This window comes from Brevibacillus gelatini, from assembly GCF_003710935.1.
In the GTDB taxonomy this organism is placed as follows: Bacteria; Bacillota; Bacilli; order Brevibacillales; family Brevibacillaceae; genus Brevibacillus; species Brevibacillus gelatini.
This window is the reverse complement of record NZ_RHHS01000036.1, coordinates 1-57,671: the sequence shown is the minus strand read 5'-3', so window position 1 is coordinate 57,671 and position 57,671 is coordinate 1. Positions and strand designations below refer to the sequence as shown.

52 protein-coding genes and 2 pseudogenes (1 of these 54 running past the window's edge) are annotated in these 57,671 nt (G+C 52.4%); 36 read left to right on the top strand and 18 right to left on the bottom strand.

Annotated elements, in window-relative coordinates:
- A pseudogene (locus EDM57_RS15280) lies at positions 1 to 175 on the bottom strand (IS256 family transposase) (its annotated part extends 482 nt beyond the left edge of the window); the annotation flags it as partial.
- 285 nt (positions 176 to 460) lie between these two features.
- Here EDM57_RS15280 and EDM57_RS15275 point away from each other — a divergent pair.
- Both EDM57_RS15275 and recQ read left to right on the top strand, forming a co-directional pair.
- Positions 461 to 754 carry a hypothetical protein gene (locus EDM57_RS15275; protein WP_122905562.1) on the top strand — a complete coding sequence of 98 codons (294 nt, stop codon included), beginning with the start codon at positions 461 to 463 and terminating at the stop codon, positions 752 to 754.
- A gap of 328 nt (positions 755 to 1,082) precedes the next feature.
- A complete protein-coding gene (recQ, locus tag EDM57_RS15270) occupies positions 1,083 to 2,858 on the top strand; it encodes a DNA helicase RecQ (RefSeq protein WP_122905561.1) in 1,776 nt (591 codons plus the stop codon).
- A gap of 110 nt (positions 2,859 to 2,968) precedes the next feature.
- On the opposite strand, the gene lplT is transcribed toward recQ, so the two are convergent.
- From lplT to EDM57_RS15250, 4 genes are all read right to left on the bottom strand, one after another.
- Complete coding sequence (gene lplT / locus EDM57_RS15265; protein WP_246005823.1) at positions 2,969 to 4,153, bottom strand: lysophospholipid transporter LplT; 1,185 nt, start codon at positions 4,151 to 4,153, stop codon at positions 2,969 to 2,971.
- A 7-nt stretch (positions 4,154 to 4,160) separates the two neighbouring features.
- On the bottom strand, positions 4,161 to 6,269 hold the full coding sequence (locus EDM57_RS15260) for an AMP-binding protein (protein WP_122905559.1): 2,109 nt from the start codon (positions 6,267 to 6,269) through the stop codon (positions 4,161 to 4,163).
- A gap of 108 nt (positions 6,270 to 6,377) precedes the next feature.
- Positions 6,378 to 7,016: a response regulator transcription factor gene (locus EDM57_RS15255; protein ID WP_025848057.1), complete on the bottom strand. Its 639-nt coding sequence runs from the start codon at positions 7,014 to 7,016 to the stop codon at positions 6,378 to 6,380.
- Between the two features lies 1 nt (position 7,017).
- The gene (locus tag EDM57_RS15250) at positions 7,018 to 8,406 is read right to left on the bottom strand and encodes a sensor histidine kinase (RefSeq protein ID WP_122905558.1); all 1,389 of its coding nucleotides are present in this window, start codon (positions 8,404 to 8,406) and stop codon (positions 7,018 to 7,020) included.
- Positions 8,407 to 8,666: 260 nt separating this feature from the next.
- Between EDM57_RS15250 and EDM57_RS15245 the strand changes: the two genes are divergently transcribed.
- From EDM57_RS15245 to EDM57_RS15210, 8 genes are all read left to right on the top strand, one after another.
- The gene (locus EDM57_RS15245) at positions 8,667 to 10,424 is read left to right on the top strand and encodes a methyl-accepting chemotaxis protein (RefSeq protein ID WP_122905557.1); all 1,758 of its coding nucleotides are present in this window, start codon (positions 8,667 to 8,669) and stop codon (positions 10,422 to 10,424) included.
- Between the two features lie 171 nt (positions 10,425 to 10,595).
- The gene (locus EDM57_RS15240) at positions 10,596 to 13,277 is read left to right on the top strand and encodes a sigma-54-dependent transcriptional regulator (protein ID WP_122905556.1); all 2,682 of its coding nucleotides are present in this window, start codon (positions 10,596 to 10,598) and stop codon (positions 13,275 to 13,277) included.
- Between the two features lie 205 nt (positions 13,278 to 13,482).
- The gene (locus EDM57_RS15235; protein ID WP_122905555.1) at positions 13,483 to 13,785 is read left to right on the top strand and encodes a PTS sugar transporter subunit IIB; all 303 of its coding nucleotides are present in this window, start codon (positions 13,483 to 13,485) and stop codon (positions 13,783 to 13,785) included.
- A gap of 12 nt (positions 13,786 to 13,797) precedes the next feature.
- A complete protein-coding gene (gene celB, locus EDM57_RS15230; protein ID WP_122905554.1) occupies positions 13,798 to 15,141 on the top strand; it encodes a PTS cellobiose transporter subunit IIC in 1,344 nt (447 codons plus the stop codon).
- A 22-nt stretch (positions 15,142 to 15,163) separates the two neighbouring features.
- A complete protein-coding gene (chbG, locus tag EDM57_RS15225; RefSeq protein WP_122905553.1) occupies positions 15,164 to 15,910 on the top strand; it encodes a chitin disaccharide deacetylase in 747 nt (248 codons plus the stop codon).
- 12 nt (positions 15,911 to 15,922) lie between these two features.
- The gene (locus tag EDM57_RS15220; RefSeq protein WP_122905552.1) at positions 15,923 to 16,249 is read left to right on the top strand and encodes a PTS sugar transporter subunit IIA; all 327 of its coding nucleotides are present in this window, start codon (positions 15,923 to 15,925) and stop codon (positions 16,247 to 16,249) included.
- Positions 16,246 to 17,568, top strand: a complete 1,323-nt coding sequence (locus EDM57_RS15215; protein ID WP_122905551.1) for a 6-phospho-beta-glucosidase — start codon at positions 16,246 to 16,248, stop codon at positions 17,566 to 17,568. The genes EDM57_RS15220 and EDM57_RS15215 overlap by 4 nt, the downstream gene beginning before the upstream one ends.
- Positions 17,569 to 17,655: 87 nt before the next feature.
- Positions 17,656 to 17,922: an HPr family phosphocarrier protein gene (locus tag EDM57_RS15210; RefSeq protein ID WP_122905550.1), complete on the top strand. Its 267-nt coding sequence runs from the start codon at positions 17,656 to 17,658 to the stop codon at positions 17,920 to 17,922.
- A 148-nt stretch (positions 17,923 to 18,070) separates the two neighbouring features.
- On the opposite strand, the gene EDM57_RS15205 is transcribed toward EDM57_RS15210, so the two are convergent.
- From EDM57_RS15205 to adh, 4 genes are all read right to left on the bottom strand, one after another.
- On the bottom strand, positions 18,071 to 20,251 hold the full coding sequence (locus tag EDM57_RS15205; RefSeq protein WP_122905549.1) for a HAMP domain-containing sensor histidine kinase: 2,181 nt from the start codon (positions 20,249 to 20,251) through the stop codon (positions 18,071 to 18,073).
- Positions 20,229 to 20,921: a response regulator transcription factor gene (locus EDM57_RS15200; RefSeq protein WP_122905548.1), complete on the bottom strand. Its 693-nt coding sequence runs from the start codon at positions 20,919 to 20,921 to the stop codon at positions 20,229 to 20,231. Before EDM57_RS15200 ends, EDM57_RS15205 begins: the two co-directional genes overlap by 23 nt.
- Positions 20,922 to 21,078: 157 nt before the next feature.
- On the bottom strand, positions 21,079 to 21,417 hold the full coding sequence (locus tag EDM57_RS15195; protein WP_122905547.1) for a DUF779 domain-containing protein: 339 nt from the start codon (positions 21,415 to 21,417) through the stop codon (positions 21,079 to 21,081).
- Positions 21,418 to 21,420: 3 nt separating this feature from the next.
- The gene (adh, locus tag EDM57_RS15190) at positions 21,421 to 22,941 is read right to left on the bottom strand and encodes an aldehyde dehydrogenase (protein WP_122905546.1); all 1,521 of its coding nucleotides are present in this window, start codon (positions 22,939 to 22,941) and stop codon (positions 21,421 to 21,423) included.
- A gap of 266 nt (positions 22,942 to 23,207) precedes the next feature.
- Between adh and EDM57_RS15185 the strand changes: the two genes are divergently transcribed.
- From EDM57_RS15185 to cshA, 3 genes are all read left to right on the top strand, one after another.
- A complete protein-coding gene (locus tag EDM57_RS15185; RefSeq protein WP_122905545.1) occupies positions 23,208 to 24,983 on the top strand; it encodes a sigma-54-dependent Fis family transcriptional regulator in 1,776 nt (591 codons plus the stop codon).
- Between the two features lie 207 nt (positions 24,984 to 25,190).
- Entirely contained in the window at positions 25,191 to 26,819 is a 1,629-nt protein-coding gene (locus EDM57_RS15175) for a formate--tetrahydrofolate ligase (RefSeq protein WP_122905543.1), read from the top strand.
- A gap of 281 nt (positions 26,820 to 27,100) precedes the next feature.
- Complete coding sequence (cshA, locus tag EDM57_RS15170) at positions 27,101 to 28,612, top strand: degradosome RNA helicase CshA (RefSeq protein WP_122905542.1); 1,512 nt, start codon at positions 27,101 to 27,103, stop codon at positions 28,610 to 28,612.
- Between the two features lie 98 nt (positions 28,613 to 28,710).
- On the opposite strand, the gene EDM57_RS15165 is transcribed toward cshA, so the two are convergent.
- Complete coding sequence (locus EDM57_RS15165) at positions 28,711 to 29,757, bottom strand: GrpB family protein (RefSeq protein ID WP_170163453.1); 1,047 nt, start codon at positions 29,755 to 29,757, stop codon at positions 28,711 to 28,713.
- A gap of 87 nt (positions 29,758 to 29,844) precedes the next feature.
- Entirely contained in the window at positions 29,845 to 30,477 is a 633-nt protein-coding gene (locus EDM57_RS15160) for an EndoU domain-containing protein (RefSeq protein WP_122905540.1), read from the bottom strand.
- 467 nt (positions 30,478 to 30,944) lie between these two features.
- On the opposite strand from EDM57_RS15160, the gene EDM57_RS15155 reads away from it, so the two are divergent.
- From EDM57_RS15155 to EDM57_RS15125, 7 genes are all read left to right on the top strand, one after another.
- A complete protein-coding gene (locus EDM57_RS15155) occupies positions 30,945 to 31,253 on the top strand; it encodes a PepSY domain-containing protein (protein ID WP_122905539.1) in 309 nt (102 codons plus the stop codon).
- A gap of 195 nt (positions 31,254 to 31,448) precedes the next feature.
- Positions 31,449 to 32,882: a PTS mannitol transporter subunit IIBC gene (locus EDM57_RS15150; protein ID WP_122905538.1), complete on the top strand. Its 1,434-nt coding sequence runs from the start codon at positions 31,449 to 31,451 to the stop codon at positions 32,880 to 32,882.
- Positions 32,883 to 32,946: 64 nt separating this feature from the next.
- Complete coding sequence (locus EDM57_RS15145) at positions 32,947 to 35,055, top strand: BglG family transcription antiterminator (RefSeq protein WP_122905537.1); 2,109 nt, start codon at positions 32,947 to 32,949, stop codon at positions 35,053 to 35,055.
- Positions 35,052 to 35,486, top strand: a complete 435-nt coding sequence (locus tag EDM57_RS15140) for a PTS mannitol transporter subunit IIA (protein WP_122905536.1) — start codon at positions 35,052 to 35,054, stop codon at positions 35,484 to 35,486. The genes EDM57_RS15145 and EDM57_RS15140 overlap by 4 nt, the downstream gene beginning before the upstream one ends.
- A gap of 6 nt (positions 35,487 to 35,492) precedes the next feature.
- Positions 35,493 to 36,653, top strand: coding sequence for a mannitol-1-phosphate 5-dehydrogenase (locus EDM57_RS15135; RefSeq protein WP_122905535.1), 1,161 nt, complete (start codon positions 35,493 to 35,495; stop codon positions 36,651 to 36,653).
- A 19-nt stretch (positions 36,654 to 36,672) separates the two neighbouring features.
- Positions 36,673 to 38,400, top strand: a complete 1,728-nt coding sequence (gene ptsP, locus EDM57_RS15130; RefSeq protein ID WP_122905572.1) for a phosphoenolpyruvate--protein phosphotransferase — start codon at positions 36,673 to 36,675, stop codon at positions 38,398 to 38,400.
- 14 nt (positions 38,401 to 38,414) lie between these two features.
- On the top strand, positions 38,415 to 38,675 hold the full coding sequence (locus EDM57_RS15125) for an HPr family phosphocarrier protein (RefSeq protein WP_122905534.1): 261 nt from the start codon (positions 38,415 to 38,417) through the stop codon (positions 38,673 to 38,675).
- A gap of 153 nt (positions 38,676 to 38,828) precedes the next feature.
- Here the strand turns inward: EDM57_RS15125 and EDM57_RS15120 are convergent, their stop codons facing one another.
- The 4 genes from EDM57_RS15120 to EDM57_RS15110 all read right to left on the bottom strand — a co-directional run bounded on the left by EDM57_RS15120 (position 38,829) and on the right by EDM57_RS15110 (position 42,088).
- Positions 38,829 to 39,122 carry an aspartyl-phosphate phosphatase Spo0E family protein gene (locus tag EDM57_RS15120; protein ID WP_246005821.1) on the bottom strand — a complete coding sequence of 98 codons (294 nt, stop codon included), beginning with the start codon at positions 39,120 to 39,122 and terminating at the stop codon, positions 38,829 to 38,831.
- 135 nt (positions 39,123 to 39,257) lie between these two features.
- Positions 39,258 to 39,392, bottom strand: a complete 135-nt coding sequence (locus tag EDM57_RS23925; RefSeq protein ID WP_281274241.1) for a hypothetical protein — start codon at positions 39,390 to 39,392, stop codon at positions 39,258 to 39,260.
- The gene (locus EDM57_RS15115; RefSeq protein WP_122905533.1) at positions 39,389 to 40,747 is read right to left on the bottom strand and encodes a helix-turn-helix domain-containing protein; all 1,359 of its coding nucleotides are present in this window, start codon (positions 40,745 to 40,747) and stop codon (positions 39,389 to 39,391) included. The genes EDM57_RS23925 and EDM57_RS15115 overlap by 4 nt, the downstream gene beginning before the upstream one ends.
- A gap of 270 nt (positions 40,748 to 41,017) precedes the next feature.
- Positions 41,018 to 42,088: a YeiH family protein gene (locus EDM57_RS15110; protein WP_122905532.1), complete on the bottom strand. Its 1,071-nt coding sequence runs from the start codon at positions 42,086 to 42,088 to the stop codon at positions 41,018 to 41,020.
- A 206-nt stretch (positions 42,089 to 42,294) separates the two neighbouring features.
- Between EDM57_RS15110 and EDM57_RS15105 the strand changes: the two are divergent.
- Positions 42,295 to 42,375: pseudogene (locus tag EDM57_RS15105) on the top strand (IS66 family transposase); the annotation flags it as partial.
- 102 nt (positions 42,376 to 42,477) lie between these two features.
- Here the strand turns inward: EDM57_RS15105 and EDM57_RS15100 are convergent.
- From EDM57_RS15100 to EDM57_RS15095, 3 genes are all read right to left on the bottom strand, one after another.
- Positions 42,478 to 42,756, bottom strand: a complete 279-nt coding sequence (locus EDM57_RS15100; RefSeq protein WP_122905531.1) for an aspartyl-phosphate phosphatase Spo0E family protein — start codon at positions 42,754 to 42,756, stop codon at positions 42,478 to 42,480.
- Between the two features lie 379 nt (positions 42,757 to 43,135).
- Complete coding sequence (locus EDM57_RS23370; protein ID WP_170163452.1) at positions 43,136 to 43,273, bottom strand: hypothetical protein; 138 nt, start codon at positions 43,271 to 43,273, stop codon at positions 43,136 to 43,138.
- Positions 43,274 to 43,294: 21 nt separating this feature from the next.
- Complete coding sequence (locus EDM57_RS15095) at positions 43,295 to 44,578, bottom strand: helix-turn-helix domain-containing protein (RefSeq protein WP_170163451.1); 1,284 nt, start codon at positions 44,576 to 44,578, stop codon at positions 43,295 to 43,297.
- Between the two features lie 339 nt (positions 44,579 to 44,917).
- On the opposite strand from EDM57_RS15095, the gene eutL reads away from it, so the two are divergent.
- The 15 genes from eutL to mdh all read left to right on the top strand — a co-directional run bounded on the left by eutL (position 44,918) and on the right by mdh (position 57,634).
- Complete coding sequence (eutL, locus tag EDM57_RS15090) at positions 44,918 to 45,568, top strand: ethanolamine utilization microcompartment protein EutL (protein ID WP_122905529.1); 651 nt, start codon at positions 44,918 to 44,920, stop codon at positions 45,566 to 45,568.
- Positions 45,569 to 45,603: 35 nt separating this feature from the next.
- Positions 45,604 to 46,095 (top strand): BMC domain-containing protein, encoded by a 492-nt coding sequence (locus EDM57_RS23920; protein ID WP_122905528.1) that lies wholly within the window; start codon positions 45,604 to 45,606, stop codon positions 46,093 to 46,095.
- Positions 46,095 to 47,588 (top strand): acetaldehyde dehydrogenase (acetylating), encoded by a 1,494-nt coding sequence (locus tag EDM57_RS15080; protein WP_122905527.1) that lies wholly within the window; start codon positions 46,095 to 46,097, stop codon positions 47,586 to 47,588. Before EDM57_RS23920 ends, EDM57_RS15080 begins: the two co-directional genes overlap by 1 nt.
- A 52-nt stretch (positions 47,589 to 47,640) precedes the next feature.
- Positions 47,641 to 47,928, top strand: a complete 288-nt coding sequence (eutM, locus tag EDM57_RS15075; RefSeq protein ID WP_005827515.1) for an ethanolamine utilization microcompartment protein EutM — start codon at positions 47,641 to 47,643, stop codon at positions 47,926 to 47,928.
- 6 nt (positions 47,929 to 47,934) lie between these two features.
- Positions 47,935 to 48,714: a phosphate propanoyltransferase gene (pduL, locus tag EDM57_RS15070; RefSeq protein ID WP_122905526.1), complete on the top strand. Its 780-nt coding sequence runs from the start codon at positions 47,935 to 47,937 to the stop codon at positions 48,712 to 48,714.
- 16 nt (positions 48,715 to 48,730) lie between these two features.
- On the top strand, positions 48,731 to 49,549 hold the full coding sequence (locus EDM57_RS15065) for a hypothetical protein (protein ID WP_122905525.1): 819 nt from the start codon (positions 48,731 to 48,733) through the stop codon (positions 49,547 to 49,549).
- A 4-nt stretch (positions 49,550 to 49,553) separates the two neighbouring features.
- Entirely contained in the window at positions 49,554 to 49,841 is a 288-nt protein-coding gene (locus tag EDM57_RS15060; RefSeq protein WP_122905524.1) for a EutN/CcmL family microcompartment protein, read from the top strand.
- A gap of 2 nt (positions 49,842 to 49,843) precedes the next feature.
- Positions 49,844 to 50,185 carry an ethanolamine utilization microcompartment protein EutS gene (gene eutS, locus EDM57_RS15055; protein ID WP_122905523.1) on the top strand — a complete coding sequence of 114 codons (342 nt, stop codon included), beginning with the start codon at positions 49,844 to 49,846 and terminating at the stop codon, positions 50,183 to 50,185.
- Positions 50,182 to 50,625 (top strand): EutP/PduV family microcompartment system protein, encoded by a 444-nt coding sequence (locus EDM57_RS15050; RefSeq protein WP_122905522.1) that lies wholly within the window; start codon positions 50,182 to 50,184, stop codon positions 50,623 to 50,625. Before eutS ends, EDM57_RS15050 begins: the two co-directional genes overlap by 4 nt.
- 74 nt (positions 50,626 to 50,699) lie before the next feature.
- Positions 50,700 to 52,160: a sensor histidine kinase gene (locus tag EDM57_RS15045; protein WP_122905521.1), complete on the top strand. Its 1,461-nt coding sequence runs from the start codon at positions 50,700 to 50,702 to the stop codon at positions 52,158 to 52,160.
- Positions 52,126 to 52,737: an ANTAR domain-containing response regulator gene (locus EDM57_RS15040; protein ID WP_425455808.1), complete on the top strand. Its 612-nt coding sequence runs from the start codon at positions 52,126 to 52,128 to the stop codon at positions 52,735 to 52,737. Before EDM57_RS15045 ends, EDM57_RS15040 begins: the two co-directional genes overlap by 35 nt.
- Positions 52,738 to 52,872: 135 nt before the next feature.
- Positions 52,873 to 54,333, top strand: coding sequence for an ethanolamine ammonia-lyase reactivating factor EutA (locus tag EDM57_RS15035; protein WP_122905519.1), 1,461 nt, complete (start codon positions 52,873 to 52,875; stop codon positions 54,331 to 54,333).
- 20 nt (positions 54,334 to 54,353) lie between these two features.
- Positions 54,354 to 55,715 carry an ethanolamine ammonia-lyase subunit EutB gene (locus EDM57_RS15030; protein ID WP_122905518.1) on the top strand — a complete coding sequence of 454 codons (1,362 nt, stop codon included), beginning with the start codon at positions 54,354 to 54,356 and terminating at the stop codon, positions 55,713 to 55,715.
- 20 nt (positions 55,716 to 55,735) lie between these two features.
- The gene (gene eutC, locus EDM57_RS15025) at positions 55,736 to 56,656 is read left to right on the top strand and encodes an ethanolamine ammonia-lyase subunit EutC (RefSeq protein WP_122905517.1); all 921 of its coding nucleotides are present in this window, start codon (positions 55,736 to 55,738) and stop codon (positions 56,654 to 56,656) included.
- A gap of 36 nt (positions 56,657 to 56,692) precedes the next feature.
- Positions 56,693 to 57,634, top strand: a complete 942-nt coding sequence (gene mdh / locus EDM57_RS15020; protein ID WP_122905516.1) for a malate dehydrogenase — start codon at positions 56,693 to 56,695, stop codon at positions 57,632 to 57,634.
- Positions 57,635 to 57,671 lie beyond the last annotated feature (37 nt).

Sequence of the window (57,671 nt, the reverse complement as noted above, 5' to 3'; positions counted from 1 at the left end):
ATGCTGAGATGGCTTCTGTAAAGCCACGAAGGTTATCGACGCTTGTAATAAGAATATCCTGGCCCCCGCGATTTTTCAGTTCGTTGAGTACATGGAGCTAGAATTTTGCCGATTCATTCTCTCCAATCCAGATTCCAAGAACATCTTTATGACCGTCAAGGTCAATTCCAATTACTTTTTTCTTTGTTTTTTTCTGTGACGATGTGTTCAACTCCATCTAGGTCAGTATAGAAAGTTGGTTCATACTCAACTTCCGAGTCCACTTTAACGCCACCATCAGCTATCAATTCCTCTTGCATTTCCTCTGGTAAAGTATCAATTTTTTCAGAAAAAACCATTATCTTAAGTGTTTTTTTTTGTAAAGGGAATCATTTAAAAAACCTCCTAATGTATGGTATATTAGAATAGTAACAATACTTGTATAAAAGTACCGATATGTGTAAATAAAGGGATAATATAAATGGAAAAGAAAAAACTTATTGTTTACTTGGGCATATTGTTTCTTGTAATGATGGGGTTTTCACTAATATGGAGTATTTATTTTAAGGAGAAGACAGCAGCCGTCGTAAAAGTAAAAGAGGTTAGCAATGACTTCATCGTAATTGAGGATCAACTCAACATGAAAAGAACGATTGATGTCCCGAGGGTTATTACGAAATTAATTAAAGCGAACGAAGAGTATTTTGTAGAGTATGAGTCTAGCTTGATAGGATTGCCGAAACTTGTTTCTATAGAACCCCTAAACGAAAGATGAAACATTTTTATTGGGTTATGTTTTGTCTAAGTCGTTGTGGTTCTGATCGTTCTGGGTAAAGCATGGCCGGCTCTGATGGTTCTGGGATATGCAGTTTTTGTGTTCTATCAGTGACCGTTCTGCCAGAGACTCGACGACGTACCCTGATAAAAGCTATGGCGTACAAGGCTGACCAAGCCTGCCAAACGCAATACAGAACAAGGGCACCTGCAATGGTGCTCTTTTTCATCTGCTGTGCTTCCTCTTGTTTTGTCCCACCACCTGTGTTTACACTAAATAGAATCAATAATCAATTGAACCAATTTATTGAAAGAGAAGGTGATTCTCTTTGCTCCATAAAGCACGGGAAGTTTTGCAAAAATATTTCGGCTACGAATCGTTTCGCGAGGGACAAAAGAAGATTATCGAGAGCCTGCTCGCAGGCCATGACACGATCGGCATCATGCCGACCGGCGGGGGAAAATCCATCTGCTATCAGGTGCCGGCCATGCTGTTCGACGGCGTCACCATCGTTATTTCGCCGCTTATCTCGCTGATGAAGGACCAGGTAGATGTGCTGGTCAACATGGGCATTGCGGCAACGCAGATCAACAGCTCGCTCGACTACAGCGAGGTGCGCGAGCGCTTGCGGATGGCGGCGCGCGGGGAGTACAAGCTGCTTTATATCGCGCCTGAGCGGCTGGAGTCGGAAACGTTTCAAACTTTGATCCGCAATGTGCCGATTTCGTTCGTCGCTGTCGATGAGGCGCACTGTGTCTCGCAGTGGGGCCACGACTTCCGCCCCAGCTATTTGGAGATCGCCCGCTTTTTGCGCACGCTGCCAGAGCGTCCCGTCGTCGCAGCCTTGACCGCGACGGCAACACCGGAAGTTACCGCCGACATCAAGCGCCAGCTTACCCTGGAGGACGAGCGCCTCTTTATCACTGGCTTTGGCCGGGGCAACCTCATTCTGTCGGTGCGCAAAGGGGAAAACCGCCGCGAGTTCATCCAGGCGTATTTGAAAGCCAACAGGCAGCAGTCCGGAATCATCTACGCCGCCACGCGAAAAGACGTCGATGCGCTGCACGCCGACCTCGCGAAGCGCGGCTTTTCCGTGACCAAATACCACGCCGGGCTGTCCGAGGAAGAGCGGGCGGCGAATCAGGAAGCGTTCCTGTTCGATGATGTCCGCACGATGGTCGCGACCAACGCATTCGGAATGGGCATCGACAAGTCCAATGTGCGCTACGTCATTCACTACAACATGCCGAAAAACCTGGAAGCGTACTACCAGGAGGCGGGCCGCGCCGGACGCGATGGCGAGCCGAGCGAGTGCATTTTGCTGTACCAGCCGCAGGACATCCAGACCCAGTCTTTTTTTATCGAGCAAAACCAGCTAACCGACGAACGCAAGGAGCACGAGTACAAAAAGCTGTACGCCATGGTCGACTACTGCCGGACGCCGCGCTGCCTGCAGCAGTACATCGTGCAGTATTTCGGCGAGACGGATGCGCCTGAGTGCGGCCGCTGCCACAACTGCACCGACAACACGGAGCTGACCGACATTACCCTTGAAGCACAAAAAATCTTTTCCTGCGTCAAGCGGATGCGGGAACGCTTCGGCGCAACTCTGGTTGCCCAGGTACTCAAAGGCTCGAAAAACAAAAAGGTCACGCAGTTCCAGTTCGACCAGCTTCCTACCTACGGACTGATGAAGGAGTACAAGGAAAAGGAAATCGCCGACCTGATCCAACTGCTCATTGCCGAAGGATACTTGCAGGTGACAGAAAGCCAGTACCCGATTGTGAAGCTGGGAGCGCGGGCGCTGCCAGTGCTCAAGGGCGAGGAGCGCGTCGTGCAAAAAATATCGCTCCGCCCGGCAGCGCTCGCAGAGGACGACGAGCTGTTCGAGCAGTTGCGTGCGCTGCGCAAGGAAATCTCGCAGCGCGAAGGTGTGCCGCCATACGTCATTTTCCACGACAGCACATTGAAGGAAATGAGCAGCCTCTGCCCGACCGACAAGCAGGCGATGCTCAAGATCAAAGGCGTGGGCGAAGCCAAGTTCGAGAAGTACGGCCAACCCTTCCTGGAATGTTTGCAAAACTACGCCGCAGTCAAGCCGTGACGGTCATGGTCACGGCTTTTCGCTGTTGCAGCGGTGTGTCAAAACAAAAGCCGTGACGTTTGACGATCACGCACGGCTTTTGCTCCTTTTTGTCTTCTCTTTTCCCCGCATTAGCCCGCAATTCGCCTGCTGTGCTTCATCAAATACAGCAGGAAAGCCAGCAGCAGCAACCCTTGGGCGACGATGGCGCCGGAGATGGAGGCGCCCAGATAGACGATCAGGTAGTAAATCCCCGACCCGGCAGCCATCAAAAAGTTTTCGACGAAGTTTTGGATCGCAATCGTCTTGCCGGAGCCGACCATCTTTTTCCCTTCGTCCTGCAGGATCGTATTCATCGGAATGATGAACACCCCGCCCATGAACCCGACGAGAAGAAGCAGGCAGATCGCAATGACGGTTACGTGAATCCACGGAAACAGCACGATGATGAGAAACATGCCGAAGCCGTAGCCGACCGAGCGGGTGAACCGGGACAGCGGAATCAACCGTGGCGCAAGAAAAGCGCCGATGATAATCCCGATTGACGTCGTAGCCAGGATCAGCGAGACGGAAAAGCTTTGCGGGTTAATTCCGAGCGCGGCGGGTATCCAGGCCAGCACGGCGACCCGCAGTACAGCCGAGCTCATCCAGAAGGCACCGGTTCCGATCAGGGCAAAGCTCGTTTCCGCCCGGTTCATCAGGTGTTGGAAGTCGATGAAAAAGCGACGTGCTTCCGTCCCGTAACGAATAGCCGAGTTCCCTTTCATGCGCGGGATGAAAAAAGTCATGAAAAGCGACAACAGGTAGAGAGCGAGGCAGATGCTTGAAGAGAACAGCGGCGCTGTCATGGAGGCGATTGCCCCGCCCCCGCCGATTCCGGTCAAGATCGCGACAATGGTGTACGCCTCGATTCGTGCGTTGGCCTGGAACAGCTCCTGTTCATTGTGCGTCAGCTCCGGCAGGATGCCGTATTTGGCAGGCGAGTAGACGACCGCGCCGACTCCCACTGTAAAGTAGCAGAGCATCAGCAGCAAAATGCTGGAGTGATCGATGACAAACAGCAGCACGACACCGAGCGCTTTTATCAGGTTGCCGATCACCAGGACGAACGACTTGGCGTGCTTGTCGGCAAAAGGCCCGACGAGCGGAGCGAGAAAAACGTACGGCAGAAAAAAGGAAATGGAAACGAGTGCGAGCATGGCGGGAGAAAAGCCGTTCTCCCGCAGCAGGTTGGCTATGACAAACAAAATCATGTTGTCGGCAAAGGCCGAGAGAAATTGCGTGAAATACAGGGCTTGCAGCGGTTGCATTCGCATCTTCACATTAGTTTCCTCCACTTTCCGCCAGTTGCTTCAGACTGACATAGTCCGTTTTTCCGCTCCCGAGAAGAGGCAGAGCCTTGATGACCTGCATCGCGCCGGGGATGAGCAGCGGCGAGTATTGCTTTTCCGTCAAATAGGCGCGCAGTTGGCTGAGTTGAACCGTTTCATCTGTAGTGAACAGCAGGATGCGCTCGCCTTTTCGCTGGTCGCTGACCGTGATCGCGGCAAAGCCGGAGTGTCCGAAGCATTGCATCGCCAGTTCTTCCACCAGATTGAGCGACACCATCTCACCGCCGATTTTGGCAAAACGTTTCAGGCGGGACTGAATGCTGAGAAACCCTTCCTTGTCGGCTGTCACCAGATCCCCTGTGCGGTACCATTCTCCCGCGGGCACGAAGCCTTGGCCGTGAATCAGGTAGCCTTTCATGACGTTCGGGCCTTTGACGAGCAGCTCGCCGCCTTCGTCGATGCCTTCGACCGGGTCCAGCCGATAGCGCATGCCCGGCACGATTCGGCCGACTGTTCCCGGCTTGTTGGCGAGCGGTGTGTTGAGCGCGAGGATCGGAGCGGTTTCAGTTGCGCCGTAGCCTTCGAAAATCCGCACGCCGAATTTATCCATCCACAGCTTGCGCACATCGTCTTTCAGCTTTTCCGCTCCTGCAAACACGTACCGCAAGGAGTAGAAGTTGTACGGATGCGCCATCCGCCCGTAGCCAGCCATGAACGTCGAGGTCCCGAACAAAATGGTCGCGTTTTGATCGTACACCAGCTCTGCAATCGCCTTGTAGTGCAGCGGACTCGGATACAGATACACCGGAATGCCTTTGACGACGGGCAAAAGCGTGCCAGCAGTCAGTCCGAAGCTGTGGAACATCGGCAGCGCGTTGAAAAACTTGTCGCGGCTCGTAACGTCGATCATGCTGGTCACTTGCTGGATGTTGGCGTACAGATTGGTGTGCGTCAGCACGACGCCTTTTGGCTTGCTTTCGCTGCCGGATGTGAACAGAATCAGTTCATTGGCACTCGGTACGGCTTTTTTCCTGGTCACATAAGCGGTGAGGGCAGCCAGCTTGTCAAAAGCGGTGGCCGACGCTTTCAAATCTTCCAGGTAAATGATCCGGATGCTCGGCGAAAGGCCCGCGACAATGTGCTCCAGCTTGCCTTTTTCGATGAAGGTGCGCGAGGTCAGGATCGTATCGATATGGGCTGTCTCGCAGCAGTCGAGGAGCGAGCGGATGCCGAGCGAAAAGTTCAGGATGGCAGGTGTTTTCCCGATGCGAAACAGCGCCAGCAACGTCACCAGGTGCCCGACCGAGTTGGGGAGAAAGACGCCGACGACCGTTTTTCCCGCCAAGGGCTGCTGCAGCTTGCTGCCGAGCAGATAGCTGCCGACGAGCAGGGTGCGGTAGTTGATCGCCGAGGTCAAGTCTTTGGCGATCTCCATGTTCGGACCGTTAAGGCGGGCGGCCGCCAGCACTTCGTCGAACAGGTTGACGTTTTGCTTCATCCGGCTTTGGAACAGTTCCTCCTGCAGCGTGCGCAGGACCAGGTCGTTGGCGGCCGACTTTTGTTCACGCATCGAGCGGTTTGCGTCGCGCGGGATGGTGAACGGCGTGCCGACTGTCATGGTGACGGCGGGAAACAGCGAGCGGCGCAGCTTGCCTTTCAAATAAGAGAAGATCGAGCGCTCCAGGCCGTTGATCGCGACCGGGTAGACGGTTGCGCCTGTTCGCATGGCGAGGTAGCCGACGCCGCTGTAAATTTTCATCAGGCCGCCCGTTGTGGTGACGCGGCCTTCCGGGAAAATCACCAGCGTCTCTCCTTTGCGGATGACCCGAAGCATATGGCGGATCGAGTACGGGTTGAGCGGATCAATCGCAATGTGCTTGCGGAAGCGCAGGAAAAAGGCAAACCGCTTGGCAATTCCGGTGTTGACGACAAAGGTAGCACTTTCCGGCAAGCAAAAGGAAAGGAGTACCGCGTCGAGCAAGGAGACGTGGTTCGGAATGATAAGAGACGGTTTTGTCAGGTCGATTCTGTTGACTCCGTGGATGCGGGGCCGAAACCATAGCAGCAAAATCATTTTCAAAAAAGCATGAATGAGGACCATGTAGACCACACCTTTACAACGAAGAATGGTGTTGCTGTATAGCTCTCATTGTAAGGAGTGGGGGGAGTAAAAAAAGTACCAACATTCCTTAGTACCTGGTCATAACACCTAGAACAACTTTTTCTGGCTGGCTTTTGCAGCCGCCTCCTTGCTCGTTTTGACGCCCATTTTTTTCAGGATGCGGTTGATGTGGTTTTTGATGGTCCGCTTGGTGATGTGCAGCGATTGCTCGATTTGCGTCTGCGTCTTTCCCTGGTGGATCAGTTGCAGAATTTCTTTTTCAGCAGGGGAAAGCAGCTTCTGGTTTTCTTCGTTTTTCAGGCGCAAAAATTCGTTGCGGAGAGCAGCCGCTGCTGTCGGGTGAATCGCCGACTGGCTGTTGTGGGCAGCGCGGATGGCGTCGGGAAGTTCCTTGAAGCTGGACTTGCTGATGTAATTGACCGCACCTGCGGAGAAGGACTCGACAATGACATCGTCGGCGGTCAGGGACGTGAGCATGATGATTTTACAGTCTGGCTCAAGCGCAATCAGCTCCATCGCGGTTTCGATTCCGTCGAGATTGTTCTCGGTCAGGTTGATGTCCATCAGGACGACATCGGCTCCTGCTGCCAAAAAGCGCTCGATCGCTTCCGCTTTTGTGCCCGCCTCGCCGACGACGGTGAGGTCTGCTTCTTTGTTCAGGTAGTCGACCAGTCCTTTTCGCCAGACAGGGTCGTCCTCGACGAGAAATACGTTGATCGTCTCCATGTCAGTTCCTCCCTTCTGTTTGGGCAGAGCCTGTGATGACGCGTTTTTTCGGGAAAAACAAAAACACGCTTGTTCCTTTTCCAGGCTCGCTGTATATTTTCAGCATTCCTTGATGCTTTTGCATGACATTATAGCAATAGGAAAGGCCGAGGCCGAAGTTTTGTCCGGTTCGCTTGGTAGAGAAAAAAGGGTCGAGCACATGCGGCAAATTTTCCTTGGAAATGCCTGTACCCGTATCCGCAACGGCAATGACGAGGTGACGGTTGGACAAAAACAGTTGCAGGGTAAGCTTGCCGCCAGACTTCATCGCTTCGATTGCGTTCATGCACAAATTGGTGACGATTTCCCTCAACTGCACGGGATCGCCATACAGGTGAAGGCTCTCATCCAGTTCGCATTCCACCAGCACCTGGTGCTTTTCCAGGTAAGGCTTCAAGTTATGGATGACTTGCTTGATAATTTCACCAGGCGCGCACGGTGACTCGCGCAGCTCGACGTCGCGAAGCTGGTTTTGAATCCGGTTCATCATGTCCAGCATGTGCTGGGAGGATTGCAGGAGGACGAGTGCGTCTTCCCTCAGGTTTGGCTGGTTTGTTTCCTCCGCGTATGATTCGATCCGGTCGGCGTACAGCGAGATTTTGCCCACCTCGTTTTTGATCGTGTGGTTAATGATTTGCGCTCCTGACGTGAGCGCGCGCAGCGTGCTGTCCAGCCGCCTTTTTTCCACGCGGAGCCGGACGCCCAAAAAGCCGTATTTCAAACTGATGGCGACAATCAGAATGAACTGGATCGCGACGACCAGCATATTGTAGCGCCATGCTTCGTAGTCGTTCTGGATGCGCATGATGTAGATGAAGATAAAGACGAAAAACAGCGGAACGATGATTAACAGGTTCGTGAAAAAGCTGTTCTTTTTGACCAGCGGGTCTTTCTCGTTCCGGTACTGTATGATGAGCAGCGTGCAGGCGATCAGAAAAAAGGGAATGACCCACGCCACCATGATCCAGTAATTGAAGGCAAGTACAGGATAAATGGGGGTAATCACGAGCATCAGGGCTGGCAGGCAGAGCGCAGCGAACTGGGTAATCAGCTTTGTCCGGCGGGTGAGAAGCTCCGCCGAATGGACGGCGAACATGAGAAACGAATAAGGCAATCCTGCCTGGCAAATAAAGGAAGATAGGTTGCTTAGAAAAAGCAAAGTCTGCTCGGTCCCGGCATTGATCGTTCCTGCCCAGAGCGGGATGATCGTCTCGTCAATGACCCCAGAGAGGAACCCGCCTCCTCCGACGAATGCAGTGGCGCAGGCCCAACGGATCGACGTGCGTTTCGGGTCCGTGAACAGGACCAATAGACCTAGCGCCCAAATGGTGAATAAGGTGAAAACCATCATGGCAAGCAATCTCCTGTGTCAGTCATGTTACAACCATTATAGCGTACCTGCACAGCAGGAAACGTAAATGAATCCGATGCCAATAAAAAAGATAGGACTTGAGACGGGTAAATAGTAAAAAAATTGTTGCAGATATGGATATTTTGAATGATCCCATCTGTTCCTCTGGCCCAAAATCGCCTATCATGGTATTCATAACCGTTTTATTAAAAACCGTACATATCTTTTATCATCATGAGGCGGGGAGGAGAGGCAAGCGAATGGCATCCTTTATGAAAAAGCATCTGATTGTTCGGATTTTGTGCGTCATCATCTCCGTTTTGATCCTGGTCGCTGTGGGGAATATCGCTACGCAGATCATACAGACGAGGGCTGCGGTTGAAGAAGGAATAAACAACTACAATATGCGGATCGCGGAAAGCTACGCTGCACAGATGAAGCCCGAGCTGTATGCTGATTTTTTACAGCAGCCGACGGAAACAGAGTTGTACTGGGAGCTGCGGCATGAGCTGGATGTGTTCCGCACGCAAATTGGTGCGATTTACGTCTATTTTGTTCGTTTCGATGAGAGTCAGGTACCGAGGATCATGATTGATGGCCGTCCGCCGAATGATCCCATGGCGTCACCGATTGACGAAGTGACAGATATGCCCCCGGATGCGGTGAAGGCCGTCATGGCAGGCAACAAGGCGAGCTCGCCGATCATCGAAAACCCGGAATACGGGACGTACATCTCCGCTTATGTTCCGGTGAAGGACAGCAGTGGAGCCGTGATCGGGGCGCTCGGTATTGATACCGATGTAGCGGTTTACGAACAGTTGGCTGCCAACGTGCTCTGGGAAAGCGTGCCGATCTACGTGCTGATGTTCGCGGTTATGCTCGTTGCTGTCCTGGTGATTGTCTGGTTTGTACAGCGGGCGCTGCGCCCTCTGCATATCGTCAAGGAGAGCGCGGAAAAGATGGCGCAGGGCGATCTGGCTGCGGCAGGCAGCATTTTGCGTTCCTCGCCGATCAAGTCCCAGGATGAAATCGGCACCGTCTACCAGTCGATGCTTGCGATGTCCGAGCATTTGCACAGCCGGGTGCGCGGGCTGGTCATCAATATGGACAAGACTTCTGACCAACTGGTTGTCTCTTCGAAGGAGCTGGCTGACAGCGCCGACGAAATGCTGGAAGTGGGGCAAAGCGTGAATGAGAGTGTCCAAGTCATTTACGACGGGGCACACTCCCAGAAAAAGAGTGCGGACGACAGTGCGCATGCCATCGAAGAAATCGCGCTCGGCATTGCCCGGATCGCCGAGTCCTCGGCAACGGTATCCGATGCTTCCGTCCAGGCACTGGAGATGGCCCAATCCGGCGATACGGCGATGAAGCGCATGAGCCGGCAGATGCAGGAAATCGCGATCTCAGCGGAACAGACGTATGAAATCGCGAAAACATTGAAAGCGTATTCCCGGCAAATCGAACATGTGCTGGGCACGATTCATGGCTTTACCGAGCAGACGAAAATTCTCGCGCTCAATGCCTCCATCGAAGCGGCCAGAGCAGGGGAGCACGGGCTTGGCTTCACGATTGTGGCCCAGGAGGTGGGCAAGCTGGCGAATGCCTCGGCTTCCTCCGTCCAGCAGATTACCGCCCTTTTGGGCAACATCGGCCAGGAATCGGAAAAAATCAGTGCCAAAATGGAAAGCGTCACGGCCGAAATCCAGGCAGGCGTGGAGCTGTCCGCGGAGGCGGAGCAGTCGTTTTTGCACGCGGTCAAGGCGTTCATGCTGGTCAGCGAGCAGGTTCAGGAAGTGTCTGTCACAACAGAGCAGCTCTCTGCGGGGTCTGAGGAAGTGGCAGCTACAGTGAGCAGCATCGCCAACATCGCTTCTGGGGTAAGCGAGCTGACAGAACAGATTCGGAGCATGACGAACAGGCAACTGGAGATGATGAAGCAGGTGTACGACGCTTCGGCCGTCCTGAATGCCAATACGCTGGACATGCGGCAGGCAATCCAGCAAGTAAACGTATAAAAGAGCAGAAACAGCCATCCTTTGTCCGGCGAAGGGTGGCTGTTTCTTTTTCGGGCAAGTTTTCCAAGAACGGGATGACTTATGCGTATCCATAATATTGTGGAATAAGGAGGTTTTTCCATAGGGGCGTGGAAATGAAAACGAATCAGTTGAGTGGCAGGTGAACAGTGGGTGAAACGAGTCGATTTCATTTACCAGAAGCTGCTTGAGTTCGGTCCCGCCAAAAAAGTCAGCGCAGGCGAGCTGGCCGAGCTCCTGGGCCTGAGCCGCGCCAATGTCAGCGGAGATTTAAACCGTCTATGGAAGGAAGGCCGGATTGAAAAAGAAGAGGGTCGTCCTACCTTGTTTTATGTCAAGCAAGCGAATGACTCGCTTTACTTGGCGCAAACGGCATTGGACAGGCTGGCGAAGACGAACAAAAGCCTGATTACCCGCATCGAGCAGGCGAAGGCAGCGGTGCTGTACCCGCCGCGCGGCATGCACTGCCTGATTTTGGGCGAGACGGGAGTGGGCAAGTCGTGGTTTGCAGGGATGATTCACGAGTTTGCCGTCGATATTGGCCGGCTGGAAAAGGGAGCGCCTTTTGTCGTTTTTAACTGTGCCGACTACGCCAACAACCCGCAGCTTTTAATCAGCCAACTGTTCGGCGTCAAAAAGGGGGCGTACACCGGAGCGGAGATGGACCGCAAAGGGCTGGTGGAAAAGGCGGACGGCGGGATTCTTTTTCTCGATGAGGTTCACCGCTTGCCAGCAGAAGGGCAGGAAATCTTTTTTACGTTCATGGACAAGGGGACGTTCCGCCGGGTCGGAGAAACAGAGGTGGAGCGTTCCGCGCAGGTACAGATCGTCATGGCAACGACCGAAAACCCGGAATCCAGCCTGCTCAAGACGTTCATGCGCCGCATCCCGATGGTCATCAAGCTGCCTTCCCTGGTGGAGCGGGGAATGGAGGAGCGCTTTGGGCTTGTCATGGAAATTTTTCGCGAAGAAGCGTTTCGGCTCGGACGGGAAATTCAAATATCGTCAAGCGTGGTGCAAGCGTTTCTCTGCTATCATTGTCCGAACAATATCGGCCAGTTGAAGACGGATATTCAACTGACCTGCGCCAGTGCTTATGCCGAGTTTATTTCCTTGAAAAAAAATGTGCTGCACGTCTCCATTCAGGATGTTCCGCATCATGTCAAGCAAGGGCTGCTTTTGGCAAAAGACTACAGACAGGAGCTTGCGGAGCTGATTGGCACCGAGCACAAATGTTTTGTGGTGCAGCCATCCCAGGAGGAAAGCGTCTGGTTCGACAGAGAGTCGGAGAATGCAGCCAACAGCGTGTACGAAAAGATCGAACAAAAAATATACGAGTTGCAAAATCAGGGCGTCAGCGAGGAAGAGCTGGAATACGATATTGAGCATTACTTCACTACGTTTATCAAAGGTGTCCATCAGCGCATCAACAAAGGCGACATGGCACGCATCATCGATCCGGTCATCATTCACCTCGTCGAGGACATCGTGCGTTACGCCGAGGCGAAGCTGGAGAAGATTTTGAGCCAAAAGGTCATTTTCGGCCTGGCGCTGCATATCCAGACGTCCAAGGAGCGGCTGTCGCAAGGAAAGCAAATCGTCCATCCGCACCTCAACAGCGTGCGGCTGAAATACAAAAAGGAGTTCGCCGTAGCGCTGGAGTGTGTGCGCATGATCGAGGAAGCACTGCTGATGGACCTGCCCATTGGCGAAGCGGGCTACCTGACCATGTTTTTCGTGCTGGACGACGAGAGTATGCAAGAGGAACGGGAAACGGTCGGCGTCCTGGTCATCACACACGGCAGCGGGGGAGCGACGGCGATGGTCGACGTGACCAACCGATTGCTGGTCACCGAGTACGCGCGTGCCATCGACCTGCCGCTGGAGGAAGACTCGCTGGTCGTTCTGGAGCAAGCGATCAAGACAGCGCGGGAAATCGGGAGCGCAGCCGGGCTGCTTTTGCTCGTCGATATGGGCTCGCTGCTCGGATTCGGGGAGATCATCGAAAAGGAGCTGGGCATTCCGGTGAAGGTGGTGCCGATGGTGAGCACGCCGCATGTGATCGAGGCGACGCGCAAAGCGATGCTGGGTCATACGCTGGACGACGTATACCGCGATGTCGTCAGCATCTCGATGGGGGTGCGGGAGGAACTGCCCAGGGAGGCGCCAGACAAGGCGGTGCCTGCCTTGACCATTGTAGCGACCTGCCTGTCCGGCGAGGGCAGCGCCCTGTTTTTGAAAAAGCTGCTTGAATCGAATTTGCGCTATGACGAGAAGCTGCTGGAATTTGTCCCGTTGCAGCTCATGGACAAAGCGCAGGCGAAAAGCAAGCTGAAAAAGCTCAAGCAGGAGCGGACGGTGCTGTGCATCGTGAGCAACTACATGCTGGATCGCGACTTGCGCTGCTACAGCATGGACGATGTGGTGAACGGCGAGGCGCTGTCCGATATTCAACAACTGATCGATCTGGAAGAGGCCTATGTGAAGATGAAAGAGTCGCTCAAGGAGCATCTGAAAATGGTAAAGGGCCAGGACGTTCTCGACGACGTCAGGACGTGTGTGGCGCGCATGGAGGAGCGGCTTGGCGACAAGCTGCTGTTCGATACGCGAATCGGGGCGTATTTGCACATCTGCTGCCTGGTGGATCGGCTGAAAGCTGGGGAGCGTTCCGTAGCCTATACCGACAAGGTGCCGTTTTTGGCGGAAAACCGCAAGCTGTACAGTCTGATTCGCCACGAATTGCAGCCGTTGGCGGACAAATACGACGTGGTCTTTAGTGAGGACGATGTATGTTTCGTCATGAATTTTTTCATACACAACAAAACACTGGCGTAGCTAGTGTTTTACTTTTTGCCAATTTGCCCCTGTTAACAAAACACTGGAGCGCTTACATTCAAACACTGTTGGCCTGCCAGGAATGCGGCTGCCCGGAAAACGCGATAACGATGCGCCTTGTTTTGAAAACGCATACAAAAAGGGTGTTTTGGCACGTGAATTGCTCCAGGAAAAGGGCATAACCAACTGAAGGGAGGAAGCTGGATTGAATATTTTGCTATGCTGCGCAGCAGGGATGTCAACGAGTCTGCTTGTGCAAAAAATGGAGCAGGCGGCGCGGGAAAAAGGGCTGGAAGCGAAGATCTGGGCGGTGTCGGCAGATGAGGTGAAGCAGCATATTGACCAGGCACAGGTGCTGTTGCTTGGCCCGCAAGTCCGCTACAAGCTGGCGGAAATGAAAAAGGTAGGGGAGGCGAGAGGGATTCCGGTCGATGTGATAAGCCCGGTGGACTACGGCTCGCTGAACGGGAAAAAGGTGCTGGAATTTGCGCTTCGTTTAAAACAGTAGAGGGGGATGCGTATGGCAGGGTTTATTTCTTTTCTGGAAAACCGTGTGATGCCTGTCGCGGGCAGGATCGCGGAGCAGAAGCATTTGCAGGCGATCCGCGACGGAATCATTCTCACCATGCCTTTGCTCATTGTCGGCTCTCTTTTCCTCATCATCGGTTTTATCCCCATCCCTGGTTACAGTGAGTTCATGAGCGGAATCTTCGGCGATCAGTGGCTGACCAAGCTGTTGTATCCGGTGAACGCGACATTTGACATCATGGCGCTCATCGTCAGCTTCGGGGTGGCGTACCGATTGGCGGAAAAGTACAAGGTCGATCCGCTGTCGGCAGGTGCGATTTCGGTCGCTTCCTTTTTGCTCGCGACCCCTTACAAGACGATGTTCACTCCGGAAGGTGCGACGGCAGCGCAAGAAGTAGGCGGAGTCATTCCGGTCGCCTTGATGGGCAGCCAGGGGCTGTTCGTAGCGATGCTTTTGGCTGTGCTGTCCACAGAGATTTACCGCAAAATCATTCAAAAGAAAATCGTCATCACGATGCCAGCCGGGGTTCCGCCTGCTGTCTCCCGTTCTTTTGTGGCGCTGATTCCCGCTTCGGCCGTGCTGCTGGTCGTCTGGCTGCTGCGCATTCTGCTTGAAAACACTCCGTTTGAAAGCATCCACAATATCGTGTCTGACTTGCTGGTCGGTCCGTTGAGCTCGCTCGGCAGCAGTCTGATCGGGGCGATTGTCTGTGTGCTGCTCGTACATTTGCTCTGGGCGATTGGGCTGCACGGGGCAGCGATTGTCGGCGGCATCATGAGCCCGATCTGGCTCACCTTGATGGACCAAAACCGGGCGGCGTTTCAGGCGAATCCGAATGCCGATCTGCCCAACGTGATTACCACCCAGTTTTTTGACCTGTGGATTTATGCGGGCGGATCCGGTGCGACGTTGGCGCTCGTCGTCATCATGCTGTTTCGGGCGCGCAGCGAGCAGATGAAAAACATCAGCCGCCTCTCCATCGGACCCGGCCTGTTCAACATCAACGAGCCTGTCACTTTCGGCATGCCGATCGTCATGAACCCGCTTTTGATTATTCCGTTCGTCCTTGCGCCAGTCGTGTTGGTGATTGTCAGCTACTTGGCGATGTCATTGGGCTGGGTGGCAAAGCCGAGCGGTGTCGCCGTACCGTGGACAACGCCTGTCATTATCAGCGGCTATTTGGCAACCGGAGGGAAAATTTCGGGCAGTGTGCTCCAACTGGTGAACTTCGTCATCTCGCTGTTGATCTACTATCCGTTTTTCCGTCTGTGGGATAAGCAAAAGCTGGCCGAGGAACAGTCGCATGCCGCTTCCGACCAGGTCGTGAACATGTAATTTTTCAGGGGAGAGGCATGCTATGAAGCTGATTGTGAATGCAGATGACTTCGGGTATTCCAAAGGGGTGAATCTGGGGATCATCGAGGCGCATCGATCCGGCGTCGTCACCTCTGCGACGGTCATGGTCAACATGAACGGGTTCGAGCATGCGGTTATGCTGGCGAAGGAGACGCCGACTCTTGGGGTGGGTATCCATCTTGTGCTCACCTGCGGCGCTCCAGTCAGTCAAAACGTGCCGTCGCTAACAGATGAGCATGGGCGGTTCCGCCGCGGACGTGATTATTTAAGCTCGGCATCGCCAAAGGAAGTGGAACGGGAGCTGCGCAGCCAACTGGAAAAGTTTTTGGAAACAGGGCTTTCCCCGACGCATATGGACAGCCATCACCACGTTCATGCCCATGCCGCGATCCTGCCGATTGTGTTGCGTTTGGCAAAGGAATACCGGCTTCCGGTTCGCAACCCGTGGACGTTTTCGCCAGGGGTGCGGGCAGCGCATTCGGACGTACTGACAACAGATGGCTTTTCCGAGCGTTTTTACGGAGACGATCTGACCGCGCAGTCGTTCATCGATGCCGTGGAGGAGCTGGCGGGCTGCGCTGTGGCGGAGATGATGACGCATCCGGCGTATGTGGACGAAGAGGTGCTGACAGGCAGCTCGTACACGCTGCAACGCGCGCGGGAGCTGCAAATCTTGACCGCAAAAGAGATCAAGGAGTACGTGCAAAAACGCCATGTACAGCTGGTGACTTATAAAGAACTCGGATAGGTGGAGATTGACTTGGACCACACAGACGTTATTTTTCAGCTGATTTTACACGGAGGAAACGCGAGAAGTCTGGCGATGGAAGCAATCGCCCTGGCGAAAAACAAAGACATGGCAGGCGCACAAGATGCACTGAGGCGAGCTGGCGAAGAGCTGAGCCAGGCCCACCATCATCAAACGGCTTTTATTCAAAAGGAGATCGCCGGAGAAAAGCCTGAGATCAGCATGCTGTTGATCCACGCGCAGGATCATCTGATGAATGCGATGACGATCAAGGATTTGGCCAGCGAATTTGTCGAGCTGTACAGCCATGTCCATGCAGGGAAGGAGGCAGGAGTATGAACGGAATCAAAATCGTGACAATCGGTGGAGGATCGAGCTATACGCCGGAGCTGGTAGAGGGCTTCATCAAACGGTACGACGAACTGCCTGTGCGCGAGCTGTGGCTCGTGGACATTCCGGAGGGCGAGAAGAAGCTGCAAATCGTCGGGGCGCTGGCAAAGCGCATGGTGGCAAAGGCAGGGGTCCCAATCGAGGTGCATTTGACGCTGGATCGGCGCAAGGCGCTGGCAGGAGCGGATTTTGTCACGACCCAAATGCGTGTGGGACTGTTGGACGCACGAATCAAGGATGAGCGCATCCCGCTGAAATACGGGGTCATCGGGCAGGAGACGAACGGTCCTGGCGGGCTGTTCAAAGGGTTGCGCACGATTCCGGTCATCATGGATATTTGCCGCGATATGGAGGAGCTGTGCCCGGATGCGTGGCTGATTAACTTCACCAACCCGGCTGGCATGGTGACAGAAGCGGTTCTCCGCTATGCAAACCGCAGCAAGGTCATTGGACTGTGCAATGTGCCGATCGGGATGAAAATGGGCGTCGCGACTATGCTCGGAGTCGATCAGTCGCGGGTCCACATTGATTTTGCCGGACTGAACCACATGGTATTCGGGCTTGCCGTATACGTGGATGGGGACAATGTCACTTCGCAAGTAATCGACAAGCTGACGGGCGAGCAATCGGGAATCACGATGCAAAACATTCTCGATCTGGGCTGGGAAAAAGATTTTATCAAGGCGCTGGGGATTCTGCCTTGCCCGTACCACCGCTATTACTATCAGACCCGGACCATGCTTGAGCACGAAATGGAAGAAGCGAGCAAGAACGGCACGCGTGCCGAGGTGGTCAAGCGGTTGGAAGCGGAGCTGTTTGCGCTCTACGAAGATCCCGACCTGGACGTCAAGCCGCCGCAGCTGGAGAAGCGCGGGGGAGCGTACTACAGCGAGGCGGCCTGCAGCCTGATTCACTCTATCTACAATGACCGCCGGGATATTCAGCCGGTGAACGTCCGCAACAATGGCGCGATTGCGAGTATTCCTGACGATTCGGCTGTCGAGGTAAACTGTGTGATTACAAAGGATGGGCCGATTCCGTTGACCGTGGGCGATTTGCCTGTACCTGTGCGCGGGCTTGTGCAGCAGATCAAGTCGTTTGAACGGGTAGCGGCCGAAGCGGCTGTCACGGGCGATTACCACAAGGCACTGCTGGCGATGACAATTAACCCGCTGGTGCCGTCCGATGTGGTAGCCAAGCAAATTCTCGATGAAATGCTGGAAGCGCACAAGGAGTTTTTGCCGCAGTTTTTCAAGCGGGTGACGTGAAGGTGGACGGCTGGTGGAATGGCGCAGCAGGCGGTCTTGCCGGTTTTTCACCAACCCGATGCATCAGGTGGAAAAAGGAGGAATGCAATGGTCCGGTTTCAAGTCGAAATTCATGTAAGTGGCGGCCTTCATGCCCGTCCGGCTTCTGTCCTGGTAAACCTGCTTAATCAATACCGTTCGTCGGTCACTATGATCTACAACGACAAGCGGGCGAATGGCAAAAGCATTCTCAGTGTCATGGCGCTGGGCGTGAAGAACGGGGACGAGATGACGTTTGAGGTGGAGGGCGACGACGAGCAGGAGGCGGCAACAGCTTTGCGGTCGTTGATTGAGCGAAATTTCGCCATTTCGTAGCGTGCAGATTGCAGGAGCAAAACAAAAAGCCAGTGCCCGAACAAAATGGGCATTGGCTTTTCGGCATTGAGGGCATGTTCCTGCATGCGGTTTGCCAGTGCAACGTCGGGGGCGGCAGAGGCCCCGTCACCATGCAGACAGGCAGGCACTAGGCGTTTTTGCGAAACACGACTATCACCTTGAAGTAATCACCGTCAATCTCGATGGAGAGGCGGCCGCCCTGCAGCTCGACGATGCTTTTGGCAATCGCGAGTCCAAGCCCGGAGCCTTCGGTATTGCGCGATTGGTCGGCGCGCTTGAACCGCTCGAACAGCTCTTCGGCATCGAAGTCGATTTCGTAGGCAGAGACGTTTTTGATCGTCATGATGACTTCTCCCGGCTTTTCGTACAGATCGATCAGGACGCGCGTATTGGGCAAGGAGTATTTCAAGGCATTGCCAATCAAATTCTCAAACACGCGCCACGTCTTTTTGCCGTCAAGCGGTGCCACGATTTTCGGCTGCTCGACGTTGACGCGGAAGGTGAGAGAGGACTGTTCAATTTTCTCGCTGAACTCTGCGATTGCCTGATTGAGCAGGGAGGCCACGTTCACCTGCTCGATGTGCAGTTCAACAGCTCCGCTGGACATTTTCGCCGCTTCAAACAGGTCATCGATCAGCACCCGCAAGCGGGCCGTTTTGCGGTCCAGTACGTCGATGTAGCTTTTGATCTCGTCTGCGGTCAGGTTTTCCCGTTTGAGCAGATCGACATAGTTGATGATCGAGGTGAGCGGCGTTTTCAAATCGTGTGAAACATTGGTAATCAGCTCGGATTTCAGGCGCTCGCTCTTCATTTGTTCCTCCAACGCACTCTTGATTCCCAGCTTGATGTTGTTAAGGGAGTGCGCGAGATTGGAGAGGTTTCCTTTGCGAATCTTCTCAATCGTTGCATCCAGGTTTCCGGCAGACATCTCGGAGGCTCCCGACATGATGCGGTTCATGAGTCTCAGACGGCGCAGGACGTAAGGGACGACGGCAGCCAGATAGAACAGGTCGTATACCAAACTGAGGAAGAAGAATTCCTCCGATTTTTTGGCGATGGCGAGCAGACCAAGCGCTACGCTCATGCCAAGGCCAACGGTCAGAATGAACAGCAGGAAGACCTTGAAAAACAGGCTTCGATTGGCGTAGCTTTCCCGCAAGAGTTCCTTTTGCCGGACGAACAGGCTTTTTTGCCATTGCTCGTGAAACGATTCCGGGTGCAGGTACATGTGCCATGCTTCCAGAGCCTGCAGCAGCAGATAGGCAGTGAACAGGGAGACAATTCCCAGTGTAAAGAAATGATCGACTCCGATCGGCAAAAAGAAGAAGCGCATATCGAGAATCATCAGGTACGTAATCCCAATCGGGAAAAGCGCGATAATCCGGAGATCGAGCGGGATGCGCCGCAAAAGCGCCAGACTTTTGACGACAAGCGGATGGCTGGCGGCGCGGTTCAGCTTCAAATACCACAACAACAGCGCAGTCACGAGCAGTGTCACCGTGAGCAGGGCGCATTCTCCGAGCAGCCGACCCCGTTTGGAGTCATAGTAGACGGCATCGGCATGAATCTGGCTGTAGCCTTCCGGTTTTTTCGGAACGTAAAAGACGCCGCTCCATTGACGCAACTGATAAGTACGGTTAATATCGGCAAATTCGCTATGCTTTTGATAGGAGTTTTCCGGGAAGCGGATCACATAGAGGGTATTTTTGCTCAATTCTGCTTCAGAAGGCTCGTGAGTCATATTCGTGTACACTTTGCCAGTCTTGTTGTCGCGGACATAGTATTTGAATGAGCCGGTTCGCAGCGCAAGGCTGTTTTTTCGCTCTTCGTACTCGGCGTCCTTTTCTGCGACCATCTGTAGGAACTGCTCCTCCCAGTTGGCCGTTTCTTTCTCCAGCGCATTATTCAGTTTGGCTGTCTTTTCTTTCTCGAGCCTGTCAAGCTCCTTTGTATCAGAAGCCCTTCTGGCGTTCTCGATGTCGGGGGCGTATTCACTCTCAATCGCTTCCCTGACGTTGCGCAAGGCATCCTCGCGCTCGCGGTAGAATTGCTCCACAGTCGCTTTGCCCAGCTTTTCCTCCGGTATTTTGCGCTCGTAGCCGGCGAAATCTACATGAACATCTTTTACCAGTTCTACGAATAGCCTGACCTCGTTGGTGAAGTTGCTGCTTTCGAAGTAGCTGTCTTTATTCATATACTGGCGGTTATGGTAAACGTCAACCGCCGTAAGGAGCAGAAGTGATAGACTGACTACCAGAGCGAACAGGGCAGACAGTGTAAAGCGGCTATTTTTCGATTTTGTATCCAATTCCCCATACCACCTTCAAATATTGCGGGTCCTTCGGGTTGATTTCGATTTTTTCCCGAATGCGCCGGACGTGGACGGCCACCGTATTTTCCGCGTTCAAATACGGTTCCCGCCAGACGCGCTCGTAAATTTCCTCGATGGAAAAGACCCGGCCTTTGTTTTCCATCAACAGTTCCAAAATTTTGTACTCTGTGGCCGTCAGCCGCACTTCGTTGCCGTCGACGGTGACGGTTTTCGTGCTTTTGTTAAGCGTCAAGCCGCGGACCTGAATCTCATCTTCGGCCGCTTTGTAGTTGCCCAGGTTGGTGTAGCGCCGCAGCTGGGATTTGACCCGGGCCACCAGTTCCAGCGGATGAAAAGGCTTGGTTACATAGTCGTCGGCTCCGATGTTCAAGCCCAAAATTTTGTCCGTATCCTCGGACTTGGCAGACAGCATGATGATCGGGATGTTTTTGTCCTGGCGAATTTTGAAGGTAGCCGTAATCCCGTCCATCTGCGGCATCATGATGTCCAAAATGATGAGGTGAATCTCTTCCCGTTCCAAAACGTCCAGTGCTTCCACACCATTGCTCGCTTTATGCACGATCAACGATTCATTTTTGAGGTAAATTTCAATTGCGTCGCGAATCTCTGCCTCGTCGTCGACTACGAGGACGTGATAAGTCGTCATTGTTTTCCCACCTTGTGAATGCATTCATGCTTATATCTTAACGCCAAGCTTTGACAAAACAGCATAGAAAACTCTTACAAATTTCTTAATATCGCCCGAAAAAAAGAAAGACCGTTTCTGCCGCGGGAAAGGCAGGAACGGTCTGTTTCGTCTGTATTCAACTGTCAGGGAAGACGCGCGAGCGCGTAAGGAAGCGCACTCCCTCCGGCCCTTCGAGCGAGAACATGCCGCCGCGGCCCTCGACTACATCAATAATGAGCTGGGTATGCTTCCAATACTCGTACTGCGCTTTGCCCATGTAAAACGGGCAGCCGCCGATCTCACCCAAAAGCACATCCTGATCGCCGACGAGAAACTCGCCGAGCGGGTAGCACATGGGAGAGCTGCCGTCGCAGCAGCCCCCTGACTGGTGAAACATCAAGTCGCCATGCTTTTCGCGCAGCCGTTCGATCAGCCGCAGGGCAGCATCGGTCGCGATTACTTTTGGCTGGCTCATCGATCAGAAGAAGCCCAGAGCCTGGTCGCTGTAGCTGACCAGCAGGTTTTTGGTTTGCTGGTAGTGAGAAAGCATCATTTTGTGTGTTTCGCGACCGATGCCGGACATTTTGTAACCGCCGAATGCAGCATGCGCAGGGTAAGCGTGGTAGCAGTTGGTCCATACACGGCCCGCCTGGATTTCACGGCCTACACGGTATGCGGTGTTCATGTCGCGGGTCCATACGCCGGAGCCGAGTCCGTACAAGGTATCGTTGGCGATGGCAAGCGCTTCTTCTGTGTCTTTGAAAGTCGTCACGGACACGACTGGACCGAAAATTTCTTCCTGGAAGATGCGCATTTTGTTGTGGCCCTTGAACACGGTCGGCTGGATGTAATAGCCGCCTGCGAGCTCTCCTTCAAGCTGTGCGCGCGCGCCGCCAATCAGGCATTCTGCGCCTTCCTGCTTGCCGATGTCGAGGTAGGAAAGAATTTTTTCGACTTGCTCCAGGGAAGCCTGGGCGCCGATCATTGTTTCTGTATCGAGCGGGTTGCCCTGCTTGATGCTGGCAACGCGCTTCAGGGCGCGCTCCATGAATTGATCGTAAATGCTTTCGTGAATGAGCGCGCGGGACGGGCACGTGCAAACCTCGCCCTGGTTGAGTGCAAACAGCACGAAGCCCTCGATGGCTTTGTTGAAGAACGCGTCGTCTTTTGCACATACGTCCGGGAAGAAGATGTTCGGAGATTTTCCGCCCAGCTCGAGCGTCACCGGAATGATGTTTTGAGAAGCGTATTGCATGATGAGACGGCCGGTTGTCGTCTCACCGGTAAAGGCGATTTTGGCGATGCGGTTGCTGGATGCCAGCGGCTTGCCCGCTTCCAGACCGAAGCCGTTTACGACGTTGACGACGCCTGGAGGCAGCAAATCGCCAATCAGCTCCATCAGTACCATGATCGAAGCAGGGGTTTGCTCGGCAGGCTTGAGCACGACGCAGTTTCCGGCGGCCAGAGCGGGAGCGAGCTTCCATGTCGCCATCAGGAGCGGGAAGTTCCACGGAATGATCTGTCCGACGACTCCGAGCGGCTCGTGGAAATGGTAAGCGACTGTGTCGTTGTCGATCTCGGCCAGCGAGCCTTCCTGCGCGCGAATCGCTCCGGCGAAGTAGCGGAAATGGTCGATCGCGAGCGGAATGTCAGCAGCCAGTGTCTCGCGGATCGGCTTGCCGTTTTCCCATGTCTCGGCAGTCGCCAAAAGCTCCAGGTTCGCTTCCATGCGGTCTGCGATTTGCAGGAGGATGTTGGAGCGTTGTGTCACCGAGGTGCGTCCCCAAGCGGCTTTTGCCTCGTGGGCGGCATCCAGTGCCAGCTCGATGTCTTCTGCCGTCGAACGGGCAACTTCGCAAAAGACCTTGCCGTTTACAGGAGAGATATTTTCAAAATATTCGCCCTTCACCGGCGGTACCCAATTGCCCCCGATGTAGTTGTCGTAGCGAGTCTTGAAAGTCACCTTTGATCCGGCTTGGCCGGGTTGAGCATAGATCATGCGAGCGCCTCCTCTTAAATCATCTTTTTCTTTACAGCCTTTTTCTAAAAGCAAATCCTGTACCAATGGACGGAGGGCTTGAAATGACAGCGTTTTCGCCAACGAAATGCGTCAAAACTGTTCCAAAATGGGGCAAGTGCTGTTCCGTTTTGGAACAGTTTTGAAATTTTTGGGAGCGTCTGACAAATATCTGCTTTTTGCGCGAGGCTTCGCGTTCTTAGTCATGCTATACTGATAGGGAATGATTTTTGAGGGAGGGAAGAGTGTTGTCAACGATTGTCCAGCAATCTTGGAAGCGCTGTCAGGAATCGAACCTCAAAGCTTGGGAGAAAGCCAATGACCAGATCATTTCCAGCAAACGAATCAAAGAAATCATTCAGGAAAATCACCCTCTGATTCAAGAAAGCCTCCCGCTCTTCAACAAGCTTGCTCCATTTTTGCTGTCGACAGAGCACATCGCTTTGCTGGCGGATCGGGATGGCAATATCATTCACACCGTCGGGGACCCTGTGTTTGCCACGCAGGCGCAAAAGGTGCAGCTGCAAATCGGGGCGAACTGGACGGAGGATTACAAAGGAACGAATGCGATAGGAACGGCGCTGATCGCGCAGCAGCCGATTTCCGTGCAGGGGGACCAGCATTACTTTTTGGAGAACCGCTTCCTTTCCTGCTCGGCGGCGCCGATTTTTTCACCGACGGGCGAGCTTCTGGGCGTCGTGGACATCAGTACGCGCAAGGAATACACGCACCCGTTTGCGCTGACGATTGCTTGCATGATTGCGGAAGCCTTGCAAAATCGCTTTCTGTATGCCAGCGCGGAGCGAGTGATTGCCCTGCCCGGCAGTACGGACGCGACAAGCAGTTCGGGAAAAGTGCCGCTCGTAGGTCTCGACAGGGACGAGCGCATCGTGGGCTTGAACGACTTGGCCAAGCAGCGGCTGGGCAAAGCCGCTTTGGGCACGCGGCTGTCCCCCGAGCAGGCGCGCGCCGGACGAGATGTGCAGGATAACCGCCAGCGCTTCTGGGGTACGCAGGCCGCAACAGAGGCTGCTTCCAGAAATTGTGCGGCTGCCCCGAGTCAAAAGCCGCAGCCTGTACTCAAGCCGTTTCCCCGTCTCGCCGGGTCGTGCCCGCTCTTTTTGCAGGCGAAAATGCTCGGGCAAAAGGCGGCGCAGGTCGATTTTCCCGTGCTGATTCTCGGCGAGAGCGGCACAGGAAAAGAGCTGTTCGCGCAGATGATTCACGAGACGGGACCGCGAGCGCAGGAGCCTTTTATCGCGGTGAATTGCAGTGCGATTTCAGAAAATTTAATCGAAAGTGAATTGTTTGGATACGAAAGCGGCGCGTTTACCGGCGCCAATCGCGAAGGGCGAATCGGCAAGTTTGAAGCGGCGAAGAAAGGCACGATCTTTCTGGATGAGATCGGGGACATGTCTTTGCGCGGACAGGCGGCTCTGCTTCGCGTGCTGCAGGAAAAGGTCGTCACGCCTGTAGGCAGCAACCAGTCGCGTCCGATTCATGCGCGAATCATCGCGGCCACGCATCGCAATTTGCCGGAGGAGATCAGGGCGGGGCGTTTTCGTGCGGATTTGTACTATCGGCTCAAAGGTGTTTCCATCCACCTGCCGCCGCTGCGCAAGCGATGCGACATCATCCAGCTTGCCGAGCATTTGTTGCAGCAAATCGCCAAGGACCAGCCTTGCGTCTTGCTCCCGGAGGCAAAAGCGAAGCTTGCGTCCTATTCCTGGCCGGGCAACGTTCGCGAGCTGCAAGGCGTGCTGGTGCAGGCCGCCTTTTTGTCCGACGGCGAGGAAATCGGAGAGGAGCACATCCAGTTGGAAGGCTTGGCGGAAGAAGCGGAGCCCGTGCATGCGGTTCCCTCCTTGCGGGAAAGCGAGCTTGCGGCGATCAGGCGAGCTCTCGATTCGAGCGGAGGAAATGTGAGCAAGGCAGCCAGACTACTGCAAATCGGGCGAAACACCTTGTACCGCAAGATGGCGGAATATCAGCTGACCGTGCCCGTCAACCAGGAGAAGCCGTGATGCGATCAATCAAGCAAGTCCTCGATCCGCACGGCATGTTGAACCCAGAAAAATATTCGACAAATAATCGCAGCCTGCATTTTTGAATCCGCAACAGAATGCGGGTTTTCTTTTTGCCGAAAAGGGGGAGCGCAAGAAAGGAGAACCGACTGTCATGTGGAATGTAGAAGATTGGTAAATAAACATTCGCAAGGCAGGGAGGCAGGCATGAAGTCGATTGTTGAAATTGCCAAAGCAGCAGGTATTGATGAACAGGATCTGGAGCTTTACGGAAAATTTAAGGCGAAAATCTCTGATGAACTATGGGACAAGGTAAAAGACCGCCCTGATGGCAAGCTGATTCTCGTTACCGCGATGAATCCCAATCCGGCGGGAGCGGGCAAGACGCTGACCACGATTGGTTTGTCGCAGTCACTCAATCTGCTTGGAAAAAGGACGATTGCAGCGCTCCGGGAGCCGTCCCTGGGCCCGTGCATGGGGATTAAAGGGGGCGCTACGGGCAGCGGCAAGGCGCAAATCCTCCCTGCGGATGAAATCAATCTGCATTTTACTGGCGATATTCACGCGATTACCGCCGCGCACAATTTGCTTGCGGCGATGATCGACAACCATATTTTCCACGGCAATCCGCGGGGGATCAATCCGAAAAAAATCGTCTGGAAACGGGCGATGGACATGAACGACCGCGCGCTGAGAAACATTGTGGTCGGGCTGGGAGACGGCAATGGCATGACGCGCGAGGATGGTTTCATGATTACGACCGCGTCGGAGATCATGGCGATTTTGTGCCTGAGCGAAAATCTCGACGATTTGCGCGAGCGGCTCAACCACATCATCATCGGCTACGACTTTGAAGACAAGCCTGTGCGGGCAGGTGAGATCCATGCGGTCGAGGCAATGTGCGTTCTGCTCAAGGAAGCAATCAAGCCAAACCTCGTGCAGACGATTGAGGGTACGCCAGTCATCGTTCACGGCGGTCCGTTTGCGAATATCGCGCACGGCTGCAGCAGTGTGATCGGCACGAAAACAGCCTTGAAGCTGGCGGATTACGTTGTTACCGAAGCGGGCTTTGGTGCTGACCTGGGCGCGGAGAAGTTTTTCAACATCAAGTGCAGAAAAGCCGGACTGACTCCGTCGGCAGCGGTCGTGGTCATTACTGTACGTTCCTTGAAGTACAACGCCGGGGTCAAAGTGCCGGATCTGGCCGTAGAGAACCTCGACGCCCTGGAAAAAGGCTTTGCCAATGTGCGCCGCCATCTGGAAAACTTGCAGAAGTTTGGCGTGCCGGCGGTTGTGGCGATCAACCATTTTGCGACCGATACACAGGCGGAGATCGATACCGTCATGGCGCTGTGCCAGGAAGCCGGGGCCGAGGCAGCGCTGTCCAAGGCATGGGCGGAAGGCGGAGCGGGCGCAATCGAGCTGGCGGAAAAAGTGACACGTGCGGCAGAGCGCCCTTCGCAATTCCGCTTTTTGTACGAAGAAGACCGCAGTGTGCAAGAAAAGATTGAGACGGTTGTCAAAGAAATTTACCGTGGCTCGGGTGTAGTCTTTTCGCCGCTCGCGCTGAAAACAATCCAGAAAATAGAGGAAATGGGGCTGTCCCACCTGCCTGTGTGCATGGCGAAGACGCCGTACTCCTTCACTGATCGCCCCGATCAGCTTGGCGCCCCGGTCGGTTTTACCATTCAGGTGAGCGAGGTGCGGATTTCGGCAGGAGCAGGCTTCATCGTTGCACTGACCGGAAGTCTGGTGACGATGCCGGGACTTCCGAAAAAACCGGCGGCCGAATCGCTGTATGTGAACGAACACGGCCACGTGGAAGGACTCAGCTAAACAGCAAAACATGTATGAACGGCTGGCACCGACACCAAGGTGTCAGCTTTTTTTTGCGATCATGTCGCAATTTGTTTGGAGAAAAAGCACTTGTATTGCAAAAAGCTGTTTGCATTTTTGCAAGATGAGTGGTACGATTACAGCTATGTTCTTTTTAGGGTGCTTATGTACAAACGGAAGATAAAAGGGCATGTTCCGGCTGTAAGGAATAGTGCCCTTTTTTAGTGAGAATTTTATTTATAGACGAAGGCAAAGGAAAAGGAAAAGGAGACTGACGTTCATTGGCTACATTTTATGATTTTGGTTTGCATCATGCGATTGTAAGAGCGCTTGGCAACATGGGATTCGAAGAGGCGACGGCCATTCAGGAGCAAACGGTTCCGGTTGCCCTGCAAGGCCGCGACTTGATCGGACAGGCGCAAACAGGGACAGGAAAAACGGCTGCGTTCGGGATTCCGCTCGTGGAACGGCTCGATGAAAACAGCGGCCACATTCAAGGGGTTGTCCTGACGCCAACCCGTGAGCTGGCTGTGCAGGTAGCAGAGGAAATCAACAAGATCGCCCAGTTCAAAAACATTTCCGCGCTGCCGATCTACGGCGGTCAGGACATTACCCGCCAGATCAAGGCGCTGAAAAAGCGTCCGCAAATTATCGTGGCCACACCGGGCCGCTTTATGGACCATATGCGCAGAAGAACGATTCGCCTCGATGCGATCCAGATTGTCGTACTCGACGAAGCGGATGAAATGCTGAACATGGGCTTCATTGACGATATCAAGGAAATTTTGCAAGAAGTGCCTGAGAATCGTCAAACGCTGCTGTTCTCTGCGACCATGCCGCGAGCGATTCAGGAAATTGCCCAGCAGTTCATGACCGAACCGACACTGATTTCCGTCAAGCCGAAGGAAGTAACGGTACCAAACATTGAACAGCAATATATGGAAGTAGCCGAGAAACAAAAATTCGACGTGCTTTGCCGCTTGCTCGATATTCACTCCCCTGAGCTGGCGATTGTTTTCGGGCGCACCAAGCGTCGCGTGGATGAGCTGTCCGAGGCGCTGACCAAGCGCGGCTACGGCGCGGAAGGAATCCACGGCGATCTGAACCAGGCAAAACGCGACAGCGTGCTGCGCAAGTTCAAGGAAGGCACAATCGAGGTGCTGGTGGCGACAGACGTTGCTGCCCGCGGTCTGGATATTAGCGGCGTCACGCACGTATTCAACTTCGACATTCCGCAAGACTCCGAGAGCTACGTGCACCGCATCGGCCGTACTGGCCGGGCAGGGAAGACGGGTCTGGCAATCACGTTTGTCACTTCCCGGGAAATCGACCATCTGCGGCTGATCGAGCGCGCGACAAACCGCCGCATGGAGCGCCGCTCCGTGCCGACGATGGCGGAAGCGCTGGAAGGCCAGCAACGTTTGACCGTGGAGAAAATTTTGGAGGCGTCCGGCCGCGAAGACTTGAGCGCCTACAAAACGCTGGCAGAGCAGTTGCTGGAGGATATTGATTCTGTGACGCTCGTGTCTGCTGCCCTCAAGCTGCTGACCAAAGAGCCGGATACGACTCCGGTTCGCCTGACCGAAGAAGCGCCTCTGCGCGTAGGCAAGAAAAAGATGTTCCCGAAAGGAAAAGGCGGGTACGGTTTTGGCTCCGGCTTTGGCGGCAAACGTCCCCCTCGCCCGCGCAGCGGAGAGTTCCGTCCGCGCAGCGGCGATTCCCGTCATCGCGGCGGCGAGTCTCGCTCTCGCAGCAGCGAGTCGGCAGGAAGACCGTATAACAAGCAGCGGTAAGCGCTGTGGATAAGAAAAGGGGCATCTCAAAGTCGAAATCTCGGCTTTTGAGACGGCCCCTTTTTACGTTTCCATTGAAGCATGTATGGAATGGCTTGTTATCCATTATGTTTTAGTATACTCGTAATAAATTGATTTTTTTGCTTTTGATATTCTGCATAGCTAATATTACTAGCACTAATTTTCATTTCATTAAATTGTTTGGCTAATTGATCGTTTGAATTAATCAGATCTCTAAAATTTAATACAGACTCCCAAAATGAACTATTTATTGTGGTGATAAAGACATTATAATAGACCTCTTTGGGTGTAGCTTTTGTTAAGTAGAATATAGGCATTGGGCCTGGGAAATCTTCTGTACTGAAGTAGTCATGTTTCAGGTCGTCATAAACCATTTCTGCTGATAGGGATGTTTGAGTTCCAATGAGTATGTCAACAATTGGGCGAGAAGATACAGCTTGCATAGTAGTGCTTCCAATATGTTGAATTACTACACCCGGTTCAGTAATGATACTTTCCAAATATTCCCGTTCCTTATCAAACATTTTCATCCAATCGGTAGAATAATTGTATAAGAGGTCATTTACCTTTAGATTGCTTTGAGGATAATGGTAATACTTTTCGACAGGAGAAAAATTTTTCATATTGCCTTTTAAGCAGTTAATGAATTGGATGACATCATCGTAGGAATCGGTGCGCAATTGTTCTTTAATTCTACCAAAGAACAGGCTGGAACCATCAATTACTGCATGAATAAATTCTTCCTGGGAAGGAATAAAAGCTCGGTGAGTAATCTCTTGATTAGCAGTAACTGTTAAGCATAATGCATTCTCAGAGAGTGATTCCACAATGATTCTTTTATTAATCGAACCGATTAGCTTACTACCGTATCCAAATTTAATAAGTTTTTCAACGATCTCAAGTAATGTAATCCATAAGGCATCGACCCAGCCGTATAGTTGGGAGTTCAAAATTAGAGTATTGTCACATTTCATCAAAATGAAGCCTCTAATACCCACCCTTATATCGTTAATAAGGGTAAGCTCATCAGAATCAATATCAAAAAAGAATGTCCCAAGTTCATTTTCCGGTGGGAATCTGTCAAATTTTTTATCCGGATATTTGAGATAGGAAATTACCTCCATTAATATCCCCCCTATACAATCCAACAAGGAGGAGAATTGACTTTTCCTCCTTGTTATCATTTAGATCAAAAATCTTTTATTTCTTTGCTATTCAATTTTCGCAATGTTCCAGCCATCTGGATAGAAGGTGATTACCTTACCACCTTTTATTACAAGTTTATATTTTCTACCGTCACTACCAATAACACTAAATGCTTGTTCACCATTCTTAAATCCATCCTGAGAAATTTTACTTTTATATTTTTTAATTACATAATCTAATTCGTTTACAATATCTTCAACATCGGTTCCTACATCAAAGTAACTATTGGTCCCATCATCTAGCCAAACATGAAAGTATTTAGGAACATGTCTTGCCAATATATGTTCTAAACCATACTCATCATCGTCTCCACATTCTAAGACTACTTCTTTTCCAGTACCCACCTTCCATGTCATTAGGTCTCTATATTTTCCATAAAAGTAAAGATCAAAATGTTCTGCAATCGCATTTTCTATAGTAGATTCCCTTACTTTATCGGTGATTTTCTTGCCTCCATAATATAGAGCGGCTGCTTCAGCAAGAATTACAAACACAAGAGGAACAGCTCTTGCTTCAATTTTCTCCTCCCTGTTTTTAGAAATCTTTTCCGAAGCATTTGATAAAGAAGGTGAAATGCTGGTAAATAAAACAGTTACTGCTAAAATAGAACTGATAATTTTTTTGGTAAAGGATTTCAACGCAAGACACTCCTTTTTAGTTTGTTGCAAACAAAACTTGCATGCTTAACCCGAAAATTCACTTTTTACAAGATGCAAATCTATTTACTGAGTCATTCCTCCTTTCAAAATAAATATAAATAAGTATTAAATTGTTAATATTTTCATCCGAAAGAATTTTATGGTAAAAAATGAGAATAATCAACTCTAGTATGAATCCTTTCACAAAATCATCAAAATCGTGCTTAATACGAGTTCGGATAACTTCAAGATAACTATTCAACTTCTATTGTTATGTTTGCAGAAGTGCAAATGCCTGGCTTTGAAAATCCAAAGCTGGACAAGCCAATCCTTCTTGTGGAGTGAACGAGTATCACTTTGTAAAGCTTAGAGTGATGAACAGAGGCTTTCACTTGCATGTAACCGAGCAGATTGGTCAGACTACTGAATGATTTGTTATGCGATACATCAAAGGAGGAAGCCCATCCATGAAAACCCCAATCCCCTGGACCGCAGCAGTCGCGCTGGCAGTGGCACTCGGAGCGGCAATACCTGCGCCGATTCACGCAGTAAACACCCAGGCAGCAGCAGTAGAGCCGATGCGTATTACGCAGGAGCAGGCAAGGCAAATCGCCCTGCAGCAAGTGCAAGGCCGCGTGCTGCACGCGGAGCTGGACACGGAAAACGGCGTGCTTGTGTACGAGTTCATCATTTTGACCGACCAGAACCAGGTGTACGAAGTAGAGGTCAATGCGGAAACGGGAAAAGTAATGAAGGTGGAAAGAGAAGATTTTTAAGGAGAAGAGACTTCGGCTTTGGGGGCTGGAGTCTTTTTTATGTGCGTAGGTTATTAAGTTTTGGCAACAATGAGAACGACAAATTCGCGCTTTGATTTTGTTGTGACGCTTATGTAAACGCTTTATATTTGAGGTGTGCACATTATTAATTTAATCTTGTCAACAATTTATAGAGAGGGTAAAGGAGGGTCCAGTATGGAGAACTTGGCGACAAAGAATCAAGCTTCCGGCAGTTTGCGAGTCTCGGTACAAAAGTTTGGGCGGTTTCTCAGTGCAATGGTAATGCCGAATATCGGTGCGTTTATCGCCTGGGGATTGATTACGGCGCTGTTTATCCCGACAGGCTGGCTGCCTAACGAGAATCTGGCCAAGCTGGTCGGCCCGATGATTACGTATCTGTTGCCGCTTCTGATCGGATACACGGGCGGAAAAATGATTCACGATGTGCGCGGTGGTGTCGTAGGTGCTGTCGCAACAATGGGGGTCGTAGTCGGATCAGACATCCCGATGTTTTTAGGGGCCATGATTATGGGTCCTCTGGGCGGTTGGGTCATCAAAAAAGTGGACCAACTGTTCGAAGGCAAGGTTCGTTCCGGTTTTGAAATGTTGGTTAACAACTTTTCGGCAGGAATTATCGGCGGTCTGCTCACGCTGCTTGCTTTCCTGGCGATTGGTCCGGTCGTAACCGGGCTGAGCAAGGCGCTCGCGTCCGGTGTACAGGTTATCGTCGATGCAGGATTGTTGCCGCTTGCCAGCATTTTGGTCGAGCCGGCGAAGATGCTGTTCTTGAACAACGCGATTAACCATGGTATTTTCAGCCCGATTGGACTGGAAGAGTCGGCGAGGACAGGGCAATCTATCTTTTTCCTGCTGGAGACAAACCCGGGGCCAGGTTTGGGAATCCTACTGGCATACTGGCTGGCAGGGCGCGGCAACGCCAAGCAGTCGGCGCCAGGTGCGGTTATCATTCACTTCTTCGGCGGTATTCATGAGATTTACTTCCCGTACATTTTGATGAATCCGCGCCTTGTTTTGGCAGTAATCGGCGGCGGTATGGCAGGGGTCTTCACCTTCACGCTGCTCGGAGCAGGGTTGGTGGCACCGCCATCGCCAGGCAGCATTTTCGCTCTCAGTGCAATGGCTCCGCGGGGCGGTTTGCTGCCAGTGTTGGCAGGGGTTGTTGCAGCGACAGTCGTTTCCTTCGTCATCGCGGCTGCCTTGCTGAAAATGAGCAGTAAGTCCGATGAGGATGAGTTGGACAAAGCAACGGAGAAAATGCAGGAGCTGAAAGGCAAAAAGCAGCCGGTAGCAGGAGCAGATGAAGTAGCAGCAGCGAAAGCAGTGATTGCTGCGAATGTGAAAAAAGTAGTCTTTTCTTGCGACGCTGGCATGGGCTCCAGCGCAATGGGGGCTGCATCCCTGCGCAAAAAGTTCAAGGATGCCGGACTTGGCGAGATCACGGTTATCAACACTGCGATCAACGACATTCCTGATGATGCCGACATCGTCATTACGCACAAGTCGCTGACAGAAAGAGCGCGGGCAAAAGCACCGTCTGCCGAGCATATTTCCATTGATAACTTCTTGAATAGTCCGGAGTATGACAAGTTGGTCAAACGGCTGGGATAAAAAGGGAGCAACGCTAGTGAAAGCTAGCGTTTTCCCTCTTTGGCGTTAAGGAGGGAGCAAGGGCATGCATGTATCCTCACGGCAGCGATCAATCATGGAAATTTTATTGCAAGAGGAAAAGGGCATTACTGTAGCGCAGATTGCCGAGCGAATCGGCGTGAGTACCCGAACGGTTCACAGGGAACTGGACGCCCTCGCCCCGCTGTTTGCCGAAAGCGGCCTGGAGCTGGTGCGCAAGACGGGGGCCGGGGTGGAGGTTGCGGGGACAGCCGAGCAGAAGCTCGCGCTGAAAATGTCTGTCTTGCACCAGACGACGACGGAGTTTACCGCTGAGGAACGCAAGGCGATCATCCTCTGCTCCCTGCTGGCAGCCACTGAGCCAGTCAAGCTGATTTCACTGGCGATTGATCTGAAGGTGACGACCGCTACGATCAGCCACGATCTGGATGATCTGGAGGAAATGCTCGGCCGCTACGACCTGACCCTCTTGCGAAAGCGGGGATACGGGGTCGAGCTGCAGGGAAATGAAGCCTCCAAAAGAAGAGCGATCAGTCGCTTGATGGCCGAGTATCTCGATGACCATGAGCTGATCGGCATTATCAAGGAAAACATTCAAAACAAGACAACGCGGGACATGGATTCGATTTCCCGGCGGCTTTTGTCGCTGATTGACCGGGAAAAGCTGATGAAGGTGGAAAATGCCCTGAGCCATCTCGAAGCCGAGCTGCCGTATCCGCTCGCGGACAGCGCCTATATCGGCCTGGTCGCGCATTTGGCACTGGCGATGGAGCGGATTGAAAAAGGGGAAAAAATTCGCTTTGATGAGCATACGCTCGGCGAACTGGCCGGCACCCCTGAATACATCGTGGCGGAAAACATCATGGAGCGACTGCAGCACATTTTTCAAATGGAGATTCCGCCTGATGAAATCGGCTATATTACGATGCATTTGCGCGGAGCAAAGCTGCGGCATTCCCCCGAGGACGCCGTCTGGATGGAGAATACCGAACTGGCTGCCTTGACGGCACGGTTCATTGCCCTGTGTGAAGAGCGTCTCGGGCTTTCACTGCGGGAGGATACGTCCTTGTATCACGGCCTGCTGACGCATCTGGAGCCGGCGCTGTACAGGCTCAGGCGCCAGATGGAGATCCACAATCCGATTCTCGGCCAGATCAAGCAAAACTACCCGGAGCTGTTTACGGTAGCGAAGGAGGCGGTAGCTGTCCTCCTGCCGGAACTGCAAGTGCCGGAGGAAGAGGTTGGCTATCTGGTAATGCATTTGGGGGCAGCGCTGGAGAGGGGGCAGATGGAGCATCAGCGCTATCGGGCCTTGGTCGTCTGCTCCAGCGGTATTGGCTCCTCGAAAATTTTGGCGATGCGCATTAAAAAAGAAATACCCGAGATCGTCAGCTTGCGGAATTTGTCCATGTTCGATCTGGGCAACGTGCCGCAGAGCGACTACGATCTGATTATTTCCACCCTGCCGCTGGCGCTCGACCCGGCAGAATACGTTGTCGTCAGCCCGCTGTTGCCGCAGGACGACATTCAAAAAATCAAGTTTCATCTGCACAACCGTCCCATTCAGGTGGGGGCGGCGAAAAAGGAAAGCAAACTCATGCTGCCTGGCAGACAGTCGCAGGAACGACTGAAGGCGATGCAGCTCTATGCCACTTACGCCAATCAGATTCTCGATGGTTTATGGGGACAGCATATCAGTAACAGCCAGCGCGATATACCGGCTCTTTTGCGGGACATTTGCACAGAGTTGGAAAAAAAGGAAACCGTCCTGGGGACGGAAGCTGTCGTCGAGCAATTGATCGCTCGCGAAAAGCTTGGCGGGCTGGGGATACCCGGCACGTCGATGGCACTGTTCCACGGCAGAAACGAGGCGGTGAAGAAAGCGTCGTTTACGTTTCACCGTCTGGAGCAGCCCGTGTCGCTTTGCTCAATGGACGAAGAGGAAATGCAGGTTGATTTGCTGCTGCTTCTGCTGGGGCCAAAGGAAGTGCCCAAGGAAGGGCTGGAGGTGCTCAGCGAGGTCAGCTCACTATTGATCGAGGAAGACATGCAGAACTTGTTGAAGACTGGAGAACCACAGCATATTGCTGATTATATAGCAGGCAGGCTATATGCCTTTTGCCAGCAAAAGACAGGATGGGAGAGCACAAAATGAAAAACATACTGACCACAGAGAAAATCAAACTGAATGCAAAGGCAGCGAACAAGGAAGAAGCAATCAGACTGGCAGGCGAGCTGCTGGTTCAAGCCGGACACGTGACCGCTCAATACGTGGAAAAAATGCTGGAGCGCGAGGAACTGGCGACCACCTACATTGGCAGCGGCGTAGCGATCCCGCATGGCACGAACGAAGCGAAGGCAGAGATCCGCTCAACGGGAATCTCGGTTGTGCAGGTGCCGGATGGCGTCGATTTTGGCGAAGGGAATACGGCCTATCTTCTGGTCGGAATTGCGGCAGTAGGCGACGAGCATCTGGAGGTTCTGTCCAATATCGCGATCCTTTGCGCGGAGGAAGAAAACGTGAAGCGGATCGTCCAGGCTGCCACAGCAGAAGAAATCCTGGCGATGTTCACCGAGGAGGTGTAATCGCGCATGCTGGCAGTCCATTTCGGAGCAGGCAATATCGGGCGGGGCTTTATCGGCCAACTGTTGAGTCAGGCAGGCTACGAGGTTGTGTTTGTCGATGTGAACACAGCACTGGTCGACGAGTTGAACGAGCGAAAAATGTATCACGTCCAATTGGCAACAGCAGGAAATCCCCAGTCGGTCGTAGAAGGAGTACGTGCGATTCATGGGCAAGATGTTGAAGCTGTCGCTTCGGCCATTGCTACCGCTGATCTGGTGACTACGGCTGTCGGGCCAAACGTGCTTGGACCGATATCGGGAGCGATTGCGGCAGGCATTGCGAAGCGATTGGCAGACAATCCGCGTCCACTCAATGTAATCGCCTGCGAAAACATGATTGGCGGAAGCGCCAAGCTGAAAGAGCACGTCTTTGCCCGGCTTTCGGAAGAACTGCGGGCGGAAGCGGCCAAGCTGATCGGGTTTCCGAATGCGGCAGTAGACCGCATTGTGCCGATCCAGCAGCACGAAGACAAGCTGCTGGTTACGGTTGAGCCGTTTTTCGAGTGGGCCGTGGATCGCTCGCAAATGGTTGGAGACGTCCCGCAGATTGAAGGCGTCACCTATGTGGACGATTTGGCTCCGTATATCGAGAGAAAGCTGTTTACTGTCAATACCGGCCATGCCGTGATTGCTTATCTTGGCTATCAGTTGGGAATGAAAACGATTGATGAGGCCATGCAAAACGAGAAGGTGGCCAAGGCTGTGCGCGGTGCCTTGCAAGAGACAGGGGCTCTGCTGGTAGCCAAGTACGGCTTTGACGAGCAGTCGCATGCACAGTATATCGAGAAAATTTTGGCGCGCTTCGCAAACCCGTTGCTTTCGGACGATGTCGTTCGGGTAGGGCGTTCGCCGCTTCGCAAGCTGTCCCGCCACGATCGACTGGTGGGCCCGGCTGTGGAATGCATGGAGAGAGGAATCAATCCCGAGCATTTGGGGCTGGCGATTGCCGCAGCGCTGTTGTTTGACTCGCCAGAGGACGAGGAAGCGGTGCGCATCCAGTCAGACTTGAAACAATTCGGGTGGGAATATGTGTTGCGCAACAGCACGGGCATTCCGGCAGATCATCCGCTGGAGGAAGTGGTGCGCAGGCAAGCACGGCTGATGCAAGAGTGGACAAGTATCAAGTAAGGAAAGGTCGGTGCAGGGAATGTCCCAAAAAATCGTAGGGGTAAAAGCTTCCGCAGGGGTAGCCATCGGCAAGGCGTTTTTGCTGACCGCTCCTGAGATGGAAATCAAGACGGTAGCGGTAGAGGATGCAGCCAGTGAGGTGCTTCGTTTTGAGGAAGCGCTGGAACGGGCGAAGGCAGACCTGCAGCAAATTGTACTGCGCGTGGAAAAAGAGATGGGGGCGGAGCAGGCCGACATTTTCAGAGCCCACCTGATGGTCTTGGAGGACCCTGAGCTTGTCGATACCGTAAAAGGCAAGATTACAGAGGAAAAGACGAACGCGGAAAGCGCTCTAAACGATGTAGCGCAGATGTTTATCAGCTTGTTCGAACAGATGGACAACGATTACATGCGCGAGCGGGCGGCCGATATTCGCGACGTGACGAAACGTGTCCTGGCGTATTTGCTTGGAGTGAACTTTTTTCAACCTGGCTCTTTGACAGAGGAAGTCATCATCGTGGCGGAGGATTTGACTCCTTCGGACACCGCGCAGCTTGATCGCCGCTATGTAAAAGGCTTCGTGACCGACATTGGCGGACGCACCTCGCACTCTGCGATCATGGCGCGTTCTCTGGAGATTCCGGCTGTGGTCGGGACGCAGACGATCACGAGTGCGGTTACGCCGTCTACACTCGTTATTTTGGACGGGCATGAGGGTGTGGTCATTCTCGACCCGAGCGAGGAAGAGATTGCGTTCTATACAAAAAAACAGGCGGAGTACGCCGAGCAAAAAGCCGAGCTGGAAAAGCTGGTTCACGTTCCAACCATCACGGCGGATCAGCATCACGTAGAACTGGCGGCCAATATCGGAAGCCCGGCCGATGTGGCAGGGGCGCTCGCCAATGGCGCAGAAGGGGTCGGCCTTTTCCGCACCGAATTTTTATATATGGGAAGAGATGACTTCCCGACAGAAGAAGAGCAGTACCTGGCCTACAAACAGGTGCTTGAGAGCATGGGCGAAAAGCCTGTTGTCATCCGCACGCTGGACATCGGCGGCGACAAGCATCTCTCCTATCTGGACATGCCGGAGGAAATGAACCCGTTCCTTGGCTATCGCGCGATCCGGCTGTGTCTCGACAGACAGGAGCTGTTCCGCACGCAGTTGCGTGCCTTGCTTCGGGCGAGCGCGCACGGCAATCTGAAAATCATGTTTCCGATGATCGCGACGCTGGAGGAGTTCCTTGAGGCGAAAGCGATCCTGGAAGAAGAGAAGAAGGGCTTGCAAAACAGCGGAGTCGCTGTATCCGAGCGCATCGAAGTGGGTATCATGATTGAGATCCCTGCTGCTGCCATGATGGCAGATGTATTCGCCCAGGAAGTGGACTTTTTCAGCATCGGAACCAATGACCTGATTCAATATACAATGGCAGCGGATCGCATGAACGAGCGGGTAGCCTACCTGTATCAGCCGTACCACCCTGCGGTTCTGCGGCTTTTGCGCAACGTCATCGAAGCTGGCCACAGCCAAGGCAAATGGGTAGGCATGTGCGGAGAAATGGCGGGCGATCCTGTCGCCATCCCGATTCTTTTGGGACTCGGCCTCGACGAGTTCAGCATGAGTGCGAGCAGCATTTTGCCCGCACGCAAGCAGATTAGCCAGTTGAGCCGGGCGGAAATGGCACAGCATATCGATGCGATTTTGCAGATGGGCACATCCGCACAGGTAGAAGCGTATGTCAAAGAGACAATCTTGAAAGAAGACATCTAAGGAGGGACAACAGGATGGTAGAGAAGAAAATTGTAGTCCAACTGCCGCACGGCTTGCATGCGAGACCGGCAGCCAATTTTGTGAAAGTGGCCACGTCCTTTGCCAGTGAAATCAAGCTTGTCAAAAAGGACAAGACAGTCAACGGAAAGAGCATTATGGGAATTATGGCTTCGGCGATTGCCAAAGGGGAAGAAATCACCCTGATTGCCGATGGCGTGGATGAGAACGAAGCGGTTGCTGCGCTGGAAAAAGTGCTGCTGTCGCAAGAAGGATAAATTTTCACAAAAACCTCCTCTGGGCAGGAGGTTTTTTCTTTAGGCAAAAGCGCTTTGCGGGCTGGCACTACCCCCGAAAGGACTGGTGAGGGACCGCGCAAATTCTCGCCGCTGAACATTCGGCAACCGGATTGTGGACAGCCCCTCCAAACCTCAAATGATCGACTTCGCATTCATTCTGCTTTGGAACTGGACAATATATTCGTCCAGGCGTTGGCTCAGCTCGATCACTTCTACGTTGTCAAAACCTTTTTCTTGAACAAGTTCTACTAACTGTCTTCGCAATTCTTCTATCTTGTTAAATACATCAGCTTCGTTATATCGGTTTTTATCCAATCGGATCGTACACTTGCCTTCGCGGGCAAGCGGTTCCCTATTTGTGAAGGGCATTCCTTTTGGTGGAGGATTGCCCCATTCTACTTTTTTCACGGCGATAAAACGACTCACACCTTCCTTTTTATGTAATATAAGGGTATTCCTACTATACAAGACTATCCCAAAAATTCACCTTTGAAAAAATAGGGAATAGAAAAAGCCAGTACCGTTGCCGATACTGGCTTTTCACTGTAGTAGCCTCTTTTTTTATCCTTCCATTCCATGTGTATTCGCTTGCACATTTGGTATTTTCTTACCAGTTATGACTTCATTGGGCGCCACAACGCCGATGCATAAACCTACAATTAGCATGAGTGATAACGACAATGCTTTGAGCTTCATTCTGATAACCTCCTTAATAATTTATGGTAAACTCGTTCATGTTGCTCTGTTGCATGATGTCGGAGTTCCCAAAACAATGCAGCACACCTTTTAAAAGCCTGATGATCCTTTAATCTGTCAGCTAGATTCAAGCAACATAGTATTTCTTTGAGGGCTTGATTAATACCTCCTTTCTTTAACTCGTATTCAGCTTTATAATAACAAAAATTGATAAATCTTGTAATATTAACTTGATCCTGATGTTCACAAAATCGACGCATTTCTTTGGAATACCGTTCCAGTACATGATCGATGTCAATGTCGTATTTACAGGCCGCTTCCATGACGGTTAAAAGCCCGGCTCGCAGCTCGTCCGGATTCTTTTCTAAAAAGTCCAAATACTCGTCCAAGATATGGGTTTGTCCCAACAGCAAATCGCAAGTATACAGATTAGCTTTTGCCCAAAGCTTGAATCTCTCAACCTCTCTTCGCCCAACATCATCCAGGAGTTCAAACCAGTCAAGATCAGCATAGCCCTGGATATACTTTTTCGCTTCTTCGTATAGCCCCTGCATTTGCAGCGCGACGCCTTTGGCGAGAAAACCTTGTCCATAGTACACAACCAAATGCCGTTCCGTTTTTAACGGTTCAAAGGGCTTTCCACTTTTTCGTTTCCGCAGTTCCTCTTGATACACTCTCATAGCCAGTGCTCTTAACTCATCTGCGTACTTTTCTACTTCTTTCCATTTCTGCAACATGAAACACGCTTTTCTTAAATGCAAGAGGCCGTCCAGTTGGTAACTTTCTGGCAGTCGGTTTCGATAAGGTTCAAACCGGATAACAGCCTTCCAGTTTTCTTCGGCATCTATTCCTTGTAATGCCCGAAACAACCGATACTGGCTGATTGCAAAACGGTCTGTGTGGCAGTCCTTCTCATTTTCAATTACCAGGTTATAAAAAGGCACAGACTCTTTGTGTTTTCCGCTTTCAAACAGTTGTTCCGCCACTGAAAAAAGGATATCGACATTTTTTCGATGTTCCAGCAACCTGGAAACCGTCTGTTGGATACAATCATGCAAGCCGATTTCGGCGCACCGGATCAGGTACGGAATCACGCGCGGCCGCGATACCCTTTCATTGACGAAGCACTCTTCTGTATACAATTCATATAGCCACCCTGGAGGCTTTCCAAAAGTTTTGGCCAAGGCGTCTAGTTGTCCGATTGTCATCGGTCGGTTATTTCGGATAATATCACTAAGGTGTCCCTGATTAATTCCAGACAATTCACTGAGCTTGAGCAGCGTATAGGAATTTTGCTTTTGATGCTTTTCTATTTCTGACCGCAACGACTGTTGCAATGTCTCTTGCAGCCTCATAAAAAAACACTCCCCTAATCCCTGGAAGGGTACATTTTTTAAAAAAATTCACACTAAAAAATTTTTTTCTTATTAAATTTTGCTTATTTTAACATATTGTCTATTTAAAGGTAAAGGATTCAATGTAAGTACTTAATAACCGATCACTCAGCATATAGACGCTACCAGGATAGATGTTCACACTGTTATCAACATATGGGGATAAGCTTTGTTCTTATCCACAAAAAAAACGCCTGGCTGCGTCACCAGGCAATGATCGCTTTTCCACAGTCAGATCAACAGGTAGGAGAGTACAGACAACAGGAGCGAGGTAATGGACATGGCAATCAGCGGCTTTGCCGCTTTTGTGCGCAGGGCACGCAGGTTGACGTTCAGTCCGAGGCCGACCATCGCCATGGTGAGCACGAAGGTGGTCAATTGCGCCACGACTGTGTGGAAGGCGGCGGAGACGGGAAGTTGCTTGCCGAGCACATAGCTTCCGAACAGGCTCATGCCCAGGAAGCCGAGCAAAAACCAGGGAAACGCGATTTTCGTTTCATCTTGCACACTGCCGCTTCGCTTCATCCAGAACATCAGGAGAAAACAGAGCGGGACCAGCAGGAGCACGCGCCCCAATTTGGCTAACAGGCCCACCGCCAGGCCGTCCTGCCCGGCAGGCGCGGCCGCGAGTGCGACATGGGCGATTTCATGCAGGCTGATACCCGACCACATGCCGTAAGCGACGGCAGACACAGGCAGAAATGGGCGCAGGACAGTGTAGGCAATCGCGAAAATGGTGCCAACGAGCGCGATGATACCTACACCAATGGCGGTATCCTCGTCTTTGGTCCGAATGATCGGCGATACGGCGGCGATGGCTGCTGCCCCACAGACGCCCGTTCCGACACCGAGCAGGAGCGAGAGCGAGGTGTCGGCTTTCAGCCATTTGGCGATGAGCATGGTGAGCGCAATGGAAAAGACGATGACTCCTGCGTCGTAGACAAGCAGCCCCAGCCCTTGATGCAAAACGATGTCCACATTCAGCTTCAGTCCGTACAAAATGATGGCGAGCCGAAGCAGTTGTTTCGCGGAAAATTGAATCCCTGACCGAAGCGGTTCCGGGTATCCCCAAAACTGGCGATAGGCGACGGCAATCAGAATGGCACAGGCCAACGGTCCGACCCGGTCAAAGGCGGGAAGGCAAGCCAGGCCGTAACCCAGTAGCGCGATGGCAAAGGTGAAGGCGACGCCGCCGAGCCATAAGGTAAAAGGTGCTGGTATGTTTTGTGACTTGCGTTCAGGTTCCAAAGATGCCTGGTCGTTGTCGTTCAATGGCGCGCTTTCATCCAGCGGAGAAGCCATTCCCGATCACTCCTTGAACAGTTTTGTCAGAGCAGGTACAGCTTCGATGAATGGCATAACCTGAATGGGGCGGGCATGGTAGGCCATCTCTCAATTGAATAAACTTATAACTGCCAGTGGCTCCATGTCAAGCCCGACACATGAAACATCTCTTTAACATTTAAACGAAAATTTTGACAAGATTTGACTCTCTTTAAGGGCGAAATCTGGAAATAGCAAACAATCGCGATGAATGCTCGATCAAGCCTTTTGTTATCGAACGGAAAAACTGGTTGTTTGCGAATACTCTATGGGGAGTTGGCAGCCAGTGCTTTTGGATACCCACGAATCCGAGGAACTGGGACTGTTTATGCTGCGTCATTATTTTTTCGAGATACTTACTACGTTGCTTAATTTCCATCTATCATGCGCGGCTTCTCATCAGACTTCATGGTGGTGACTGTTTGACGTTTACGATGGTATTGCAAAATGTATACGTCCAATTCTTGACTTAGCTTGATAACGGACTTATCATTCAAGCCTCGTTTACTTACCAATTCATGAAGTTGCATTCTTAATTTTTCAATTTTATCATGGAGAGCTTTCGCTGTAATCTGGTCATCGGATAATGTAATTTGTTTTCTTTGTGTTGACCCCTCGGAGGATCGATTTCCTTTATAGTTTCTCATCTTTTCCACCAAATAGTGTTTGTTTTTTGCACAGTGGGTTCATGTAGATAGAATGTCCACTTCTGTGTAGTGTACACCCTGTTTATCCATAAACCCTAAAAAGGTACAATGGATAAACACTCGACTTTACTATGCAAAAAACGACACAAATCAACAATTAACAGACCGATAACGTTTATCAGCCGAGTTCAGCTCACAAGCGTGCATGAAAATATATCTTTCTTTGGCTACGATAGTCTAACTCCTCGTCATTCGTAGAATCGATGAAACTGCTGTGCAATTTACTCCGAACGTCAATTAGGATCTCTTCTATACCAAGGCAATACATAAATGTTCGTAAAAAAAGAACGCTATAGAAGCGTTCTTTGGAAGAATATCATTACCAGCCCGGATCAAAAATGTATGAAATCACACTAGGGACTTGAGTAGGCAGTTTAATTTTTTCAATACCCGAAAAAGTGAGAGGGACAAAAAGTATGGCTACTGCGATACACATCTCAAAGATACGTTTTTTCAAGAAATATTCCCCCATTCTCTTTTACATAATTACCCTAATTTCATTATACAATTCTTTTAATTTTTGTAGAACAGAAATATCCATTTCCTTATTCCTACTAATATACGAGTCCATGATAAGACGCAAACAATCCATGGAGTTTGCATGAGCACTTACTTTCCCGTACTCTAAAGCACTTTTGATATAACAATTCATTGCATCGTGAAAATCCCCCTTCCTTAAAGTAAAGTCTCCTTTGAGTTTATAAAAGTAAGCTAACTCTGACTTTTGGTAAGGAGTTATAAATGTTTGCTGCTCTAATTTAGGCTCATTCTCTAACAATTCTTCAATGGATTGCAGATCGTTATTTCTTAAATGCAATTCAAAAAGCCGATTTATAACGTGGATAGTAGTGTTTCTGGAAGACTCCAGGCTCTTTTGCAACTGTTTAATTGCTGTGTCAACAAGTCCCCTCGCACTGTTCAATGCAGCAGTCATTAATTTAACGTTATCTGGAATGTGTGGGAATGAAAAACCTTTGTAAACATCAAGATAACTTTCTGCTTTATCATATTGTTCCAGATAAAAATATGCATTGCAGATAGCTCCTACCGCATCGGCTTTTATTCTGCTTTCTGTCCCATCTTCCTCTAAGACCAACTCACACAGTTCTATGCACTCGTTATATAGCATCAAATTAAATGCATGAACTCCAAGTTTATATAAAAACAGTGTGCGTTCATTTGGGGATAAAAAATCTGTATAATGCAATGCGTATTTCCCCGATTGATATGTCTCGTGAAGTCGGGAAAAATCGTCTCGTTCAATTAAATACTTATGAAATAACGCTTTTGCCAAATACGTCATGATACCATGTTGTCTGGAATATTTGACAATGCTATTGTAGAGGATAATTTTAACTTGGGAATCACTGATGGATTCTGCAAGGCCATACAGTTTTTCAAGGGATGTGTAGGTATCCTCTTGGTGAGATTGCAACAATTTCAAAGTAACTTTAGAGATGAGGTTGTTATCGGAAAATTTAATCACTTCCAGCAATAGTTCTCTCAATGCCTCTGGTCGTTGTTCTAGCTCGATATAATGTTCAACAATCTCCTTATATGGAATATCCAGAACATTTGCTATTGATTTGATCGTAGACAATTCAGGGCGTTTTGTCTCACCACTTTCAATTTTTGAAAGCCCTCCCTTGGTGATTCCCGAGAGGTTTGACAAATCAGTTAAAGATAAACATTTTTTCTCTCTACATTCTTTTATCAGTTCGCCTAACGTTGTATATCCAAGGCTCTTTTCTTTGAGCTTCACCACTATCACCTGCCAATTCATACAAAAATTTACATTCAATCTCAATGCATTCTACCATTAAATTTTATTTTTGTAAATTGCGTTATATAGCAAAATCGGAAACGTTCATTGACCGAAATCTGGAAAATTGACCGCACACCGAAAACGCTTGCATTTTTCCTTGCCTTGTCATACATTAGAAGCAGGAAGAAGATCGCCTCAATTGGCGCGAATCTTACCCAAAACAAGTGAATAGACAAAAGGCAAAGGTGCCCTTGAACACGAGTCTTGTTCTTTCGTGTTTAGGCACCTTTTTTTGCGCTTTGAAAAGGGAAGTTGTCTGAAAGGAGTGTGACACGCATGGAAAAACCAATTCGAGCGACGCCGCTTGCGATCCGATTGATTCCCAACGTCGATCGGCAATTTGCGGAAAAGCTGAACCTGCCTTCCCATATCCGCAGTGTGGGGATGCTGACATCCACCATTGACGATGTGGGCTATACGGCCATCGATGAAGCGACAAAAAAGGCAGCTGTGGAAGTGATTTACGCCAAGTCGTTTTATGCAGGCTCCGGGCATGCTTCCGGTCCGTTGTCCGGCGAGTTCATCGGGATGATCGGAGGAGCGACGCCATCGGAGGTGCAGAGTGGTATCGATGCAGCCGTTGCCTTCATGGAAAGCGGAGCATGCTTTTATTCGTTGAATGAAGAGGGGACGCATGCGTATTACGCACATGTCGTGTCGCGGACGGGCAGCTACTTGTCTGGGCTCGCCGGCATCAGGGAAGGGGAGCCGCTCGCCTATCTGATCGCTCCGCCGCTTGAGGCCATGTACGGGATAGATGCCGCCCTCAAGGCAGCAGATGTACAGATGGTGCAGTTTTTTGGCCCGCCCACGGAAACAAACTTCGGGGGAGCGCTCCTTACAGGAAGCCAATCGGCATGCACCGCAGCAGCCGCTGCCTTTGCCGACGCAGTAAGAAGCGTCGCCCAACAGCCACTCAAACGATAATAGGGATTTTCCCTCTGTGAAGGGGAGGAAAAGAAATGCGCGCTCATGCATACTCACTGGGCATGATCGAGACGCTGGGCTTGCCCGCTCTCATCGCGGCCGCCGATGCTGCTGCCAAAGCGGCAGACGTCAAGGTCGTTACCTATGAAGGCGCGGATGCAGGGATTGTGACCGTATACGTCATCGGGGATGTTTCTTCGGTTCAGGCGGCCGTAGACGCTGGCGCTGACGCAGCAAGACGCGTCGGACGATTGCTGCACTCCCACGTGATTCCGCGTCCTGATGAAAATGTTCCAAAAATGATTAAAAAGCTGATGAGTTCGGAAGCGAAGGAAGAAGCCAAGCCACAGCCTGCACAGGCAAAGGCGGAGCCGTCGCTGGCAGAGCAGTCGATCAACGATCTGCGCAAGCTGGCCCGCTCGATTGCGGATTTCCCGCTTTCGACCAATGACATCAATACGGCGAAAAAAGAAGACCTGATTCGCCTGATTGAAGAAAAGCAAAAAGGCGGAGGTGACAAAGCATAATGACACTGGACGCTGATCTGTATTCCATTCAGGAAGTGCGCACGTACCTCGCCCAAGCGAAGGAAGCGCAGGCCAAGCTTGCTACCTACACCCAGGAGCAGATCGACCGGATCATCGCTGCCATGTCCAAGGCTGGCGTAGAGAATGCCGAGCGATTGGCCGCTCTGGCGGTTGAAGAGACTGGCTTCGGAAACGTTCCGGACAAACGGATGAAAAACTTGTTCGCTTCCCAGGATGTGTATGCTTCCATCAAAGATGTGAAGACCGTAGGCATCATTCGCAAGGACGAAGTGAACAAGGTGTGGGAAGTGGCGCAGCCAGTCGGGATCGTGGCAGGCATTGTGCCGTCGACCAACCCGACGTCGACCGTCATTTTCAAGTCGATGATCGCGCTCAAGGCGCGCAACGCAATCGTCTTCAGCCCGCACCCGTCGGCAGCCAAATGCACGCTGGAGGCAGCGCGGCTGATGGCACAGGCGGCTGTGCAGGCCGGAGCGCCGGAAGGCTTGATCCATTGTGTCAGCAAGCCTACGCTCCCGGCTACAAACGAGCTGATGAAGCACAAGCTGACCAACGTGATTCTCGCAACAGGCGGCACCCCCATGGTACGGGCTGCATACAGCTCCGGCAAGCCTGCTTACGGTGTCGGACCCGGAAACGTTCCGGTCTACATCCACCACAGCGCTGACTTCGCTGCCGCTGCCAAGCGCATTGTGCAGAGCAAGACCTTCGACTACGGCACCATTTGCGCCTCCGAGCAGGCACTGGTGGTCGAGGAATCGGTCAAGCATCAGATGATTGCCGCTTTGAAGCGCGAAGGAGCGTACTTCCTGGACGAGAACGAGAAGGCAAAAGTGGCCGCCATCATCATGGTCAACGGCTCGCTCAACGCCAAAATCGTCGGTCGTTCCCCGCACGTCATCGCGCAAATGGCAGGCATCTCGATTCCGGCCGATACGCGTGTACTGGTGGCGGAAGAGACGGGCGTAGGCAAAGAGTATCCGCTGTCTGTCGAAAAGCTGGCGCCGATTCTCGCTCTCTACACCGTTCAAGGAGACAACGAGGCGTTTGCCCGTTGCCGCGAGCTGCTCTCGCATGGCGGTCTGGGCCACACCGCCGGGATTCACGCACAGGATGAAAACATCATCGCATCCTTCGGTCAGGCAATGCCGGCTTCCCGCATCCCGGTCAATACCGGAACAACCTTCGGGGGCATCGGGGCCACGACTGGCGTGCAGCCGTCCTTTACGCTTGGATGCGGTTCTTTCGGGAACAACATCACATCCGACAACATCGGTCCCAAGCATCTTTTCAACATCAAGCGCGTCGCTTTCGGCGTAAGAGAAATGCCTGAGTCTGCACCAGTCCAGGCTGCGCCGGCAGCAAAGGCAGAGGAAGCAGTCATGCAAGCTGTCTCGTCGCTGAATGTCGGCCTGAGCCGCGAAGAGATCAAAAACATCATCAAGTCCGTTTTAACGGAAATGACGTCGTAAATCGTAAATAATTAGTAAAAATTTGTCCATATAATTAAGGAGGAATAAAAAAATGGCTGGAGAAATGTCCGCATTGGGAATGGTAGAAACGAAAGGTCTTGTTGGAGCAGTTGAAGCTGCCGATGCAATGGTAAAAGCAGCGAACGTAAAACTGATTGGCAAAGTACACGTAGGCGGCGGTCTCGTAACCGTCATGGTACGTGGTGACGTAGGTGCAGTAAAAGCTTCCACGGACGCAGGCGCCGCTGCTGCTGAAAAAGTAGGCGAGCTCGTATCTGTGCACGTCATCCCACGTCCACACGGAGACATTGAACTGATCCTGCCTAAGCTCGAAGGATAATCCCCTATGGCAGTTATTACAGAGGCAGCTTTGCGAGCCATGCATAAGACAGGCATCCCCAACCCCTTTCTCCTGGAGAAAGGGGATAAACTCACACCAGCAGCGGCAGATTTCTTGAAAGGAAGAGGGATTCAAGTGAAAACGTTTGAAGAACATCAGCAGCAGCCTTCCACCAATCAAACTGCCGGGGCCGTACAGGAAATTCCAGTTGGCGTTTCCAATCGCCACGTTCATTTGTCGCCAGAGGATGTGGAGAAGCTTTTTGGCGCAGGACACCAATTGACGCCGATGCGCGATCTGTCGCAGCCTGGCCAGTATGCTTGCCAGGAAACAGTGACCATCGTCGGGCCAAAAGGCAGCATTCACGGCGTGCGGATTCTCGGACCGGCACGCGGAGCGACACAAGTGGAAATCTCCCGGACTGACGGCTTTGCGCTGGGCGTGCATGCACCTGTGCGGATGTCAGGAGATATTGAAGGAACACCGGGTCTGGTACTCGTAACAGCCAAAGGCACGGTCGTACTGGACAAAGGTGTGATTGTAGCCAAGCGGCACGTTCACATGTCGCCTGCGGATGCCGAGCAGTTCCAGGTGAAGGACGGCGACACGCTGATCCTTGCAACGCAGAGTGACCGCCCTGTCATCTATCCGGATGTGGTCGTACGCGTACATCCACAATTCGCGCTCGATTTCCACGTCGATCTGGATGAAGGGAATGCCGCCAATTTGAAAACGGGCGACCGGGTAAAAGTGATCGGCAAAAACGGCCAGTTTTACTCCGGCTAACGGAGGTAGAGCTTTGATGGACATCAGAGAAATGGTGGCATCGATTACGAAAGAAATTTTGCTTTCCATGAATGCAGAAAAGAAACCGGAAGCGCCTCGTGTCCTGTATGTCTTTTGCGACAGCCAGGCACATGAGGCGTTCCAGGATCATTTTATCCACCTGAAAAACCACGGCATCTGCCACGACATCCTTTTCCTGGACGGGGAAACTTCCTCCTGGCTGGGGATGCACAAGATCGAATGCGGGGGAGCAGGCAAAATCCTCACAGCGGATGAGTATGCTCCCGCACCGCTGGAAGTGCCAAAAGATTACGCCGGAATCGTGATTCCGGAAATTGATCTGGACAACGCAGCGAGAATCGCCTCCGGCCTGAAAGGCACGATCAAGGCAGAAATCGTCTTCTCCGCACTGGTGACAGGCAAGTTCGTCATCGCAGGCTCCGACGTGCCGGGCATCAAGCGCGCTGACCGCCGCACCCTGCAAACGTTGACGTTGCCGCCCGCATACGAAAAGCTGTTCCAGCGCCATGTCGAGGCGATGAAGGAGCTTGGCGTGGAGTTTGTGGAGCAGAAGCGCCTGGCGGAACGCGTCGTTTCCAAGCTGAAGTCCCAACTGCAAAAAGCAGAGGCAAAGTCTGAGCAGCCAACCTTGACCGCCCTGGACGAGGCAGAAGCGGTGTTTTCCGGCAAACTGCTGACGGCTGACTGGATCAAATCCCAGCCGGAACTGCGAAATACGACCTTGCATGTGAAAAAAGGAGCGATTGTCTCTCCGCTGGCTTTTGACAGCATGAGAGAGCGCGGCATTACGGTCAGCTATTTAGGAAAAGGGTGATCGCATGTTTTTGGGAAAAGTGATCGGCAGCGTTTGGGCAACCCAGAAGGAAACCGGCATGGAAAATCTCAAACTGATGGTTGTCCAGCCCATTGACTGGCGCGGCGAAGAGAACGGGCAGACCGTGATCGCAGCAGACCGGATCGGGGCAGGGATCGGTGAGCAGGTTATCGTCTCACGCGGGACGCCTGCCCGTATCCTTTTTACCGGCAGCAGCGTGCCGATCGATGCGATCATCGTGGGCATCGTCGATTCGTTTGAGGTGCCGGGTGCCGCAGGAGGAGAGGGATAGCGATGGAACAGGAACGTTCGCGGGTCATACAGGAATTTGTGCCAGGGAAACAGGTCACGTTGGCTCATGTGATCGCAAACCCTGACCCTATGCTCTATACCAAGCTGGGGATCAAGGAGGCCGGAGCGATCGGCATTCTGACCCTGACACCGACGGAGACGGCCATTATCGCTGCCGACATCGCGACGAAGGCGGCAGGTGTCGAGCTTGGGTTTCTCGATCGTTTCACAGGTTCACTGATTGTCGTGGGGGACGTCTCTGCTGTAGAAATGGCAGTGGATGCGGTCAATCAGGTACTGAGTGAAAAACTGCGGTTTACACCGGCAATGGTGACGAAATCATGACAGGCCGTGTCATGATTATCGGGGCCATCGAGGCGGGCAAGTCTTCTCTGGTCAAAGCGCTGTTCAACGATGAGCAGCCAGCCAGAAAGACCCAGGCGCTTGAATATCGGGACTGGGTGATTGACACGCCGGGCGAGTACAGCGAAAACCCGATGTTTTACCGCACCCTGATGGCAACCTCGCTGGAGGCAACTCTCGTCGTGATGGTCCAGGATGCCACACGCGAGCGCAACTACTTTCCCCCAGGCTTCTCGCAAGGCTTTCCCCAAGCTTGCGTAGGAGTTATCACCAAGATCGACCACCCCGAAGCAGATGTACAACGAGCGGAAGGCTTCCTGCGCCAGTCGCTGGGCGACGCGCCCATTTTTCGAACGTCCGCCTACACAGGTGAGGGAGTGCCGGCACTGCGCGCGTATTTGCAAGAAATCGTAAGCGAATAAGCCTCTTTCCGCCGTAACGAGTCTGTGAGAGAATAAAAGCAATATCAACTCCTAGCAGGTGAAAAGAGGTTCGCATGCAATCCATACGGGAACTGTGCAAGGCGTCTACGATATTGAGTGAGGACGACATCCAGATCGTGGAGGACCTCGCTTCCAAATTGCAGATTTTTGCCGATCTGTCGCAGGCAGACATGTTCATCGACTGCCTGACAGTAGACCGAAGTGCTGCCCTGGTGGTCGCGCAGGCCAAGCCTAGCACGGCGCGGTCCATGTACAGCGGCTCTGTCGTAGGGCATCTGGCAACGGCGATCAACGAGCCTGCTGTCATGTACTGCCTGACTACAGGAAAGCCGGTAATCGGGTCGAGAGGTGTTTCGCAGGAGCAGGTCGTCATGCGGCAAAGCGTCGTGCCGATCACAAACGCCGAAGGCAAAACGATCGGGACGCTGATTACCGAGCAGGATATTTCCAAGCAGGTCGAACAAGAAAAAAATGTCGAGATGCTCAAGGAAACGACCGAACATCTGAGCGAGACGCTGATTCAGTTCGCAGTGCCTGACATGCCGATTTCTTCGCTTTTGCATGAAGGCATGATTTTGTTTGACCAGAGTGGAATCATTACCTACGCCAACGGGCGTGCCCACAAGCTGCTCTCCTTGATCGGCTTTGAGCGGCCGGACAAGGGCGTGAGCATTGAAAGCATTTTTTCCTGGCGTGTTTCCCCGGAAAACTTCGTGCGTCACGGGGGCTACATTCAGGATGAGCTGTCAAAAGGAAAGCATTTTATCATGATGAAAGCGGTTTCGTCCGTGCGCAAGCTCGACATCATCGGAGGCATCATCTTGCTCCGGGATATTTCGGACATCCGCGAAAAAGAAAAGCAGCTGATGATAAAATCGGCTGTCATCAAGGAAATTCACCATCGCGTGAAAAACAATTTGCAAACGATCGCAAGTCTGCTGCGCCTGCAAATGCGGCGTTCGCAGTCGACCGAGATTGAAAAGGTCTACCGGGAAAGCATCAACCGGATCAACAGTATTGCCATTATTCACGAATATTTGGCGCAGGACGGTCTGGAGCAGATCGACTTCAAAGAGATTTTAACCAAAATATCGAAAATAATCGTCTCGTCGATGAGACGTTCAGAGCAAGCTATACAGGTCGTCGTGACGGGAGAATCCGTGTACCTGCCGTCCAACAAGGCGACATCCTTTGCCTTGATCGTCACGGAGCTGATTCAAAACTGCATGATTCACGGCTTTCGCGAGCTTCATGAAGGGCGAATCTCCATCGCGCTTGTTTCGAAGGAGGATTTCGTCAGCCTGTCCGTCACAGATGACGGGGTGGGCATTGAGGACATGGAGCACATTTTCAAAAAAGGGCACCTTGGCTTGAAAATCGTCGACACGCTCGTCAAGGAAGACCTGGGGGGAACGATGCATTTCCGCAACACAGGCAACGGAACGGAAGTGACCATTCTCTATCCGATCCAAAAGGGGGATGAAGATGACACAGCCGAAGATTATGGTAGTTGATGACGAGCCGATCATCCGCATGGACTTGCGCGAGATACTGGAAAACGAAGGCTATCATGTGGTGGCCGAGGCCAAAAACGGGGAAGAGGCGGTCGAGCTCGCTCATCGCCACAAGCCCGACCTCATTATCATGGATGTAAAAATGCCCGGCCTCAACGGCATCAAGGCCAGCAGCATCATCCGCTCCTTTTCGGACTGCTCCATCCTTCTTTTGACCGCGTACAGCCAGAAGGAACTGGTGCTCGATGCGCGGAAAGCCGGGGTAACGGCTTATCTGGTAAAGCCCGTCTCCGAGGATGACCTGATTCCTGCTGTGGAAATCGCGCTCAGCCAAAAGGAAAAAGTCGTGTCGTTGAAGAAAGACATCAGCGATCTGAAACAGAAGATCGAGGATCGAAAATGCGTGGAAAAAGCCAAAGGGAAGCTGATGAAGGCCCTCTCCCTGGAGGAAGAGGCGGCTTACAAATGGATGCAGCAAGCAAGCATGCAACGGCGCATGCCGCTTGTGAAGCTCGCCGAGGAAATTCTCGCAGGCGAGGAAACGTTTTTTTCCAAGGCTGATTTTCATGCCAAATAAAAAGTGTGGAAGAAAAACAAGTAGATAGGAAGAAAGCAAAGGCGCTTGAGTCAGACCGGAAGCGATTTTTTCGGCTGTTCAGGCGTTTTTCTTTTACGGCCTTGTCTGGCACGCCATGGTTCAAGGAGGTTCATGATGGACGAACAATGGATTCAAAGCGTCGGCATCGATGTAGGAACCAGCACGACCAAAATGATCGTCAGTCGTCTGCGTCTGGGGCGCATGTCCAGTACCTTTTCGCTGCCGCGCTACCAGATTGTGGAGCGCCAGCTGCTGTATGCGAGTCAAGTGCATTCCACTCCGCTGCTCGGGTTTGATGAGATTGACGCAGAAGGCATCGGGGCGATTTTGCAAGCAGAGTACGAAAAAGCACAGATCAGTCTGTCGTCCATCAAGTCGGGAGCGGTCATCATCACCGGGGAGACGGCCAGCAAGAAAAATGCGCAGCACATCGTACACCTGCTGGCAGAGCGATCCGGCGATTTTGTAGTGGCTACGGCGGGTGCAGACCTCGAAGGCGTGCTGGCAGGCAAAGGCGCGGGGGCGGAAAAACGCTCGCAAGCGCTGCAAGGAACGGTTGTCAACGTGGATATTGGCGGCGGAACAGCCAATGCGGCCTATTTTCAACGCGGCCGGGCGATTGCGACAGTGACCTTTCACGTAGGGGGCAGACTGATTCGCCTTGAGCGGGAGGACGTCGTGACTTACGTGTCGCCGAACATTCAGGAATGGCTGAAGGCAAAAGGCTTGCACATTGCAGTCGGGCAAAGAGTCGGACTGGCAGAGCTGACGGAAGTAGCTACCCAGATGGCCCGCAGCATGCTCGACTATTTGACGGGCAAGGAACGGCACGTATCGGGCTTGCTCGTCACAGGGCCGCATTTGCGCGGGGAATTCCCGGTAGAGGAGCTGACCGTCTCCGGTGGGGTCGGACAGTTAATGACTGGTCCGCCTGTGAGAAGCATGGCAGATGTCAGCCGCTACGGCGATTTTGGTCCGCTGCTCGGCTATGTGCTGCAGCAGGAGCGGGAAAGAGGCTCGTACCCGGTGCGCTGGCTCGATCCAGAGCAAACTGTGCGGGCAACCGTGATCGGGGCTGGGATGCAAAGCACGGAAATCAGCGGCTCGACCGTGCATATCAAGCCGGAGCTGTTGCCGATCAAAAACATTCCGATTCTCAAGCTGGAGTTTACCGAGGAGCAACTGGCGGACCCGGCGCGGATTCACCAGGAGGTAGCCGCGATCTACCAGCTTGGTGAGCGGCTTTTTGACAAAACAACAGGCATCCCGTTCGCGCTCGCGATTTCAGGCGTCGGCTATTGCTCGTATGCGTTGCTGCAGACGATTGCCCAGGAGCTGGCGGACCAATATCGGCACTATTTTGCCGAGAGCCGGACAATGGTCGTGATCTGTGAGACAGACATGGCAAAAGCTTTGGGCCAGGGGCTGGCGCTGCGCTGCAAGGGAGAGCCGGAGATTATTTGCATCGATCAGGTGCGGGTGGAGTATGGCGATTATATCGACCTGGGTGAGCCGATTTCGGGAACGATTATCCCGGTCGTGGTAAAAACCCTTGCTTTTGATGAGAAGGCGTAACGTACAAAGGGGTGGACGACATGAACACGAAAACGACTGTGCTTGGACAGACCTATCAATTTCGCGATCTGAAAGAAATTTTCGCGAAGGCAAACGAAGACAAATCCGGCGACCAACTGGCTGGAATCGCCGCTTCTGATTCCCGGGAACGCGTGGCTGCCAAGCAAGTATTGGCTGACCTGACGCTGGCAGACATTCGCAACAACCCCATGCTTCCTCCGGAGGAAGACGAAGTATCGCGTGTCATTGAAGAAGGCATCAACGAAAAAATTTACAACGAAATCAAAAACTGGAGCGTCGCTGAGCTGCGCGAGTATATTTTGAGCCACGAGGCGGGTGAGAGCGAGATCAAGCGCATTAGCCGCGGCCTGACCAGCGAAATGATCGCCGCTACCGCGAAGCTGATGAGCAACCTCGACCTGATTACGGCTGCGGCCAAAATTCGCGTGGTGACTCACTGCAATACCGCGATTGGTCAGCAAGGCGTACTGGCATCGCGGGTTCAGCCCAATCACCCGTCCGATAGCGTACAAGGCATCAAGGCATCGCTGTACGAAGGACTCAGCTACGGAATCGGCGACGCGGTAATCGGAATCAACCCGGTTATTGATACAGCGGACAGCGTCAAGGATATTCTCAACATGACCAAAGAGGTAATGGACAAATGGGCGATTCCGACGCAAAACTGTGTACTCGCTCACGTGACCACGCAGATGCGCGCCATCCGTCAGGGTGCGCCTGCCGACCTGATTTTCCAGAGTCTTGCGGGCAGCGAAAAAGGCAACAAAGCCTTCGGGATTGACGTCAAGCTGCTGGACGAAGCCGATGAGCTGATGCGCAAGGAAGGCACTTCCTACGGGCCGAACTTCTGGTACTTCGAGACGGGCCAAGGCTCCGAGTTGTCCTCCGAGGCGCACTTCGGCATCGACCAGGTGACGATGGAGGCGCGCTGCTACGGTCTTGCTCGCAAGTACAATCCGTTTATCGTCAATACGGTAGTGGGCTTCATCGGACCGGAATATTTGTACGACAGCCGGCAAGTGATTCGCGCCGGGCTGGAAGACCACTACATGGGCAAAATGCACGGGCTACCGATGGGCTGCGACGTCTGCTACACAAACCATATGAAGGTTGACCAGAACGACATGGACAATCTCGGGATTTTGCTCTCGGCGGCAGGGGTGAACTTTGTCATCGGGGTGGCGATGGCGGACGACGTCATGCTCAACTATCAATCGACCAGCTTCCACGATATTGCCGCGTTCCGCGAGGTTCTCGGCCTCCGTCCGGCACCTGCTTTTGAAAAGTGGCTGGAAAAAATAGGGATCATGGAAAACGGCAAGCTGACGCCAATAGCAGGCGATCCGACAATCTTCATGTAAGAAGCGGGGGTGTATGAGGGATGGAACAACAATTGGATTTTTTGGTAGACAAAGTAGTGGCCGAGCTGCAAAAAAAGCTGGCCGAGTTGGGCGAAAAAACGTCCGGGCCAAAAGCGGAAGCAGCCGTGGAAGGGAAGGCCGCGCCACAGCAGGGAATAGCCCCGGTAACGGCTACCAAGCCTCAGGAGACACACTCCGCACCAGCCGAGCCAAAGGGAACCGCGCTGATTCCGAATCCGAAATGGAAAGAAGGGCTGGATGAGCTTTTGGCCAGTACACCTGCCCGAATCGGCGTATGGCGTACAGGGGTAAGGCCATTGACGAAAACGATGCTGCAACTCCGCCGCGACCATGCGGCAGCAGTCGATGCCGTCTACGGGGAAGTCAGCCAGGAAGTGCTCGACCAGTTTTCCCTGTTCACGGTGGAAACCCAGTACGACAACACCGAAAACTATTTGAAGCGCCCGGACATGGGACGCGTTCTCACGGAGGAAAGCGTGCGCCTGATCCAGGAGCGCTGCCAAAAGCGACCGCAGGTACAAATCGTCGTCTCCGACGGCCTGAGTGCCAGCGCAGTCGACGCCAACCTGAAAGACGTGCTTCCATCCTTGATGGACTCGTTAAAAAGCTATGGTCTGAGCTGCGGGACGCCGTTTTTTGTCAAAGGCGGGCGCGTGGCGAGCATGGACCATATCGGCGAGATTTTGGAGCCGGAAGTGCTGGTGCTGTTGATCGGGGAGCGGCCGGGTCTGGTAACGGCCCACTCCATGAGTGCCTACATGTGCTATCGTCCGCGTAAAGGAATGGTAGAGTCCGAGCGCACAGTGATCTCCAATATTCATCGTCAAGGAACATCGCCAATCGAGGCAGGCGCCCACATCGGGACGATTCTCGCCAAAATGCTGGAGCAAAAGGCAAGCGGCGTGAAGCTGGTCTTGTAACCTGTGGGGAAAATGACACGACGAGGAGGAACTACCATGACATTTCGCAGAAAAAAAGTAGCCGTCATCGGCAGTGGTTTTACCGGAGCGACAACGGCGTTCATCATGGCGCAAAAAGAACTGGCTGACATCGTTCTGGTGGACATTCCGCAGCTTGAGAATCCAACCAAAGGAAAAGCGCTCGACATGATGGAGTCCTCTCCGGTGCTCGGCTTTGATGCCAACATCACCGGAACGTCCGACTACAAGGATATTCAAGGCTCCGACATCGTCATCATCACAGCGGGGATCGCCCGCAAGCCAGGCATGTCCCGCGACGACCTGGTGTCGACGAACGCGGCCATCATGCGTTCGGTAGCGGAGCAAGTGAAAATTTACGCGCCAAACTCCATCGTACTCATCCTGTCCAACCCGGTAGATGCGATGACCTATACGTTCTTCAAAACATCCGGCTTCCCGAAAAACCGCGTCATCGGTCAATCCGGTGTGCTCGATACGGCGCGCTTCCGCACGTTTGTCGCCATGGAGCTGAACATTTCCGTAGAAGACGTGACAGGCTTCGTGCTTGGCGGACACGGTGACGAAATGGTGCCGCTTTTGCGCTACTCCTACGCAGGCGGCATCCCGCTCGACAAACTGATTCCGCAAGACCGCCTCGATGCCATCGTCGAACGCACGCGCAAAGGCGGCGGCGAGATCGTCGCCCTGCTCGGCAACGGCTCCGCCTACTACGCGCCTGCGGCCGCTCTGGTGGAAATGGCGGAAGCAATCCTGAAAGACAAGAAGCGCATCCTGCCGTCCATCGCTTATCTCGAAGGCGAGTACGGCTACCACGACCTGTACCTGGGTGTGCCAACGCTTTTGGGCGGCAACGGCATCGAGAAAGTGATCGAGCTGGATCTGACTGCTGCCGAGAAGGCCGCGCTGGACAAATCGGCTGATTCTGTTCGCGCTGTGTTGAAAGTGGCTATGCAATAACGTTATTTGATAGACGGAAGGGGCTGTCCAATAAGTC

Coding starts and splice junctions, on each gene's coding strand:
- pduL (WP_122905526.1), top strand. CDS start 47,935: ATGGCAGTTATTACAGAGGCAGCTTTGCGAGCCATGCATAAGACAGGC.
- EDM57_RS15060 (WP_122905524.1), top strand. CDS start 49,554: ATGTTTTTGGGAAAAGTGATCGGCAGCGTTTGGGCAACCCAGAAGGAA.
- chbG (WP_122905553.1), top strand. CDS start 15,164: ATGAAGCTGATTGTGAATGCAGATGACTTCGGGTATTCCAAAGGGGTG.
- EDM57_RS15125 (WP_122905534.1), top strand. CDS start 38,415: ATGGTAGAGAAGAAAATTGTAGTCCAACTGCCGCACGGCTTGCATGCG.
- ptsP (WP_122905572.1), top strand. CDS start 36,673: ATGTCCCAAAAAATCGTAGGGGTAAAAGCTTCCGCAGGGGTAGCCATC.
- EDM57_RS15195 (WP_122905547.1), bottom strand. CDS start 21,417: ATGAGCCAGCCAAAAGTAATCGCGACCGATGCTGCCCTGCGGCTGATC.
- EDM57_RS15115 (WP_122905533.1), bottom strand. CDS start 40,747: ATGAGGCTGCAAGAGACATTGCAACAGTCGTTGCGGTCAGAAATAGAA.
- EDM57_RS15035 (WP_122905519.1), top strand. CDS start 52,873: ATGGACGAACAATGGATTCAAAGCGTCGGCATCGATGTAGGAACCAGC.
- EDM57_RS15200 (WP_122905548.1), bottom strand. CDS start 20,921: ATGACGACTTATCACGTCCTCGTAGTCGACGACGAGGCAGAGATTCGC.
- EDM57_RS15150 (WP_122905538.1), top strand. CDS start 31,449: ATGGAGAACTTGGCGACAAAGAATCAAGCTTCCGGCAGTTTGCGAGTC.
- EDM57_RS15045 (WP_122905521.1), top strand. CDS start 50,700: ATGCAATCCATACGGGAACTGTGCAAGGCGTCTACGATATTGAGTGAG.
- EDM57_RS15165 (WP_170163453.1), bottom strand. CDS start 29,757: ATGGAGGTAATTTCCTATCTCAAATATCCGGATAAAAAATTTGACAGA.
- EDM57_RS15210 (WP_122905550.1), top strand. CDS start 17,656: ATGGTCCGGTTTCAAGTCGAAATTCATGTAAGTGGCGGCCTTCATGCC.
- EDM57_RS15050 (WP_122905522.1), top strand. CDS start 50,182: ATGACAGGCCGTGTCATGATTATCGGGGCCATCGAGGCGGGCAAGTCT.
- EDM57_RS15260 (WP_122905559.1), bottom strand. CDS start 6,269: ATGGTCCTCATTCATGCTTTTTTGAAAATGATTTTGCTGCTATGGTTT.
- EDM57_RS15040 (WP_425455808.1), top strand. CDS start 52,126: ATGAAGATGACACAGCCGAAGATTATGGTAGTTGATGACGAGCCGATC.
- eutC (WP_122905517.1), top strand. CDS start 55,736: ATGGAACAACAATTGGATTTTTTGGTAGACAAAGTAGTGGCCGAGCTG.
- adh (WP_122905546.1), bottom strand. CDS start 22,941: ATGATCTATGCTCAACCCGGCCAAGCCGGATCAAAGGTGACTTTCAAG.
- EDM57_RS15175 (WP_122905543.1), top strand. CDS start 25,191: ATGAAGTCGATTGTTGAAATTGCCAAAGCAGCAGGTATTGATGAACAG.
- EDM57_RS15255 (WP_025848057.1), bottom strand. CDS start 7,016: ATGGAGACGATCAACGTATTTCTCGTCGAGGACGACCCTGTCTGGCGA.
- EDM57_RS15140 (WP_122905536.1), top strand. CDS start 35,052: ATGAAAAACATACTGACCACAGAGAAAATCAAACTGAATGCAAAGGCA.
- eutM (WP_005827515.1), top strand. CDS start 47,641: ATGGCTGGAGAAATGTCCGCATTGGGAATGGTAGAAACGAAAGGTCTT.
- EDM57_RS15065 (WP_122905525.1), top strand. CDS start 48,731: ATGGACATCAGAGAAATGGTGGCATCGATTACGAAAGAAATTTTGCTT.
- EDM57_RS15030 (WP_122905518.1), top strand. CDS start 54,354: ATGAACACGAAAACGACTGTGCTTGGACAGACCTATCAATTTCGCGAT.
- celB (WP_122905554.1), top strand. CDS start 13,798: ATGGCAGGGTTTATTTCTTTTCTGGAAAACCGTGTGATGCCTGTCGCG.
- EDM57_RS15155 (WP_122905539.1), top strand. CDS start 30,945: ATGAAAACCCCAATCCCCTGGACCGCAGCAGTCGCGCTGGCAGTGGCA.
- EDM57_RS23920 (WP_122905528.1), top strand. CDS start 45,604: ATGCGCGCTCATGCATACTCACTGGGCATGATCGAGACGCTGGGCTTG.
- eutS (WP_122905523.1), top strand. CDS start 49,844: ATGGAACAGGAACGTTCGCGGGTCATACAGGAATTTGTGCCAGGGAAA.
- EDM57_RS15250 (WP_122905558.1), bottom strand. CDS start 8,406: ATGATGGTTTTCACCTTATTCACCATTTGGGCGCTAGGTCTATTGGTC.
- mdh (WP_122905516.1), top strand. CDS start 56,693: ATGACATTTCGCAGAAAAAAAGTAGCCGTCATCGGCAGTGGTTTTACC.
- EDM57_RS15100 (WP_122905531.1), bottom strand. CDS start 42,756: ATGAGAAACTATAAAGGAAATCGATCCTCCGAGGGGTCAACACAAAGA.
- EDM57_RS15080 (WP_122905527.1), top strand. CDS start 46,095: ATGACACTGGACGCTGATCTGTATTCCATTCAGGAAGTGCGCACGTAC.
- eutL (WP_122905529.1), top strand. CDS start 44,918: ATGGAAAAACCAATTCGAGCGACGCCGCTTGCGATCCGATTGATTCCC.
- EDM57_RS15245 (WP_122905557.1), top strand. CDS start 8,667: ATGGCATCCTTTATGAAAAAGCATCTGATTGTTCGGATTTTGTGCGTC.
- EDM57_RS15145 (WP_122905537.1), top strand. CDS start 32,947: ATGCATGTATCCTCACGGCAGCGATCAATCATGGAAATTTTATTGCAA.
- EDM57_RS23925 (WP_281274241.1), bottom strand. CDS start 39,392: ATGAAGCTCAAAGCATTGTCGTTATCACTCATGCTAATTGTAGGTTTA.
- EDM57_RS15275 (WP_122905562.1), top strand. CDS start 461: ATGGAAAAGAAAAAACTTATTGTTTACTTGGGCATATTGTTTCTTGTA.
- EDM57_RS15135 (WP_122905535.1), top strand. CDS start 35,493: ATGCTGGCAGTCCATTTCGGAGCAGGCAATATCGGGCGGGGCTTTATC.
- EDM57_RS15215 (WP_122905551.1), top strand. CDS start 16,246: ATGAACGGAATCAAAATCGTGACAATCGGTGGAGGATCGAGCTATACG.
- EDM57_RS15110 (WP_122905532.1), bottom strand. CDS start 42,088: ATGGCTTCTCCGCTGGATGAAAGCGCGCCATTGAACGACAACGACCAG.
- lplT (WP_246005823.1), bottom strand. CDS start 4,153: ATGCGAATGCAACCGCTGCAAGCCCTGTATTTCACGCAATTTCTCTCG.